At 42.2% G+C, this 57,671-nt stretch carries 51 protein-coding genes (1 of these 51 running past the window's edge); 27 read left to right on the top strand and 24 right to left on the bottom strand.

The annotated features are described in order from the left end of the window. The 3 genes from KXV15_RS10160 to KXV15_RS10150 form a co-directional block, all read right to left on the bottom strand. On the bottom strand, positions 1–585 hold the 5' portion of the coding sequence (locus tag KXV15_RS10160) for a geranylgeranyl reductase family protein (protein WP_240008074.1). 528 nt of this gene lie to the left of the window's left edge; the window shows 585 of its 1,113 coding nt (coding positions 1–585); the start codon lies at positions 583–585; its stop codon lies beyond the left edge, outside the window. A 5-nt stretch (positions 586–590) separates the two neighbouring features. Continuing rightward, positions 591–1,619: a radical SAM protein gene (locus KXV15_RS10155; protein WP_240008073.1), complete on the bottom strand. Its 1,029-nt coding sequence runs from the start codon at positions 1,617–1,619 to the stop codon at positions 591–593. Positions 1,620–1,724: 105 nt separating this feature from the next. Next, positions 1,725–2,828, bottom strand: coding sequence for an arginase family protein (locus KXV15_RS10150; protein ID WP_240008072.1), 1,104 nt, complete (start codon positions 2,826–2,828; stop codon positions 1,725–1,727). Positions 2,829–3,142: 314 nt separating this feature from the next. Here KXV15_RS10150 and dsrE2 point away from each other — a divergent pair, with 314 nt between their 5' ends. The 5 genes from dsrE2 to KXV15_RS10125 all read left to right on the top strand — a co-directional run bounded on the left by dsrE2 (position 3,143) and on the right by KXV15_RS10125 (position 6,315). Next, positions 3,143–3,640 carry a sulfur carrier protein DsrE2 gene (gene dsrE2 / locus KXV15_RS10145; RefSeq protein ID WP_240008071.1) on the top strand — a complete coding sequence of 166 codons (498 nt, stop codon included), beginning with the start codon at positions 3,143–3,145 and terminating at the stop codon, positions 3,638–3,640. 19 nt (positions 3,641–3,659) lie between these two features. Next, positions 3,660–3,887 (top strand): sulfurtransferase TusA family protein, encoded by a 228-nt coding sequence (locus tag KXV15_RS10140; protein WP_240008070.1) that lies wholly within the window; start codon positions 3,660–3,662, stop codon positions 3,885–3,887. Between the two features lie 44 nt (positions 3,888–3,931). After that, positions 3,932–5,254, top strand: a complete 1,323-nt coding sequence (locus tag KXV15_RS10135; protein WP_240008069.1) for an OmpP1/FadL family transporter — start codon at positions 3,932–3,934, stop codon at positions 5,252–5,254. A gap of 110 nt (positions 5,255–5,364) precedes the next feature. After that, positions 5,365–5,742: a DsrE family protein gene (locus KXV15_RS10130; protein WP_240008068.1), complete on the top strand. Its 378-nt coding sequence runs from the start codon at positions 5,365–5,367 to the stop codon at positions 5,740–5,742. 132 nt (positions 5,743–5,874) lie between these two features. Continuing rightward, positions 5,875–6,315: a biotin/lipoyl attachment domain-containing protein gene (locus KXV15_RS10125; RefSeq protein ID WP_240008067.1), complete on the top strand. Its 441-nt coding sequence runs from the start codon at positions 5,875–5,877 to the stop codon at positions 6,313–6,315. Positions 6,316–6,347: 32 nt separating this feature from the next. Here KXV15_RS10125 and KXV15_RS10120 read toward each other — a convergent pair whose 3' ends face one another. Beyond that, complete coding sequence (locus KXV15_RS10120; protein ID WP_240008066.1) at positions 6,348–7,970, bottom strand: lipoyl protein ligase domain-containing protein; 1,623 nt, start codon at positions 7,968–7,970, stop codon at positions 6,348–6,350. Between the two features lie 116 nt (positions 7,971–8,086). Between KXV15_RS10120 and glgX the strand changes: the two genes are divergently transcribed. The 5 genes from glgX to glgA all read left to right on the top strand — a co-directional run bounded on the left by glgX (position 8,087) and on the right by glgA (position 19,542). Next, entirely contained in the window at positions 8,087–12,133 is a 4,047-nt protein-coding gene (gene glgX, locus KXV15_RS10115) for a glycogen debranching protein GlgX (RefSeq protein WP_240008065.1), read from the top strand. Between the two features lie 118 nt (positions 12,134–12,251). Next, the gene (locus KXV15_RS10110; protein WP_240008064.1) at positions 12,252–14,678 is read left to right on the top strand and encodes a glycogen/starch/alpha-glucan phosphorylase; all 2,427 of its coding nucleotides are present in this window, start codon (positions 12,252–12,254) and stop codon (positions 14,676–14,678) included. Beyond that, positions 14,675–16,834 carry a 1,4-alpha-glucan branching protein GlgB gene (gene glgB / locus KXV15_RS10105; protein WP_240008063.1) on the top strand — a complete coding sequence of 720 codons (2,160 nt, stop codon included), beginning with the start codon at positions 14,675–14,677 and terminating at the stop codon, positions 16,832–16,834. Before KXV15_RS10110 ends, glgB begins: the two co-directional genes overlap by 4 nt. 1 nt (position 16,835) lies before the next feature. Continuing rightward, a complete protein-coding gene (gene glgC / locus KXV15_RS10100; protein ID WP_240008062.1) occupies positions 16,836–18,101 on the top strand; it encodes a glucose-1-phosphate adenylyltransferase in 1,266 nt (421 codons plus the stop codon). A gap of 1 nt (position 18,102) precedes the next feature. After that, the gene (gene glgA / locus KXV15_RS10095) at positions 18,103–19,542 is read left to right on the top strand and encodes a glycogen synthase GlgA (protein ID WP_240008061.1); all 1,440 of its coding nucleotides are present in this window, start codon (positions 18,103–18,105) and stop codon (positions 19,540–19,542) included. Between the two features lie 218 nt (positions 19,543–19,760). On the opposite strand, the gene KXV15_RS10090 is transcribed toward glgA, so the two are convergent. Then, positions 19,761–20,720 carry a KpsF/GutQ family sugar-phosphate isomerase gene (locus tag KXV15_RS10090; protein WP_240008060.1) on the bottom strand — a complete coding sequence of 320 codons (960 nt, stop codon included), beginning with the start codon at positions 20,718–20,720 and terminating at the stop codon, positions 19,761–19,763. A 492-nt stretch (positions 20,721–21,212) separates the two neighbouring features. Here KXV15_RS10090 and KXV15_RS10085 point away from each other — a divergent pair, with 492 nt between their 5' ends. From KXV15_RS10085 to KXV15_RS10030, 12 genes are all read left to right on the top strand, one after another. Further along, positions 21,213–22,118, top strand: a complete 906-nt coding sequence (locus KXV15_RS10085) for a hypothetical protein (RefSeq protein WP_240008059.1) — start codon at positions 21,213–21,215, stop codon at positions 22,116–22,118. Positions 22,119–22,169: 51 nt separating this feature from the next. Beyond that, positions 22,170–23,012, top strand: a complete 843-nt coding sequence (locus tag KXV15_RS10080) for a hypothetical protein (RefSeq protein WP_240008058.1) — start codon at positions 22,170–22,172, stop codon at positions 23,010–23,012. Between the two features lie 275 nt (positions 23,013–23,287). Then, on the top strand, positions 23,288–23,689 hold the full coding sequence (gene rpsF, locus KXV15_RS10075; RefSeq protein WP_240008057.1) for a 30S ribosomal protein S6: 402 nt from the start codon (positions 23,288–23,290) through the stop codon (positions 23,687–23,689). A gap of 3 nt (positions 23,690–23,692) precedes the next feature. Further along, positions 23,693–23,950, top strand: a complete 258-nt coding sequence (gene rpsR / locus KXV15_RS10070; protein ID WP_240008056.1) for a 30S ribosomal protein S18 — start codon at positions 23,693–23,695, stop codon at positions 23,948–23,950. A gap of 10 nt (positions 23,951–23,960) precedes the next feature. Continuing rightward, the gene (gene rplI, locus KXV15_RS10065) at positions 23,961–24,545 is read left to right on the top strand and encodes a 50S ribosomal protein L9 (protein ID WP_240008055.1); all 585 of its coding nucleotides are present in this window, start codon (positions 23,961–23,963) and stop codon (positions 24,543–24,545) included. Between the two features lie 130 nt (positions 24,546–24,675). Next, positions 24,676–25,122, top strand: a complete 447-nt coding sequence (locus KXV15_RS10060; RefSeq protein WP_240008054.1) for a carboxymuconolactone decarboxylase family protein — start codon at positions 24,676–24,678, stop codon at positions 25,120–25,122. Between the two features lie 120 nt (positions 25,123–25,242). Further along, complete coding sequence (locus KXV15_RS10055; protein WP_240008053.1) at positions 25,243–26,736, top strand: replicative DNA helicase; 1,494 nt, start codon at positions 25,243–25,245, stop codon at positions 26,734–26,736. 15 nt (positions 26,737–26,751) lie between these two features. After that, the gene (gene alr / locus KXV15_RS10050) at positions 26,752–27,819 is read left to right on the top strand and encodes an alanine racemase (RefSeq protein ID WP_240008052.1); all 1,068 of its coding nucleotides are present in this window, start codon (positions 26,752–26,754) and stop codon (positions 27,817–27,819) included. A gap of 2 nt (positions 27,820–27,821) precedes the next feature. Beyond that, positions 27,822–29,204 carry a DNA repair protein RadA gene (gene radA, locus KXV15_RS10045; RefSeq protein WP_240008051.1) on the top strand — a complete coding sequence of 461 codons (1,383 nt, stop codon included), beginning with the start codon at positions 27,822–27,824 and terminating at the stop codon, positions 29,202–29,204. Between the two features lie 38 nt (positions 29,205–29,242). Beyond that, complete coding sequence (locus KXV15_RS10040; protein ID WP_240008050.1) at positions 29,243–29,965, top strand: CvpA family protein; 723 nt, start codon at positions 29,243–29,245, stop codon at positions 29,963–29,965. A 2-nt stretch (positions 29,966–29,967) separates the two neighbouring features. Then, positions 29,968–31,464, top strand: coding sequence for an amidophosphoribosyltransferase (gene purF / locus KXV15_RS10035; protein WP_420830581.1), 1,497 nt, complete (start codon positions 29,968–29,970; stop codon positions 31,462–31,464). Next, a complete protein-coding gene (locus tag KXV15_RS10030) occupies positions 31,464–32,231 on the top strand; it encodes an SDR family NAD(P)-dependent oxidoreductase (protein ID WP_240008048.1) in 768 nt (255 codons plus the stop codon). The genes purF and KXV15_RS10030 overlap by 1 nt, the downstream gene beginning before the upstream one ends. Positions 32,232–32,237: 6 nt before the next feature. Here KXV15_RS10030 and map read toward each other — a convergent pair whose 3' ends face one another. The 14 genes from map to eno all read right to left on the bottom strand — a co-directional run bounded on the left by map (position 32,238) and on the right by eno (position 47,055). Next, positions 32,238–33,008 carry a type I methionyl aminopeptidase gene (gene map, locus KXV15_RS10025; protein WP_240008047.1) on the bottom strand — a complete coding sequence of 257 codons (771 nt, stop codon included), beginning with the start codon at positions 33,006–33,008 and terminating at the stop codon, positions 32,238–32,240. Then, positions 33,001–33,216: a ParD-like family protein gene (locus KXV15_RS10020; RefSeq protein ID WP_240008046.1), complete on the bottom strand. Its 216-nt coding sequence runs from the start codon at positions 33,214–33,216 to the stop codon at positions 33,001–33,003. Before KXV15_RS10020 ends, map begins: the two co-directional genes overlap by 8 nt. Before the next feature lie 63 nt (positions 33,217–33,279). Next, positions 33,280–34,809 (bottom strand): ribosome biogenesis GTPase Der, encoded by a 1,530-nt coding sequence (gene der, locus KXV15_RS10015; protein WP_240008045.1) that lies wholly within the window; start codon positions 34,807–34,809, stop codon positions 33,280–33,282. 13 nt (positions 34,810–34,822) lie between these two features. Further along, positions 34,823–36,205 (bottom strand): PQQ-like beta-propeller repeat protein, encoded by a 1,383-nt coding sequence (locus KXV15_RS10010; protein WP_240008044.1) that lies wholly within the window; start codon positions 36,203–36,205, stop codon positions 34,823–34,825. Positions 36,206–36,214: 9 nt separating this feature from the next. Beyond that, complete coding sequence (locus KXV15_RS10005) at positions 36,215–37,279, bottom strand: tetratricopeptide repeat protein (protein ID WP_240008043.1); 1,065 nt, start codon at positions 37,277–37,279, stop codon at positions 36,215–36,217. A gap of 374 nt (positions 37,280–37,653) precedes the next feature. Continuing rightward, positions 37,654–39,063, bottom strand: a complete 1,410-nt coding sequence (gene lpdA / locus KXV15_RS10000; protein ID WP_240008042.1) for a dihydrolipoyl dehydrogenase — start codon at positions 39,061–39,063, stop codon at positions 37,654–37,656. Positions 39,064–39,075: 12 nt separating this feature from the next. Next, positions 39,076–39,714 (bottom strand): MarC family protein, encoded by a 639-nt coding sequence (locus tag KXV15_RS09995; RefSeq protein WP_240008041.1) that lies wholly within the window; start codon positions 39,712–39,714, stop codon positions 39,076–39,078. A 339-nt stretch (positions 39,715–40,053) separates the two neighbouring features. Further along, positions 40,054–40,482, bottom strand: coding sequence for a DUF6326 family protein (locus KXV15_RS09990; protein WP_240008040.1), 429 nt, complete (start codon positions 40,480–40,482; stop codon positions 40,054–40,056). A 107-nt stretch (positions 40,483–40,589) separates the two neighbouring features. Then, positions 40,590–41,861 (bottom strand): pyruvate dehydrogenase complex dihydrolipoamide acetyltransferase, encoded by a 1,272-nt coding sequence (locus tag KXV15_RS09985; protein WP_240008039.1) that lies wholly within the window; start codon positions 41,859–41,861, stop codon positions 40,590–40,592. An 8-nt stretch (positions 41,862–41,869) separates the two neighbouring features. After that, entirely contained in the window at positions 41,870–43,192 is a 1,323-nt protein-coding gene (locus tag KXV15_RS09980) for a pyruvate dehydrogenase complex E1 component subunit beta (RefSeq protein WP_240008320.1), read from the bottom strand. Positions 43,193–43,240: 48 nt separating this feature from the next. Further along, entirely contained in the window at positions 43,241–44,158 is a 918-nt protein-coding gene (locus KXV15_RS09975; RefSeq protein WP_240008038.1) for a hypothetical protein, read from the bottom strand. Between the two features lie 16 nt (positions 44,159–44,174). Then, positions 44,175–45,194: a pyruvate dehydrogenase (acetyl-transferring) E1 component subunit alpha gene (gene pdhA, locus KXV15_RS09970; RefSeq protein WP_420830580.1), complete on the bottom strand. Its 1,020-nt coding sequence runs from the start codon at positions 45,192–45,194 to the stop codon at positions 44,175–44,177. Between the two features lie 173 nt (positions 45,195–45,367). Next, positions 45,368–45,661, bottom strand: a complete 294-nt coding sequence (locus KXV15_RS09965; protein ID WP_240008037.1) for an FtsB family cell division protein — start codon at positions 45,659–45,661, stop codon at positions 45,368–45,370. 110 nt (positions 45,662–45,771) lie between these two features. Further along, positions 45,772–47,055, bottom strand: coding sequence for a phosphopyruvate hydratase (eno, locus tag KXV15_RS09960; RefSeq protein ID WP_240008036.1), 1,284 nt, complete (start codon positions 47,053–47,055; stop codon positions 45,772–45,774). Between the two features lie 154 nt (positions 47,056–47,209). Here eno and KXV15_RS09955 point away from each other — a divergent pair, with 154 nt between their 5' ends. The 5 genes from KXV15_RS09955 (at position 47,210) to KXV15_RS09935 (ending at position 51,373) form a co-directional block, all read left to right on the top strand. Continuing rightward, complete coding sequence (locus tag KXV15_RS09955; protein ID WP_240008035.1) at positions 47,210–47,470, top strand: DUF2842 domain-containing protein; 261 nt, start codon at positions 47,210–47,212, stop codon at positions 47,468–47,470. 54 nt (positions 47,471–47,524) lie between these two features. Next, on the top strand, positions 47,525–48,178 hold the full coding sequence (locus tag KXV15_RS09950) for a hypothetical protein (protein ID WP_240008034.1): 654 nt from the start codon (positions 47,525–47,527) through the stop codon (positions 48,176–48,178). A gap of 3 nt (positions 48,179–48,181) precedes the next feature. Continuing rightward, on the top strand, positions 48,182–48,667 hold the full coding sequence (locus KXV15_RS09945; protein ID WP_240008033.1) for a GAF domain-containing protein: 486 nt from the start codon (positions 48,182–48,184) through the stop codon (positions 48,665–48,667). Positions 48,668–48,669: 2 nt separating this feature from the next. After that, positions 48,670–49,149, top strand: a complete 480-nt coding sequence (gene ybaK / locus KXV15_RS09940; protein WP_240008032.1) for a Cys-tRNA(Pro) deacylase — start codon at positions 48,670–48,672, stop codon at positions 49,147–49,149. A 94-nt stretch (positions 49,150–49,243) separates the two neighbouring features. Then, positions 49,244–51,373 (top strand): hybrid sensor histidine kinase/response regulator, encoded by a 2,130-nt coding sequence (locus KXV15_RS09935; RefSeq protein ID WP_240008031.1) that lies wholly within the window; start codon positions 49,244–49,246, stop codon positions 51,371–51,373. On the opposite strand, the gene KXV15_RS09930 is transcribed toward KXV15_RS09935, so the two are convergent. From KXV15_RS09930 to KXV15_RS09910, 5 genes are all read right to left on the bottom strand, one after another. Then, positions 51,368–52,093: a FadR/GntR family transcriptional regulator gene (locus KXV15_RS09930; protein ID WP_240008030.1), complete on the bottom strand. Its 726-nt coding sequence runs from the start codon at positions 52,091–52,093 to the stop codon at positions 51,368–51,370. The two genes, KXV15_RS09935 and KXV15_RS09930, sit on opposite strands and share 6 nt — an antisense overlap. 151 nt (positions 52,094–52,244) lie before the next feature. Further along, the gene (locus KXV15_RS09925; RefSeq protein ID WP_240008029.1) at positions 52,245–52,772 is read right to left on the bottom strand and encodes a RidA family protein; all 528 of its coding nucleotides are present in this window, start codon (positions 52,770–52,772) and stop codon (positions 52,245–52,247) included. 27 nt (positions 52,773–52,799) lie between these two features. After that, positions 52,800–53,195: a c-type cytochrome gene (locus tag KXV15_RS09920; protein ID WP_240008028.1), complete on the bottom strand. Its 396-nt coding sequence runs from the start codon at positions 53,193–53,195 to the stop codon at positions 52,800–52,802. After that, positions 53,195–54,787, bottom strand: coding sequence for a flavin monoamine oxidase family protein (locus KXV15_RS09915; protein WP_240008027.1), 1,593 nt, complete (start codon positions 54,785–54,787; stop codon positions 53,195–53,197). Before KXV15_RS09915 ends, KXV15_RS09920 begins: the two co-directional genes overlap by 1 nt. Before the next feature lie 68 nt (positions 54,788–54,855). After that, positions 54,856–57,345: a TonB-dependent receptor plug domain-containing protein gene (locus KXV15_RS09910; protein ID WP_240008026.1), complete on the bottom strand. Its 2,490-nt coding sequence runs from the start codon at positions 57,343–57,345 to the stop codon at positions 54,856–54,858. Positions 57,346–57,671: the final 326 nt, after the last annotated feature.

The raw sequence follows: 57,671 nt of genomic DNA, 5'->3' as shown, positions 1-57,671 counted from the left end.
TTTCGGAAACAACCAACCATAACCGCCAATATATTTTGCGGATAAATAGATGTCTGTTGATTTTATTGGGCTTAATAATTGTATTGTAATCTGTCTAGTTTCAAGGGTTTCATTATTGATAAGCCCAACAGATTTTCCAACGAATGAATGCGGCCCATCAGCGCCAATTATCACTTTCGCAATTACTGATGTGCCGTCACTAAATACGGCTTTATTGCCATCAAGTTTGATAAGTTTTTTACCAAAATGAAGCTCTGCCCCGCAGTTTTTTGCAATCTCACAAAGTTCGGCATCAAATTTTTCACGGTCAATAATTCGCCCAGAAAATGGAATTTTTTCATCTGGCAATTCATCTTCTACAAAAGTCACCATTTTATCAATTAATTGCTGTGATTGGTGATATGCCGCCAATGTTTCATTGGTTAACAATGATGGCACAAATTCCGCACATTGCACCGGGTATCCCGCCCGTGACTTTCCGTCAAAGCCAATAGTTTTCAAACCAGCTTTTGCCGCTTCGGCTGCAGCAACAGCACCCGCAGGGCCGAGGCCGATAACCAATACATCACAATTTTGGCATTGCATTGTCATTATGCGGCACATGCCTTTCTGATATTTAAATCACCACCAACCTTGATTGAACAGCATGAATAGGCAAGTTCAAATTCGCGACCAATCATTTTGGCAACACTTACGGCGCCATCCGCCGGGAACGCAATACCATCAACTCCTGCCATTATGGCATAGGCATCGGTAACAAGTTTGTGAACCCCTGGTGGGCGGGCGCAACCAAGCAATAATTTACGTTGCCCCATTTTATCGCGCGCTTTTAAGAAAAATTCACCAACTTCGGTGGTATCGGGAACAGTAAAAGTATTCGGTTTGGCATAAAATGGCATAATAACCACCAAAACCAGCGAATTAACAGGGTAACGCGCCACCATCTCTAAGGCGCTGGCTTCGCCCAATATTTTTCCATAATGCAGACCAATGACAATATGCGGAACAATATCCATTTTTGTGGTGCATAATGCCGCCAAGGTTTGCTCAAAATCATCAACGCTACGGTCTAGATGATAAACCTGATTAATGGTTTCCTGCGCCCCTATTATATCGGTCATTGCAGTATCTACGCCCGCAGCCTCCATACGTTTTGCCGCCTTTTCATCAAGCAACGCAGTATGAATAGCAATTTTCATCTCAGGAAAATCACGTTTTAAACCCTCTATAACTGGATAAAATCTTTCATAATTGATTTCATTCTTTTTATCGGAACCTCCAGATAACAAAAATCCTTGTAGCCCTTGTAACATAACCATATCACGGACTTTTTGATCCAAAATCTCTGGCTTAGTTGCCGGTATCATCGGTTCAAGAATTTTCTTCTGGCAATGATCGCAATTTAGTGCGCACCCCGCAGCAGTAATAGAAAATGCCGGAAATGAATTTTTACCGCATCCGGAAATTTCATCTGATTCATACTCTTTAAATGTTGGGCTTGAGAAGCGAATTTTCGAATATGAACTTGCCCCTCGCGCCTCCATTTTGGCAACCAAAGCAGGGTCAAACTCTGCACGTTCAAACGCTTCAATCTTTTTGAGATTGTCTATCCAGCTCATAAACGCCTCACATTTTTAATATATTTATTAGCGTGTTAAATTATTTTTTTATAATATGCTAAAATATGCATTTTCGCTAAACATTTTATCATTGCAACACAACGCCTATCCTGCAAAATCCCTTATTTTATAGGATAATTCAATAAAGTGCGTCCTAATGTCACCATGATTTTCCTTATCGATTATTGTGTCTAACCATTCAGGATTAACCTCGTCATCATCTATCAAGTCACATGACATTGCGGCAAACATTTCTTTAATTTCAATGGGTAATATTGCAGGGATTTCATAGCCATTTATCTTTGCCCATAATCCTGCCCACCCCCTCGTGACGGTCCATGGATTATAACCACCACCACCAAGAACCACCCGTGCCGGCGCAAGCGAACAAAATCTCTGCACTGCATTCCAGAATGCAACATTGGAAATTTCCATTTTTGATAATGGGTCGCCATTAAGGCAATCAGCGCCAGCCGTAACCACGATCGCTTGTGGCGCAAACTTACACACATTTATATATAGGGCATCCACAATAAGGTTATATTCATCGTCATTTATTCCAGAACTTACTGGTATATTTATTATGTGTCCCTTTATATTACTGTCTAGTTTCCCACTATGTGGCCATCGATTCTCCTCATGAATTGATGAAATAAAAACACGGTCGTCATTTTTAAAATATTCTTCAACGCCGTCACCATGATGGGCATCCAAATCAACATATGCTACCCGTGAAAAACCATTATCAATAAAGGTTTTAATCGCGAATATTGGATCGTTAAAATAGCAAAAACCCGATGCCTTATTACGTTTACCATGGTGTGTCCCACCTGCAGGGTGAAAAGCAATTCCACCATTCATAACAGCATTAGCAGCAGCAACCGAGCCACCAACCGACGCGGCAGCGCGTTCATAAATTCCAGAAAAAATTGGATTTTCAAAATTGCCAATATTATACTTTAGTCGAACATCAGGATCAATAATTATCCCACTAGAGGCTTTTTTAAGGGTTATTACATAATCATAATCATGGATTGCGGCAATTTTTTCCTCACCCAAAGCATTGCACTGCAATATTTTTTCTTTTGGCAACCACCCTAAAACTTGACATAAATCGTAAAACTTAGTTTGCCGTGAGATTGCTAGTGGATGATTAGAAGCCCACTCAGCAGAATAAAAATAGCGATTTGAAACAAAAAAACTATTCATAGCAAGCCTTTTAAAAGCGCAATTTTTGTATGCCAATTCAATTTCATAAGAATATTCTAATAACTACTACAAAATGTCGCATCAAAATTAGGTTTTTCTAAAATGCGCAAGTTATAATTTTATGCTACAAGATTCTTATGCGGTTGGAAAATATTTTTTTCTAATCGCTGAATATTAGAAAAAACACGTCATAAGCAACATTGTTGCAAGGTTGGAATGTTCTAGAGTTTTTATAGCCCGGGTGGTTATGGATTCTCAATTCGTATGAATAAGGGGCATTCAACAAATATCTTGCTCCTTACTGGAGGGAAAAAGTGACAGAAAATATAATCAATCCCAAATCAATGTCTATCATTGTTACTAAAGGAACCTTGGACTGGGGCTACCCTCCGTTCATTTTGGCCACAACTGCGGCTGCAATGGATGTTGAAGTTACAATGTTCTTCACTTTTTATGGTCTTGGACTTTTGAAAAAAGACCTAAATTTGAAAGTATCCACTTTGGGCAATCCTGCAATGGAAATGCCAATGGGTGGCGGTCATATGCAAATGCCAAATCTTCTTGGCGCCCTTCCCGGCATGACCGACCTTACTTCATCAATGATGAAAGACATGATTAAGAAAAAAGGGGTCGCTTCCATCGAAGAATTACGTGAAGCCGCAATTCTTTCTGACGTGCGCATTATCGCCTGCCAAATGACCATGGATCTGTTTGAATACAAACACGAAGATATGATTGACGGCGTCGAATATGGCGGTGCTGCTAGCTACATGGAAACTGCATTAAAGTCTCATATAAATTTGTATATCTAACGAGAAGAAAGGAAATAAAATGGCTGACCAACTTCTTGACGCAAAAGGTCTAAACTGTCCGCTACCAATCCTAAAAACAAAAAAAATGTTGCAAACTCTTGAAGCAGGACAAGTATTAGAAGTTCTGGCAACGGATCCTGGCTCGGTGAAAGATTTCGCGGCATTTTGCCGAACAACCGGAAATGAAATTGTTGAACAATCTGAAGGCGATGGTGTCTTTAAATTCCTGATTAAAAAATCTGCCTAATCATCAATTTATCCCACCTCTCTAATGTAAATTAGGAGAATACAATGAAAAATATAAGTTTAAGAAATGCCTTAATGGCATCTGCTGTCGCATGCCTTGTTTATGGCGCACCTGCTTTTGCGACAGAAGGTTATTTTCAAAATGGCGCGGGCGCAAAATCAAAAGCTGTTGCTGGCGCCGATGTTGCCGCAGCAGATGATGCAATGGGCGCATCATTAAACCCCGCAGGGATTGTTGGTATTGGTGATGAACTTGCACTAAGCGCAACTTTATTCAATCCTGTACGTGGCTTTAAAGGAACAACACAAACAGGCTACCCATCGTTTACACCGGATGGCAAGGTTGAAAGCAGCCTTAATTATTTCCCCGTCCCTGCATTCGGTTATGTACGCCAGATTGATGATATGTCTGCATTTGCAGTTAACATGTACGGCAACGGCGGCATGACAACATCATATAATGATAAGCTTGCACGCACCGTTTACACATCACCTGAAACATCAATGCCGTGTGAAGGTGTTTTCTGCGGCGGCAAAGTTGGTGTTAACCTTACACAATTGTTTGTAAGCGCAACTTATGCACGTAAACTAAACGATAAGGTTACAGTTGGCATTTCACCAATGTTTGCTTATCAAATGTTTAAATCATACGGCCTTGGCATGTTTGACCAAATGGGCGCGATGTATGGTGCAACTCCAGGCTATATGACCAATAATGGATTTGATGATTCTCATGGTTTTGGCGTTAAACTTGGTCTACAAGCAAATTTAACACCTAATCTTGACCTTGGCATTTCTTATCAGCCAAAAATCAACATGTCTCGCTTTAAATCATATTCTGGTTTGTTTGCCGATCGTGGAGATTTTGACATTCCCGATGATTTAAATGTTGGTTTTGCATATAAACTTAATGACAACACCAAATTTTTATTAGCATATCGTCATATCGGCTATTCTGATGTTGGCGCAATTGGTAATTCTACATCTGCGCCTGCATGGTTTGGTATGGCAGGTGGACCAGGATTTGGATGGGATGATGTTGATGTTTACAAACTTGGTGTCATCCATAAATTAAACGATGCAATCACATTACGTGGCGGTATTTCTTCAAACAATAACCCAATTGGTCCTGAAGATGTAACCCTTAACATTCTTGCACCGGGTGTTCAAAAACTTCACCTTGCAGGTGGCTTAAATTACAAAACTAGTGACGCAAATTCATTTGACTTTGGCATTACCTATTCTCCTGAATCCAAAGTTAGAGGTATTGAAGTCACTCCCGCTGGGGCAAACCCTTACCACACCAATGAACTTTATATGCATCAGTTAGAAGTAACTTTTGGCTGGGTACATAAGTTCGGTAAATAACAACCCCTCAGTAGATTATGGGCGCCTTTAAAAGCGCCCATAAAATCTATTTTTATATTAGTTTTTTAGGATATAATTTAATTTTTATATACAATTTCCTGGAGGATAAAATGGCAAGCAAGTTAATGATAATATTGGCAAATACCGATCCACGTAACGGCGAAGAATTGGGCGCACCTTTCTTTCAAGCGACCGTTGCAGCAGCAATGGATTATGAGGTAGAGGTTATTTGCACAGCAACCGCAGGGCGCCTTATGAAAAAAGGTGTTGCCGAAAAACTTTTCGTCAAAGAAGGCTCACCAAAATCTGTTTATGAGTTTATCAAGGACGCTGCTGACGCGGGCGCAAAATTCTATTCTTGTACACCAAACCTTGATTTGTTCGACATGACTGAAGACGATCTTATCCCTGAATGTGAAGGCGTTGTTGGCGGCGCATATGTAATTGAACAAATTATGGAAGAAGACGTCAAAGTTCTTACATATTAAGTCAATTTGGCGGAAATCGCAGTAAAATACATGATTGCGCTTTTCCGTCACATTGTTAATATATTAGCGTTGTTTATAATATTAGAAATTGATATTAATATCATTTTCTGATGCTTTAATAGGAAGAATACAATGACAATTGTACGCGGATGCAATTTACCAGATGATTTATTATATGATGTTCCAAACCATATTTGGTTTCGTGAATTGGGCGATGGCAGAGTGAAACTTGGAATGACTTCTGTTGCAACCGCTCTTGCCGGTGAAATTGTTGCTTTTACGCCTAAAAAAGTTGGAAAAAGCGTTGATGCAGGCAAATCATGCGCAACCATCGAATCTGGAAAATGGGTTGGCCCTGCAAAGTCGCTTGCTGCTGGTGAAGTGGTTGAGGTCAATACGGATTTAATGGCCAAACCAAATACCGCAAACTCTGACCCCTATGATGCTGGCTGGATGGTAATTTTACAACCAGCAAATTGGGATGAAGTAAAAGGTGGCCTTACCAAAGGAACAGATGTTGGCGCGCCATATGAAGAAAAAATGGCTGCCGATGGTTTTGCTGGCTGCGCATAATAATTTTTAAAAGTTCCATCGAGACGCGCCCTTTATTGGGCGCGTTTTTTATTGTTATTACAAAAGCTGCAATCATGTTTTGGCCCATAAATTTCATGCGGGCGTTTTATAAGACCGGTAATACAAGTTTTTGTTGCAATATCCCTAACCGGCACTTCATTCATAATCTTCTCGACAATGGGCAAGTCAAGCATGGCTTCGGCTTTGAATGCACCTTGATATGCAAGGTGCTCTTCATTTAATTCGTAACAATTAGCACCCTCTATATCAATTAAAACTGCATCCATACCACAGTCACGAAATGCGTGATGCCTTTTCAAGAAAAACTCGCCACAGCACATGCCCACATAAGATGAAACATTGGCTTGTTTCATTTTCCCCAAAGTATCAACTAAATGCTCATAATTCATGATGGTAACAACTTCTAAATTACGCTCACGCGCCATTTTATAGGCGTCCCCTACTTCACACTTGCCACATTCGATACAGTCAATTGTATGACGCCATTTGCACCAGTTAGGTTTGGCACAATAGGGTACCAACATCACACTAGCAGTCTCAAGGATTGAGTTTGCATCAATATTTTCACCAGCAAGCATTATTGAAGTAGCTTCATCATTATTTAGCTGGAATAAATTTTTTATTTCCCATTTGGCAAGCGCACGCTTAATTAGCATCTCTATATCGCCACGATTAAAACCAACAAACTCAATTTGATTTATGTTGAAAAAATCTTTGGCAATTTTTGGCAATTCTGTAATCGAATGCCCAGATGCGATTTTACATAGATTTTTCAATGCATCATCAGGTGTAAAATGCCCGTCTGTCGCAAATTTAATGGCTCTAACATTATCACTTTCATAGGCAATATTAAGGCGAAGGGTTGCGCCCTTATTCTTATCTTTGGTTTCATATGAGTTTTCACCCATACGCCAACTACCAAAATCATCAGGCATTGTTAATGGGATGCTTGGCGCCTCTGCCAGAGAAAAATGCGTGCCAATGATTTGAGAAACTATCGCTTTTATCTCATTATCGCTAATGTCACGCCCCAATTCATTGTTTAGCGAGGTCATGCGTCCACTTGCGGTTTCAAGGCCTGTAACAGTTAGCTTTTCAGTAGGCACTAATAGTGCTTGCATAGTGGTTTTCATATCCAGATTTTTAATTATTGAAACAAAGACATAAAAACTATTGCCAATCAATTTCCCAAAGACCGATGCAATCTTTTGGCTTTTGCTATTTTCAAGATCATTTGGTGCTTTAAAATGGCTTTTAACGCCAATATTTTCTAATGCTTTAGCAACCAAATTTGCACTATTTTCCAGCGCAGAAGTAAAATTAAACCCAAGATTTTCAATGTTAGTTATTAGACTAAAGCAAAAATGATTATCATCTAAATAAATTGCCCCGCCACAGCTTGGGCGGCGCAAAGTTGCAATTTCGTGCCGTTCACAATAGCTTTCGCGAACCTCTGGTTCAAAGGCTTGATTAACGCCAACCAAAACAGTCGGCAAAAAATTTTGAAACCGTAAATATGTTGCATCTGGATTTTTTATATGTGCATGCAACGCAGCATAATCTAAATCAACATTATGACGCGCAACCTCATAGGCATTAAATTTTTGATTTATCAAGATTGAGGTTTTGGGCATTTTGCATCGCCTTTATATAAGCACATCATAATATAAAATACCGACCATACAAGATGCAATCACCGCTTAATGGTGCGACAAAAACTATTGCCCAAAATCTTATCATCAAGTGGTAATTGCTTTTTAGTAAAAATGATATCTATTTATTGGAAAACTATGAGGTCGAAGTGGAAGTTAGAATTGGCAAAATAAAACCGCTTGGCGCAAGCCTTACCAAAGATGGTGTTAACTTTGCCATATATGCGCCCAATGCAACCAATATTGAAATTTTTCTATTTGATAATACTGGTAAGAAGTTAGTCCAAAGTTTTGAACTTTTTAAAGAAAATGATTTTTTTCATGGGGAAATAATCGACGCCAATTCAAATCATACATATGGCATCAAGGCGAAGGGCGAATATGCCCCGCATGAAGGCAATCGCTTTGACAACAGTAAATTATTGCTTGACCCATATTCACTAGAAATCACTGCCCCGATAAATCTATATGATGAAATGATGGTATTTGGCGCGGATACAACAGATTTAATCCCAAAAACCCGCATCATATCACCACAAGAATTTCCCCATAATATATTCAAAGTTTCAGACGAACATCGGATAATTTACGAATTAAACGTCAAAGGATTTTCTGCATTAAATAAAAAGCTGCCGCCTGAAATTCGCGGCACTTTTGCAGGTCTTGCCGCCAAAGAATCGATTGAATATTTAAAATCACTAGGCATAAACTCTGTTGAGCTAATGCCCACTGCCGCTTGGATTGATGAAAGGCATCTTAAAAAACTTGGGCTTAAAAACTATTGGGGTTATAACCCAATTTGTTATATGGCACCCGATCCCAAAATCGCACCAGGTGGCTGGCAAGAAGTTCGTGATGCGGTAATCGCGCTTAATAAAGCCGGCATAGAAGTCATTTTAGATGTGGTTTATAATCATTCTGGTGAAAGCGATGAATATGGCCCAACAATTTCAATGCGGGGAATTGATAACCCAAATTATTACCGCCTTGAACATGATAAAGCAAAATATATAAATGATGCCGGAACTGGCAATGTTTTAAATGCTGAAAATTACGCCGTACAAAACCTTATTATTGATAGCCTACGGGCATGGGTGAAATATGGCGGAATATCGGGTTTTAGGTTTGATTTGGCCCCCACCATGCTACGAGATTGGCAAGGGGTTAATTTCAATTCCCAGATTTTGCATATAATCGCCAACGACGTAATATTATCCCAATGCACAATGATTGCTGAGCCGTGGGACATTGGATATGGCGGCTATCAATTGGGCAATTTTCCACAAATATGGAGCGAATGGAACGATAAATACCGTGATACAATGCGTGATTTTTGGCATAATAACGCCATATCACTGGGCAATTTTGCACATTATATTTGCGGTTCACAAAATATTTTTCACAACAAGCAAAAAACCAGAAGCATTAATTTCATAACCGCACACGATGGTTTCACGTTACGCGACCTAGTATCATTTGAGCATAAAAATAATTATGCCAACGGTGAAAACAACAGAGATGGACATAATCATAATATCTCATGTAATCACGGCGTTGAAGGTAAAACCCAAGACGATAATATAAATAAGATAAGGCTAAGACATCAAAAAAACCTACTTTTAAGCCTATTCATATCGCGCGGCACGCCAATGATTTATATGGGTTCAGAATTTGGCAAATCGCAAAATGGTAATAACAACGCCTATTGCCAAGATAATGAAATCTCGTGGCTTGACTGGGATGATTTTAACCATGAATTATTTGAATTCGCCCAGAGACTGATTAAAATTCGCAAATCTTTTACGCCAATAAATGACCAAGAGTTTTTACGCGGGCAAACACAAGACGGGCTTTATCCTGATATTGCGTGGCAAAATTCAAACGGCGACGCACCCTCCCCCCACGATTGGGACGATCCTAATGGTAAATTTATTGCCGCAACCTTGTATAAAAATGAACAGCGGGTTTTCATTGCCTTTAATCGCGGCGATGAGCGCGAATTTACGTTACCAATTCCACGCGATGGCTTTGATTGGGAAATTGCGGCATCAACTATTGAAAACCAACCAGCGATAAGTGATGAAAGAATATTAATTGGTGAATTTTCATCCCTAATCCTAACCGAGGTCAAAAGTGATAAAAAACATACCGTAAGCGATGAAACGCTTGATATAATTTGCGACCAATTAGGAATCGCAAAATCATGGTGGGATATTTCAGGACAAGAAACCCCTGCTCCAAAGATAAGTAAAATTAAAATACTTGCCGCACTTGGAATGGATTGCGCAACCGAATATGCGGCACGAAAATCATTACGTGATTATGTCGATAAATTTATCCTTAGGACCTTGCCATTTTATGCGTCATTTTCGGGTGACGAAACGCAAGAAATTGAAATCTATTTGAATTCTGCAACCCCGATTATATTTGAATTAAAAGACGAAAATAACAATCTTTTAAAATTTGAATACGATGGCGATTATAGTGATAAAATCTTACCAGATGGCAGAAATACAAAATATGCAAAAATTAAACTGCCGCATCTGCCAATTGGTCGTTATGAATTATGGCAAAAAAACAATACAGATATAAGCTGTCTTATAACCGTTGCGCCGAATGAATGTTATCTCCCTGATACCGAAACCATAAATGGCATAAGTGCCCAGATATATTCATTAAAACGCAATCAAACTAGCAGTTTTGGTGATTTTGAAACCTTGAAAGAGGCATTAAAAACAATTGGTACAAATGGCTTTCAAATCCTTGCCATTAATCCGCTGCATGTATTATTCTTAAATGATCGCGACAAGAAAAGCCCATATTATCCATCAGATAGAAGGTTTCTTGAACCACTTTATATCTCAACAAATCATGAAATTACAACCCAAGGCGAATATATTGATTATCATAATATTTGGGCAGAAAAATTAAAATCTTTGGAAATTGATTTTGAACAATTTTCACCAAGCTCAGATTATGAAAAATTCTGCTTAACGCAAGGCAAGGCCTTGGATGATTACGCAATTTTTGAGGTATTATCTGAAAAATTTGCGCCATGCCCTTGGCATGAATGGGAGGCAAAATACAAAACCCGTGATGCAAAGGCCATAAAACAATTTGCAAAGCAAAATCAAAAACGGATTAATTTCTTTAAGTATTTACAATATCGCTGCGACAAAGAATTAAATGAAGCAGCACAAAATGGTGCCAAAATTGCCCGTGATTTGGCGATTGGCTCGGCACCAATGGGATGCGAAAACTGGTGTGAGCAGAAATTAACTGCACAAGGCGTTTCAATTGGCGCCCCTCCTGACCCACTTGGCCCACAAGGTCAGGTTTGGGGATTACCACCTAAAAACCCATTGGCAATGATTGAAGATGGTTTTAGAAATATTGCGGCACTATTCCGCATAAATATGAAATATGCTGGCGCATTAAGGATTGATCATGCATTGGGTCTTAATCGCCAATTTTGGGTTCCAAGCGGTATGAACGGCACCGAAGGAACCTATATCAATTTCCCCTTCAACCATTTAATGAATGAGTTGAAACTTGAAAGCCAACGTGCAAAATGCATCGTAATTGCCGAAGATTTGGGAACAGTTCCAAACGGTTTCCGCGAAACAATGGAACAGGTCAAGGCCCTTTCATACAAAGTAATTCCGTTTGAACAAAATTATGACGGCTTTAAACCGCCTTCGGATTACCCGCGCCTTTCACTTGCCTGTGCCGCAACCCATGATTTACCACCAATAAAAGGATGGTGGGGTATGACAGATTTAAAAGAACGTTTCACTCTTAATCTTTATAATAAGGATGACTTTGCGTCTGCAATAGCCATTCGAGAAAATGAAAAAACCGCCCTTATAACAGCCCTAATCAAAGAAAAACTATTGCCAGAAGATTTTGAAACCAATGAAATGAACATGGATTTGGCGGCGGCAATTCACGCATTTCTTGCAAAAACCAATGCCATATTAAAAATCATCCAAATCGAGGATTTAGCCGGAGAGATAATACCAATTAATCTTCCCGGAACCGATAGCGAAAGAAAGAATTGGCAAAAATATATCAAACCGACACTAAACGAAATATTTTCAGATAGAAATAAGTGGTCAAAAATAATATTGTCCACAATGTCATAAGCAAACTGCACTAAAAATAGGAAAATGCTGATATTAGCCTAAAATAAAGGCAAAACTATATTGCAGGTGGGGCAAATGTTTGGCACTATTTCTCATAATAATATAAATGGAATAAATCATGGCTGCACCAAACCCTCCCGCCTTAGACAATCCTGAGGTTCTTGCTGAAAAGATTGTTGATGCACTAATTTACCGCATTGGTAAGGATCAAAAAACTGCACGTCCGCATGATTGGCTGGCGGCAACTGTACTTGCAATTCGCGACCGCATCATCGACAAATGGTTTGCATCAACCCGTGCAGCACACAAGGCCGGCGCAAAAAGGGTTTATTATCTGTCTTTGGAATTTTTGATTGGTCGCCTTTTGCGTGACGCTTTCTCAAACATGGGTGTTATGGAAGAGGTTCGTAGCGCCCTTCAAACCCTTGAAGTTGATTTAGAGATTATCCGCGAACAAGAGCCAGATGCCGCTCTTGGCAACGGTGGTCTTGGTCGTTTGGCGGCTTGCTTTATGGAAAGTTTAGCATCGCTTGAAATCCCAGCTTATGGTTATGGTATTCGTTATTTAAACGGCATGTTCCGCCAAAGAATTGATGATGGTTGGCAGGTAGAATTACCGGAAAACTGGCTTGACCACGGCAACCCATGGGAATTTGAACGCCGTGAAAGTTCATATAAAGTTGGTTTTGGTGGTGAAGCGGCCGCCGATGAAACCGGTATGATTAAATGGGTTCCGGCCGAACAAGTTATTGCCACCGCATTCGATACACCAGTTGTTGGCTGGCGCGGAAAACGCGTTAACACCCTAAGACTTTGGAGCGCATATCCAATCGACCCTATTCGCCTTGATGCCTTTAATGCCGGCGACCACATTGGCGCATTGGTGGCAAAAAACCGCTCAGAAGCCTTGATAAGGGTTTTATATCCAGCCGATTCATCACCCGCTGGGCAAGAATTGCGCCTACGCCAAGAATATTTCTTTTCTTCGGCTTCTATTCAAGACATTGTGCGCCGCCATATTCAATATTTTGGTGACATTAAAACCCTTCCAGATAAGGCAGCAATTCAATTAAATGACACTCACCCGGCGATTTCAGTTGCCGAATTGATGCGGCTTTTAATTGATATTCACAACCTTCCATTTGCCGAAGCATGGGATATTACCGTCAAAACCTTTGGCTATACCAATCACACATTATTGCCAGAGGCGCTTGAATCTTGGTCATTGCCATTATTTGAACGTCTATTGCCGCGCCATATGCAGATTATTTACGCGATTAACGCCAAAATCCTGCGTGAGGCACGTGCCAAGAATGACAGTGATGAATTTATCCGTTCAATTTCACTAATTGACGAAAATGGTGAGCGCAGGGTTCGTATGGCAAACCTTGCTTTTGTTGGGTCTCACTCAATCAATGGCGTTGCCGCACTTCATACTGATTTGATGAAAGAAACCGTTTTCCACGGCCTACATCAACTATATCCAAACCGTATCAACAATAAAACAAATGGCATTACCCAAAGGCGCTGGCTATTCCAATCGAACCCTGATTTGGTTAACCTTGCCAAAGAAGCAATTGGCGATGGTTTTATGGATGATTTTTCAAAAATCGCTGAGCTTGGGAAATTTGCCAAAGATAAGGCGTTTCAGGAGAAATTCTCTGCGGTTAAACTGAAGAATAAAATCCGCCTTGCCGAGCATTTGCGTAGAACAATGGGCGTAAAGCTTGACCCGCATTCGCTTTTTGATGTGCAGATTAAACGGATTCACGAATACAAACGCCAATTGCTTAATTTGCTTGAGACCATTGCGCTTTATGACCAAATCCGTTCGCACCCTGAAAAAAATTGGGTTCCACAGGTTAAGATTTTTGCAGGTAAGGCCGCATCATCGTACACACGCGCAAAGCAAATCATCAAACTTACTAATGACGTTGCGCGCCGCGTGAATTTTGACCCCGTGGTCGGTGATTTGTTAAAAGTTGTCTTTGTTCCAAATTACAATGTATCGCAGGCTGAAATTATTATTCCTGCTGCCGATTTATCAGAGCAAATCTCGACAGCTGGTATGGAGGCATCAGGAACCGGCAATATGAAACTTGCTATGAATGGTGCATTGACCATCGGCACTTTGGACGGTGCGAATGTTGAGATTAAAGACAATGTCGGGGACGATAATATTTTTATTTTCGGCAAGACCGCATCAGAAGTGCTTGAACTACGCCAAAACGGGTATAATCCACGCGAATTAATCGAAAATTCAGCCGAACTTACCCAGGCACTTAATTCAGTGGCCAGTGGCGTGTTTGCACATGATGACCCGAACCGTTATAGTGACCTTGTTCATGATTTATATAATAGTGATTATTTCATGCTTGCGGCGGATTTTGATGATTATTGCGACACCCAAAGAAAAGTTGATAATCAATGGCTTGACAAAAGCGCATGGACTGAAAAAGCAATTATCAATAGCGCTAATATGTCGTGGTTCTCATCCGACCGCACCATTTCTGAATATGCCAAGGACATCTGGAGAGTAATTTGACCCTAAACACCAATGAAATTGAAGCGATTGTCAATGGAAAACACGATAATCCGTTTTCAGTTTTAGGGGTTCAAAAAGAAGAAAACGCTTACATTGCACGCACCTTCATAATGGGTGCGGAGCAAGTAACCGCTTTTGACGCAAAAGGCATTGAATTGGGTGATCTAAAACCGATTCATCCAGAAGGGCTTTTTGAGGGAAAGATAAAAGTTAAAGGACCACAACCAATAACCTATCGCGCACGTGCTTTGGGTACAGAATGGCTTGTGACAGACCCTTATACATTTGCACCAGTTCTTGGTCCGATTGACGATTATCTAATTGCCGAAGGCTCGCATAAACGGCTCTTTGATGTCATGGGCGCACAGGCAATCCACCACCAAGGTGTTGATGGCGTCAATTTTGCGGTCTGGGCACCCAATGCCGCAATTGTTGCAATTGTAGGCGATTTTAACGATTGGGATGCGCGGAAACATGTAATGCGTTATCGCCTTGATATTGGGGTTTGGGAAATCTTTATTCCCCATATCGGGCTTGGGCGCGCCTATAAATTTTCAATTCATGACAAAGCCGGTAATCAATTACCTTTAAAAGCAGATCCGTTTGCATTTGCATCCGAATTACGTCCATCAACCGCATCTTTGACCACGTCAAAACCAGAATTTGTATGGAATGATGATTGGCATAGAAATCATTGGCGTAACTCTAACCCTAGTGAGTTGCCAATATCAATTTATGAGGTTCAAGCAGGTTCATGGCGCAAGGGATGGCAGGGGGAATTTTTAAATTGGGATGAACTATCCGAAACCCTATTGCCTTATGTAATTGAAATGGGCTTTACCCATATCGAGTTTTTACCGATTTCTGAATACCCACTTGATGAATCTTGGGGATATCAAACTACGGGGCTTTATTCGCCCTCCGCGCGCTTTGGCACAAAAGAAGCCTTGGCAAGATTTATTGATAAAGCCCACCAGAGTGGAATTGGCGTTATTATTGATTGGGTTCCTGCCCACTTCCCATCTGATAATCATGGCCTTTCAAATTTTGATGGCACCGCGCTTTACGAGCATGCTGACCCACGCCTTGGTTTTCATCCAGATTGGACAACCTTTATTTATAATTTCGGTCGGCGTGAGGTGGTTTCATATCTTGTAAATAACGCCCTATTTTGGGCAGAAAAATACCATGTCGATGGTTTACGTGTCGATGCCGTTGCCTCCATGCTTTATCGTGATTATTCACGCAAAGCCGGTGAATGGCTGCCAAATTCAGAAGGCGGTCGCGAGAATTGGGAAGCCGTTGAATTTTTAAAACGCACCAACGGCGAATTAAGAAATCTTGGTCTCAATACCCTTACGATTGCCGAAGAATCAACTTCTTGGGCTGGTGTAACCCATAATGAAGGCCGCACCGGTCTTGGCTTTGGCTTTAAATGGAATATGGGTTTCATGAATGATACTTTGCGCTATATGGCGCGCGACCCAATTCATAGGCAATATCACCATAATGAAATAACGTTTGGTTTGATGTATGCCTTTTCGGAAAACTTTGTTTTACCTTTAAGCCATGATGAAGTTGTACATGGCAAGGGCAGCCTTTTAAACAAAATGGCGGGTTCATGGGAACAAAAATTCCAAACCTTACGTGCATATTATGCCTTTATGTGGGGCTATCCTGGTAAAAAGCTTTTATTCATGGGGCAAGAGTTTGCCCAAGTTAGGGAATGGAGTGAGGCACGCGCACTCGATTGGGATTTGCTTCAATATGAAAGCCATAAGGGAATTCAAACATTTGTAAGGGATTTGAACAATCTTTATAAATCCCGCCCTGCCCTGCACAGTCGTGATTGTCGTCCCGATGGGTTTGAATGGCTGGTGGTTGATGACAATAAGAATTCTGTCTTTGCATGGCTACGTTTTGCCGAAAATCAAAATCCAATTGCGGTAATTTGTAACTTTTCTGGTCAGACGCTTCATAATTATGCCATCCACCTACCCTATGGTGGTGAATGGCAAGAAATTCTAAATTCTGATTCCAAAATTTATAATGGTTATGGCAGTGGCAATATGGGTAAAATCCAAGTTGTTAATAATCAGGCGGAAATAACGATTCCGGCACTTTCTACAATATATATCGAATATAGCGGGGGATAATATGGACGTATCAACAATCAGACCTTTAGCACGTGATACAATGGCATATGTTCTTGCAGGGGGAAAAGGTTCGCGCCTTCACGAACTTACTAATGTTCGTGCCAAACCTGCGGTATATTTTGGCGGCAAGTCACGAATTATTGATTTTGCCCTTTCTAACGCCCTTAATTCAGGTATTCGCCGCATTGGTGTTGCAACCCAATATAAGGCCCACTCATTAATCCGCCACCTGCAAAATGGTTGGAACTTCTTCCGCCCAGAACGTAACGAGAGTTTTGATATATTGCCGGCTTCACAAAGGGTTTCCGACACACAATGGTACGATGGGACCGCCGATGCAGTTTATCAAAATATCGATATCATCGAAGATCATAATCCCGAATACATGCTCATCCTTGCTGGGGATCACATTTATAAAATGGATTATGAATTAATGTTGCAACAACACGCCAAAGAAGGCGCAGATGTTACAATTGCATGTATGGAAGTTCCCATAAAAGAAGCGCATGCCTTTGGCGTTATGAAAGTTGATAAAAAGGATATTATTACCGACTTTGTTGAAAAACCTAAAAACCCGCCACCAATGCCAGGTAATCCAGATAAAGCGTTGGTATCAATGGGGATTTATGTTTTTAAAACTAAATTCTTAATCGAGCAGTTAAAACGTGATGCCGCCGACAAAAATTCGAGCCGCGATTTCGGCAAGGATATCATACCCTATATTGTAAAAAATGGTAAAGCGATTGCCCACCCATTTGAAAAATCATGCGTTCGTAATGTGGCGATGGATTATGCCTATTGGCGTGATGTTGGTACAATTGATGCATTTTGGGAAGCCAATCTCGACTTAACCCATACTCAACCGCAACTCGATTTATATGATCGCACTTGGCCAATCTGGACCTATTCAGAAATCACACCACCGGCTAAATTCGTCCACAATATGGAAGGACGCCGCGGTGAGGCTATTTCATCACTCGTTTCTGGTGGCTGTATCATTTCTGGCGCACATGTTCATCAAAGTTTGCTATTTACCAATGTCAGAATACATTCCTATTCACGCATACATAGCACGGTGGTTTTGCCATATTGCAATATTGGCAATGATGTCCGCCTTACTAATGTTGTTGTTGACAGGGGGGTAAATATCCCTAATGGACTTGTTGTTGGTGAAGACCCAGAACTTGACAAAAAACGTTTCAGACGCACCGAAAACGGTGTTTGTTTGATTACCAAAGACATGATTGATAAATTAGATTTGACCTAAAATGAAGATTTTAAGCGTTGCTTCAGAGATTTTTCCTTTAATAAAAACCGGCGGGCTTGCCGATGTGGTTGGCGCTATGCCAAGCGCAGTTCATCCCCATGGTTTCGCCGTTACAACCCTTATTCCCGCTTATGGCGCGATTTTGGAAAAACTTGGCAAAGGAACCATTCTTCACCAATATGATGATTTGTTCGGTATTTCGGCGCGCCTTATGCGCCACAAGGTTGGTGAACTAGATATCATCGCCCTTCATGCGCCGTTTTTATATGAACGTGATGGCGGCCCCTATGTCGATACATTGGGCAATGATTGGCGCGATAATGCGGTACGGTTCGCAGCACTTTCAAAAGCGGCATCAGACATAGCGGGCGGAATTTGCAAATCCTACCTTCCTGATATTGTTCATGCCCATGATTGGCAGGCTGCATTATCATGCGTTTATATGAAATTCGGCAATGAGCGCGCGCAAAAAACACCAAGCGTTTTAACAATTCACAATATTGCGTTCCAAGGCAAATTTAGCGGTGAGATGTTTGGTATTTTGCAATTACCATCCGAAGTTTACCGTATGGACGGAGTTGAGTATTACGGCGATATTTCATTCCTAAAAGGTGGTATCGCCAAGGCACATGCCATAACCACCGTTTCCCCAACCTATTCACGTGAGATTTTACAAAGTGAGTTTGGCATGGGAATGGAAGGTATTATTCAGGCCCGCGAAGCCCAAACCCACGGCATTTTAAACGGCATCGACGATGATATTTGGAATCCTGAAACTGATGATTTAATCGAGAAAAATTATCATTCCAAAAGCCTTATTGACCGTAAGTTTAACAAGCGCAAGATTGAAGCTATTTTCAACCTTAAACGCGCCGCCAACCCAATTTTTTGCGTTATTTCCCGCCTTACATGGCAAAAAGGGATGGACGTATTCATGGAGGCGCTGCCGGATATTATCAACTCTGGCTCTAGGGTTGCCGTCCTTGGCGCCGGTGAAGCATATATTGAAGATCGCCTTAAAAACCTAGCCCGTGAATTTTCAGGTAAATTGGGGATTTATATTGGCTATGATGAGAAACTATCCCATTTGCTTCAAGCTGGTGCAGATGGCATTCTAATCCCATCACGATTTGAACCTTGTGGACTTACCCAATTATACGGCCTTAAATATGGCTGCGTGCCAATTGTGGCGCGTACTGGCGGCCTTGCCGACACTATTATCGATGCCAATGAGGCGGCGATGGAGGCAAATGTTGCCACCGGCTTCCAATTCAACAAGGTCACTTATCATGAGATATTACGCGCCGTAAACCGCGCCATCCCACTTTATCACGATAAACGCAAATGGGCGCAAATCCAACGAAACGGCATGAAAGCAGATTTTAGCTGGAAAAAAAGCGGTGAAAAATATGCCGAAATTTACAAAAGCCTCGTGAAATAAAAATATTTTATAAAGATGCAAATAAAAATCGGAAACCGAGCATATTTTTATACCTCGCGGCTAATTCGGGGCATTTGCTAATCACAAATGCTATTACCTCATGCCTCCGGTGGGGCGGCGGAATCCCGCCGGCGCTCAATCGCGCTTGCGCTTAGTTTAATACTTGCTTTCCCTACCCGTCCAAATGACGAGCGAAGCGAGGAAGGCGGAAGCGGTATCTATTCCACGCCCGCCCGCAAACAATCATGAAGGCGAACCAAACCAACAGGTTTATTATCATCCGATGTCACAAAAAGGCAGGTGATTTTGCGTTCATTCATCATATGAACCGCCTCTAATGCCAGCATATTTTCCTTGACCACGATTGGTTTTGGATTGGCAACCTTGTCAACATCTTTGGAAAGCAAATCATCAATATTACGGCGCAAATCGCCATCAGTAATAATGCCCGCAAGGTGGAAATCCTTATCAAGAACGCCAACCACGCCAAAGGTTTTCGCACTCATCTCTAGGATGGCGTCTTTCATTGATGTACCCTGTGGCACAAGCGGAAGATCGCTTCCTTTATGCATCAAATTAGAAACTTTTAACAATGCCGCACCAAGTTTGCCACCAGGGTGGAAAGTTTTGAAATTTTCTTTTTTAAAGCCGCGCAATTCCATCACCGCCACCGCCAAGGCGTCGCCAAGTGCAAGCGTCATTGTGGTCGATGTGGTTGGCGCCATGCCAATGGCACATGCCTCCTTGGCGGCAGGTAACACAAGACCAATATTTGATGATTGAATAAGCGTGCTTTCAGGTCTTGAGGCAACGCCAATAATCGCAATACCGAAACGCTTGCAATGCGCCAAAACATCTGAAAGCTCGGAAGTTTCACCAGAATTTGAAAGCACAACGCAAATATCTTTGGGGGTAATCATGCCCAAATCACCGTGGCTTGCTTCGGCCGGATGCACAAAGAATGACGGTGTACCGGTTGAGGCAAGGGTTGCCGCAATTTTGCGCCCAATATGCCCCGATTTACCCATACCAGATAAAATCACGCGCCCTTCGCAATTAAGAATTAATTCAACCGCTTTGGCAAAGTTTTCATCAAGGCTTGCGGCAAGTAAATTCAACGCCTCCGCCTCTGTGGTGATAACATTCGCGCCTTGTTCGATAATTTGTGTATGTGACATAGAAAACCTATTCTTTGACTGCTTCGCCGCTAACTTCTTCCCTTGAGGGAAGCTGTCACCGAAAGTGACTGAAGGGTGGCGCAAAATTCAATTTATCATAATGGCGCATTTAGCATCACCATCATCACCCTTCCGTCACTTGCTACGCAAGTGCCACCTTCCCTCAAGGGAAGGAGTTAATACGCCTATTTAGGCGGGTTTGGATTGGAACTCAAGAATGGGGTGCATTGCCCATTTGCAACCAAGTTTGTAACAATGAAAATATACTGATTTTATTATATTTTTTTGCCATTTATTACAATTTTCATCCCCACCAAAAACCCTGACATTTCCTGACATTTCACCCCCCCCAATCCTGCGCCAATTCAATTGAATATTAATGCCAATTGTGAAGCGTGGGGATAAAAACCAAGAATTGGCATACTTGCTATTTTACGCATGAGGGAATCAAGGTTTAAAATCGGCAATTATCAATTAAAGGCTTCACTTAATATGAACATAAAAAATAAAGCCGCAATTATAATTTTAACGGCAATATTGCCAAATATCGCATTAGCAAAACCACAACAAATCAATACTTGTGCGGCAAAAATCATACCGATTAAAACCTATGATTATAGCAAACATGATTCAGATAATATTTGGCTTGAGAAAAAATATAAATATCAGCAGAAATCATCAAAACTAACTTATATTGGCTCAATTCATATTAACAAGCCAGAACCCGAATTGTTCTATAAAATTCGTGACGATATTGCCGAGATTAAACCTGATTTCGTTTATGTGGAAAATGACGATATTTCGTGGTTTGATAAATTAACATCCGACCAAGATTATGCAATGAAGAACTACCACGAAACACGCTACGCTGGGTTTTGGGCAAAGAAAAATGGAGCAAAATTAAAGTCGCTTGAGCCACCACAAGAAGAATTATTGCAATATCTTGCCAACAAATACGGCGCGCGAAAAACCTCAACAATATTATATATGCGAACCGCAGCAACAATGCGTGATAGGTTCGGTGTAAAAAATGATGAAATTGAGAAATATGTCACCAATGAAATCAATAAATATAATCCGATATGGGCAAAGACAAACGCAAAAGACAATGTGAAATCACTGGATGAACTTAAGAAAGCCGCCAAACAATATTTCCCAGATATTGAATATTATGAAGCACCAAATGGCTGGTTTGACCCGACATCAAGCTCAAAACAAACCGGAAGTAAATTTGCAAATACCATAATCAGCGCGGCAAGTGATTATAGAACGAAATATATGTTCAAAAATATAAGCCAAGATGTGCTTGATGGCAAAAATATAGTCGCTATTGTAGGCATGACGCATTTAGAGGTTCAAGAAGATGCGTTTGATTGTTTGTTTAAGGAAGTCAAATGATGCCATTCAAACAAATTTTTTATGATTATTTCATATTAAGGAAAGTTTTTTGTGAGTATTAAACTGAAATTATTATTTATCGTTTGTTGTTTCAACACAACGCAATCATATGCGCAAGAGTTAAATGATATTGATAATTTTAATAATTCAAAACTCGCAATAAAAAAGCTTTGGGATTTAGAAAGTAGGAATGAAACTGTATGCAAAGTCAGCACCTTAGGTAATAAAATTGAAATAAGGTACATTGGAGAAACCAATCAAAAACTAGTAGATTGTTTGTCAAAATATAAAAAAAACAAAAGGGTAATCCTGAAAATCACTTCACCAGGCGGGAATACAGAAACAGCAATTTCCGCTGCTGAAATAATTGAAAAACATAAATGGTCGGTCGAAGTATTAGGATTTTGTCTTTCTTCTTGCGGTAATTACATAATTCCTGCTGCTCGCAAGCTTATTGTAAAACCATATTCTATTATTGCACTTCATGGCTCTAATCCACCCTCATCCCAACAATTACGTGACGCATTCAAAAAAGTCCGAATTGAAAATGGTGCAATTGATAATGATGAACTTAAAAAAGAACTTGATAACGATATCAAACGAAATGATGCCATCTTCCAGCGTCAGAATGATGCTGCGCTAAGGCTTGGAGTAAAAAAATATTGGCTTAGCCCCGATCCTGCAATCATGGCAATCGCAGAAAAATCAGCTAATAAAAGCGGAATGTGGTATATTAATCGAGAAATGTACTCATCATGCATTGGGAAAATTAGGCAAAATAACTTTTGGCAACCAAAGAATGAGAACGAGTGGTTAAAATTAAAAAGCCTGTTCGATAAGAAAGATTATGGTCTTATAAGGAGAGAAAGTTGGAAAAAATATAATTGCGAATAGAATATACTGAACTTTTTTAAATTTAAAATATTTCATACACTTCCCCTTCCCAAACTTGTTGGACAGAAAAATCCTTAATCCTAATCCTTAATTCGCATTTTATCACCCCGCCCCCTTCCCTTTTCCTTTAAAATATGCTTAAAGCCGCGCCTTAACGTTGGTTGTGGTCAGCCTTGGCGGGGGTTTCGTGGTGAAATTTTCGTGAAAGTGCCTGATCCATCGGGGTGGATTACCCAAATCCCACCTTGCCGCAACCTAAATACAGGGAAATAAAAATGCCATTTTATGAGCATATTATTATGTCTCGTCCTGATATTTCTACTCAACAAGTAGATGCAATCGTCGAAGACGTAACAAAACAAATCACTGAAGCTGGCGGCAAAGTTACCAAGACCGAATATTGGGGTCTTCGCAACCTTGCATACCGCATCAAAAAACAACGCAAAGCACACTATACTTTCTTGAATATCGAAGCACCTGCTGCTGCGGTTCAAGAGGTTGAGCGTCAACATTCAATCAATGAAGAAATTTTGCGTTACATCTCTATCAAGGTTGAAGAATTGGACAATGAACCGTCTGTAATTCTTTCTCGCCGCGAAAAAGAAGAGAAAAAAGCAAAAGCACGTGCTGAATATTCTCGTGAAAACGAAGAATTCACCGAAGCTGAGGAGGCATAATCAATGGCTACTAAATTCACCATTTCAAACCTTCCAACTCGTCGTCCGTTTCAGCGTCGTCGTAAAACTTGCCCATTCTCTGGTGAAAATGCACCAAAGATTGATTATAAAGACGTAAAATTGCTGCAACGCTTTTTGTCTGAAAAAGGCAAAATCGTTCCATCTCGCATCACTGTTGTTTCTCAGAAAAAACAGCGCGAGCTTGCACGCGCAATTAAACGCGCCCGTTTCTTGGCACTATTGCCATATAATGTAGCTTAAGGAGACTATAATGGTTGAAGTAATTCTTCTAGAACGTGTTGGTCGCCTTGGTAACATTGGCGATACTGTAAAAGTTAAACCGGGTTTTGCTCGTAACTTCTTGTTGCCTCAAAACAAAGCACTTCGTGCGACTGAAGCAAACAAAAAAGTATTCGAAGCGCAACGCGCGCACATCGAAGCAGAAAACCAAAAAGCACGTGAAGCAGCCCAAGCAATTGGTGACAAGCTTAACGGCCAAACCTTTACTCTTATCCGCCAAGCGGGTGAAGCAGGTCAGCTTTATGGTTCAGTTTCTGCACGCGATATCGCAGACGCTGCTGCTGCTGCTGGTTTTGATGTTAAGAAAAATCAAATTTTCCTTAAAGCACCTATCAAAACTATTGGCGTTCACCAAGTTCTTGTTCACCTTCATGCAGAAGTTGAAGCAACTGTTTCTGCAAACGTTGCTCGTACTAATGAAGAAGCTGAACGTCAGGCAAAAGGTGAAGACGTTGTTGCAGCTAAATTAGCTGAAGAACGCGCTGCTCTTGATGCACAGGCTGCAGAAATTGCTGAAAACGCAGTTAGCCTTGAAGGCGAAGAAAACCGCGAATAGTGGTTTTTACAACTTAATTCATAAGCCCCGCGCAGAAATGTCGCGGGGCTTTTTGTTATTACCCCCTTGTTTATTATTTTCCAAAGCCTTATATGCGCAATTGCTAATATTATATTTGCAGGAGCAAAACATGTTTGATCACGAGCCTTTAATTTCCAACCCTGAATTCCGCCGCGAATTTCCTGATATTTTCAAAGGCTTGGGTGATATGAACGATGCCACAAAGGCGCTTTTCACCGACAAACAGCTAACCGAACTTATTAAAATTCGTGCTTCGCAAATTAATGGCTGTGCATATTGTGTCGGGGTTCATAATAAAGTTGGCCTAAATGCCGGTCTTACCCAAGAAAAAATCGACCAAATCGCGGTTTGGCGTGATTCTCGTCATTTTGATTTACGCGAAAAAATTGTTCTGGCATTAACCGAAGATTTAACCCGTATTCATACCAATTTCCCTAATCATGAAATTATGGAAGAGGCAAAGAAACACTTCACCAAAAATGAAATCATCCTTATAGTTACCGCCATTGCCAACATTAATGCATGGAACAGACTTGGCGTTGGTTTAGGGTTTTAATACGTCCAATATAGACGCATAATAATGATAAAAGCATCCATCTGTGGATAAGTTCGCCAAATTGTTAATATCTTTGGACATTTTGGTGATTAAAGACGATATGGATGCTTTTTGTTAACTATGTCTGATTCAACTATTTTTACACCCGCAAAAGAAGAGCAAAAACTTAAATCCCTGCCCCATAATCTTGAGGCAGAACAAGCGCTTTTGGGTGCAATCTTGCTTGATAACCAGGTTCTAACCAAACTTGGCGATAAATTCTCTGGTGAACATTTTTACGACCCCGTACACGGCAAAATTTTCGATACGGTGCGCAATATTTCTTCACGTGGTCACGTTGCCGATGGCATCACTCTGCATGCGCGCTTTGCACAAGATGGTGCATTAGCGGATATTGGTGGTGCGGCATATCTTGCTTTATTGATTGATTCCGCCGCCGATCCTGCTGCGGCACCTGACTATGCAAAACTTATTTTCGACCTTGCCTTGCGGCGCGAACTTATTCGTATTGGTGGTGAATTAAACCGCGATGCCAATACCGTTTCCGATGAGCTTGATGGCGCCGAAAAAATCATCGAAGAAACCGAAGAACGCCTTTATAAACTTGGCGAAAATGGGCAGTCTTCATCAGGCTTTATTGCATTCCAAGAATCGTTAAAACAGGCACTAACCACTGCTGCTGCTGCCGCAACCAAAACCGGTGATATTGTTGGTTTGACAACTGGCTTTAGCGAAGTGGACCATATGCTTGGTGGTTTGCATAAATCGGATTTGTTAATCCTTGCAGGTCGTCCATCAATGGGTAAGACGGCACTTGCAACCAATATTGCCTTTAACGCCGCCAAGGCCTTTGAACAAAAGACCGATGAATACGGCGTTGTTCGCACCGTAAGAGGAGGTGTTGTTGCCTTCTATTCCCTCGAGATGAGCGCCGAACAGCTTACGATGCGTCTTCTTGCCGATTATACAGGAATTGGCTCTGATCGTATTCGTAAAGGTGAATTAGGTAAGGCAGAATATGCCAAACTTCAGGACGCGAGTATCGAACTTGCCAATTTACCGCTTTATATTGACGATACCGGTGGTATTTCACTTGCGGCATTAACCGCACGCGCACGCCGTTTGCAAAGGCGCGCCGGCCTTGATTTGATTGTTATCGACTACCTTCAGCTTATTACAAGCCCGGGTTCACGTGGTGATAACCGCGTACAAGAGGTAACAGAAATCACCAAAGGTCTAAAAGCCCTTGCCAAGGAATTAAACGTTCCGATTATCGCCCTCTCCCAGCTTTCACGTCAGGTGGAAAACCGCGATGATAAACGCCCACAATTGGCGGATTTGCGGGAATCTGGCTCAATCGAGCAGGACGCAGACTGCGTTATGTTCGTTTATCGCGAATCTTATTATTTGCTACGTCAAGAGCCGCCACTTGAACCTGCCGAAAAACATTTTGAATGGCAAAATAAGGTTGATGCCTGCCAAAACACTGCCGAACTTATCATTGCCAAGCAAAGGCATGGTGCAATTGGTAAAATCAAACTTGGTTTCCGTGCGGAACTTACCAAATTCTCTGATCTTGATTATAAAGGTCAGGATGACGATGATTATGAATAATTAGGGACTGTGGTCTTGGATACTAATTTTCTGGGCGCTTATATCGATATTAATCTCGAAGCAATTGCCCAAAACTGGCGCTATTTTAACAAAATCGCACCAAATTCAATGGTTGCCGGTGTTATAAAGGCCGACGCATATGGTCTTGGGGTCGATAAAGTTGCCCACCGCCTACAAAATATTGGTTGCAATAATTATTTTGTTGCCACCTTGAAAGAAGCAATCGAAGTTAGACAAGCAATTTCTGCAAGCTCCCAACTTTTTGTATTAGGGGGCTTTTTTGATAGCGAAATCGAAATTTTTAGCGAGTTTGACATTATCCCCGTTATTAATTCAATTGAACAATTGGAATTTGTAAAAAATAGCGACCTTAAGCTTGCGCTTCATATTGATACCGGCATGAACCGCCTTGGGTTACGCCCTGAACAAGCGGTTGATAATGCAAAAGCAATCAACGACCTAAATCTTGCCCTTGTTATGAGCCATTTGGTTTCATCATCCGATCGCAATGATCCATTGAATAAAAAGCAATTGGAAACATTCTCGCAGGCGGCATCATATTTCAATGTTCCAAAATCACTTTCAGCATCGGGTGGAACCATGCTTGGCGGCGAATATCAATTTGACTTGGTGCGCCCTGGTATCGGGCTTTATGGTGGGGCGCCAATTGATAATGAAGAAAACCCGCTTGCCACAGTTGTAAGTTTATACGCACCAATTTTACAGGTACGCACGGTCAAAGCGGGTGAAACAATTGGTTATTCTGCAACCTATCTTGCACAAAACGATATGAAAATTGCCACCATTGGCCTTGGTTATGCGGATGGCTTTTTACGAAGCGCTGGCAACAAAGGTATTGCCTATGCTGGTGGTAAAATCTGCCCAATCTTGGGTAAAATCTCCATGGATATGATTGCCATTGATATTTCAGATTGCGAAGTAGCACTTAAATGCGGTGACTTTGTTGAATTCCTTGGTGAGAATGTCAAAATTGACGAGCAGGCCAAACATATGGATACAATTTCCTATGAAATCCTTACTAGGCTTGGTAACCGTTTTAAACGAAACTATTTGGAAGAATAATAATGGCAAAAGCCCAAAGCACCTTTACCTGTCAATCGTGTGGCGCAATTTACGCGCGCTGGCAGGGAAAGTGTGATGATTGCGGCGGGTGGAATACCATAACCGAAGAAACCGCCCTTTCACCCCAAAGCCCACAAAGCCCAAAGGTAAAAAAGAAAACGGCCAATATTTCTTTTGCCAATCTTGCATCCAATGAACCCGATCCGCAGCGTATAAAAACTGGCATCGAAGAGTTTGACCGCGTTTGTGGTGGCGGCCTTGTAAAGGCATCGGCGGTTTTATTGGGTGGCGACCCCGGCATTGGTAAATCAACTTTATTACTACAAGTTCTGGCAAATTGTGCCAGAAATGGCGTAAAAACCCTATATGTTTCGGGCGAAGAAGCGGTTTCCCAATTACAAGATCGTGCAAGGCGTCTGGGGGTTGCAGATTCACCTGTCGAGATTGCCACGGAAACCGAAATATCACGTGTCCTAGATGCACTTAGAGAGAAAAAACCAGATATTGCCATAATCGATTCCATTCAAACCATGTGGATGGATAGTTTAAATACCGCACCCGGCACAGTCGCACAGGTTAGGACTTGTGCGCATGAAATTGTGCGCTATGCCAAAACCTCTGGTACGGCGGTGATATTGGTTGGGCATGTTACCAAAGATGGACAAATCGCGGGGCCGCGTGTGGTCGAACACCTTGTTGATGCGGTTTTGCAATTCGAAGGTGAGCGCGGGCATCAATTCCGTATTTTACGCGGTCTTAAAAACCGCTTTGGCGCAACCGATGAAATTGGCGTTTTTGAAATGGCTGGTACTGGCCTGATACAAGTACCAAATCCATCGGCACTTTTCCTTGATGAACGTAACGACCAACAGGCAGGATCTGTGGTTTTTGCGGGCCTTGAAGGAACACGCCCGATTTTAATGGAAATTCAGGCATTGGCGGCAAAAACCGTTTTTGGTTCGCCGCGCCGCTCGGTAGTGGGATGGGATGCCAACCGCCTAAATATGATTCTGGCGGTTATTGAAACGCGGTGTGGTATTATTTTTGGCGGGCATGATATCTATCTCAATGTTGCGGGTGGCATGAAAATTACCGAACCCGCCGCCGATTTGGCGGTTGCAGCGGCCTTGATTTCTGCGATTTCAGACATATCTTTGGCTGAAAATAGTGTGGTATTTGGCGAAATATCACTTTCAGGTGACATCAGAAGTGTGCCACGAACCGAAGCACGTCTTAAAGAAGCTGAAAAACTTGGCTTTAAAAATGCTATTATTCCACATTTTAGGCAAACTAAGACTAGCAAGAAAGACAATTTAAGGCTAAATGCGACCCATATCGGCAAACTTTTAGAACTAGCGGAATTAATTACGGGCAACCAAGATTAATCTTTGGTTTTATACAAATGCGCGGAAGTTGAAATTGAATGAATGGCTTTGACGTCCTGGTTTTAATTATTGTCGGCGTTTCCGCACTATTGGCGTTTGCGCGCGGTTTTGTTCGTGAATTCTTGTCTATGACCGCACTGGCGCTTGCCATTCTTGCAGTTTTATGGGGGCTACCGGTTTTTCGTGACCCTGTAAAAGATGCCCTTAATACCGAAAGCTGGATTGCCAACACCATCACCGTAATCACGATTTTCCTTTTGGTTTATGTTGCCATCAGGGTTTTAACTGGTCGTATTCACGAATGGGTTCACGATTCAGAGCCATTGGGCGTAATTGACCGCACCGCAGGTATTTTATTTGGCGTTGCACGCGGTTTTGTGATAATTTCAATTGCTGTAATAACTTTTATTTCAGTTGCCAAAGAAGATAAATGGCCAAAAATTTTAAAAGACGCGAAATTCTTTCCATTTTTGGTGCTAACTGGTGATGCCCTTAAAAGTCTCGCACCAGAAGCTACCAAAGCCGCAATTGACACGGCGGTAACTGCGTCGCACAAGGGCGAAGAAACAGCAAAGAAAAGTGTCGAAAATGGCATGAAAAATGCTATAACTGATGAAATCGGCAAAGCAGTAAAGAAAAAGGATAGCGATATCCCCGATTTTTCTGAACTAAAAGAAGATAAAAAAACTTCTGATAAAAGCAAAAACTCTGAAAAAAGTAAGAGTGATGAGTCCACCAAATTGAAAGTAGTTCCAAAATGACAATGTCTGATATTAATTCTGCCATTTCTAAAAACACGTTGGAAGATGATGTTTTCGATATCGATGCAGACAAATTGCGTGAAGAATGCGGCGTTTTTGGAATTTCCGGAAACAAAGAAGCGGCGGTTATTACCGCACTTGGCCTTCACTCTTTGCAACACCGTGGACAAGAAGGTTGTGGCATTGCCTCATATGATGGCGCCCATTTCCATACAGACCGTCGCCTTGGCCTAGTTGGTGACCACTTCACAAAAACTTCTACCCTTGCAAGCCTTCCGGGTACTAATGCTATTGGTCACGTTCGTTATTCGACCGCTGGCGGAACATTGCTTCGTAACGTACAGCCACTATTTGCCGATTTATCATCTGGCGGCTTTGCCATTGCCCATAATGGCAATTTGACCAATGCCCGCATTATGCGTGACTACCTTACACAAAATGGCGCTATCTTCCAATCAACCTCGGATTCCGAGGTTATTTTACAATTAATCGCGCGTTCTCGTGCGCCAAAAATTGTTGGTCGTCTTGTTGATGCTTTGCAACAAATCGAAGGTGCTTATGCGCTTGTATGCCTAACCAAAAACAAATTAATTGGCGCACGTGACCCAATGGGTATTCGACCACTGGTTTTGGGTAATTTGGACGGCTCTCCTGTACTTTGCTCTGAAACCTGCGCCCTTGACATGATTGGTGCGGAATTTGTTCGCGAAATTGAGGCCGGTGAGGTTGTGGTTTGCACCGATGGCAAAGTTGAAAGCCATTTCCCGTTTGGCAAACGTAAAGCCCGCCCTTGTGCCTTTGAATATGTTTATTTTGCCCGCCCAGATTCAATTATGGCTGGCAAATCTGTTTATAGCGTTCGTAAACGTATGGGCATCCGCCTTGCACAAGAAACTGGCGTTGAGGCAGATGTTGTTATTCCGGTTCCGGATTCTGGTGTTCCTGCGGCTTTGGGTTATGCCGAAAGCTCTGGCGTGCAGTATGAAATGGGTATTATCCGCAACCATTATGTTGGCCGCACCTTTATTGAACCAACGCAGCAAATCCGTTCATTTGGCGTACGTCGTAAACACTCGGCAAACCGTGCAGTTATCGAAGGCAAACGCGTTGTTTTGATTGATGACAGTGTGGTTCGCGGTACAACCTCCAAAAAAATCGTGCAAATGGTGCGCGATGCGGGCGCAAAAGAAGTTCACCTTCGTTCGGCATCACCGCCAATTCAGTGGCCAGATTTTTATGGTATTGATATGCCAGACCGTGATCAACTTATGGCCGCCAATATGAGTGTTGAAGAAATGGCGGCGGCAATTGGCGCAGATTCATTGGGTTTCTTGTCTGTTGAAGGGCTTTATTGGGCATTGGGTGAAGAAAAACGTAACCCAGATGCACCACAATATGCCGACCATTATTTCACCGGTGACTACCCTACCCGTCTTGCCGATGTTGAATATGTTAAATCTGAATCATTCCAACAATTATCATTTTTAATCGAGGCATAATGCCAAATTCAAATCCAAATAATAAGCCAGTAGTTTTAGTAACCGGTGCATCACAAGGTATCGGTAAACAAGCGGCACTTATCATGGCGCGTGCCGGTTATCACGTTATCGCCCTTGCCAGACGTGAAGAGAAACTGGAAGAATTGGATGATGAAATCATCAAAATTACTGGTGAAAATGCCACAATTGTTCCCATTGATATCAAAGATGGTGCGGCGATTGACCGTTTGGGCGGGGTAATTTTTGAACGCTATCAAAAACTTGATGGCCTTATTCATTGTGCGGCAAATCTTGGCGATTTGACCCCAATAACCCATTTCACACCACGTGAAGCACAAAATATTATTGATACCAATTTAACCGCCACATTCCGCCTTTTATACTCAATGTCACCGCTTTTAGAGGCCGCACCACAGGGGCGCGCAATTTTCATGACATCAACGGTCGCCAAAGAGCCACGTCCATTATGGGGGCTTTATGGTGCAACAAAGGCGGGTCTTGAAATCATGGTGCAATCTTGGGCCGCCGAGCAGACCTTGAATAATATCGTTGCAACCGTTTTAAATCCTGGTGCAGTGGTAACAGGAATGCGCCGCCGTGCGTATCCAGGTGAAGATCAAACCAATATGCCACATCCGGCAGATCTTGGAACCATGATTTTGGAATTAATGTCGCCAACCCGTGAAAAGTCACTGAACGGTGCGCGTATTAATTTCCGTGATACCGAACATTATCAGGCGTTTTTGGAAAAACGTGGCCTTAAATAAAGATATTTATTTGGCGTTTGGTTTTTCATCTGGTCGTAAAGTCAAAACCTGATAACCAGTTTTTGTTACCGCAATTGTGTGTTCAAATTGTGCTGATAATTTGCCGTCAGTTGTTACCACCGTCCAGCCGTCATCAAGGGTTACAGTTGTATGCTTTCCCTGATTTATCATTGGCTCAATGGTGAAAACCATGCCTTCACGCAGTTTCAATCCATGCGAAGGACGTCCAAAATGCATGACATTTGGCTCTTCATGCATTTCACGCCCAATGCCATGCCCACAATATTCACGCACGACAGTGTAGCCATTTTTCTTTGCATGTTTTTCAATTGCAAACCCAATATCGCCCAAGGTTGCGCCGGGGCGAACCGCTTTTATCCCGCGCCATAATGCTTCATAGGTTGTGCGAACAAGGCGTTTTGCGGCTCCTGAAACCTCGCCAATCATATAGGTTTTACTAGAGTCGGCGATATAGCCATTTTTCTCCAAGGTAATATCAAAATTTACGATATCACCATTTTTCATTACCTCATCATTTGATGGGACACCGTGGCAAACAACCTCATTAATAGAGCAATTCAAAACATATTCATAATTATATTGCCCCTTGCTTGCCGGACGTGCCTTGAGATTATTAACAATATAATCTTCAACCATGTCATTAACTTGCATGGTTGTCATGCCATTAAAATCAACACCATCAAGCATAGTGAAAACAGCAGCCAAAAGCCGTCCAGCCTCCGCCATAACGGCAATTTCTTGGGGTGACTTAATCATTACGCGCCGACGCGACTAAATAAGTTTCAAGGCCAACGGCTTTTAATTCACGGCACATAATTTGATTATAGGTCAAATTTGGCTCTAACTCTGCCATCATGCCGATTTTAATCCAAAACGCCGCCTGTGCGTTAATAGAACGTTGCGACACACTACATGCCTTACGAATTTGTTCGTGTAATTCGTCGTCAATATTTACAATGCCCAATATATACTCCATATACAAATCATATATGATTTATATATTAAGCATATAGAAAAGTAAATGTATTTATTTAAATGGTCTTTTGCCAGGGTTATGAGAGAATTTTTTACCCTTGCCAGTTGCCGCCTTTTTCGCCGCCAACGCTTTACGTGGGTTGGAAATTTTCAGGCTGCGTTCCTGTTGCTTTGGTTTATCAGGTTTAGGGATTGATGGCCCCTTCGTATTGCTTTGATACTTTGGCTTTTCTGCAACGCCATCAACAAATGGGTTTTTCGGTGCACGTACGAAAAAGCGCATCGGAACAGCCGGCATATCAAACGCCACGCGAATTCCATTGGTAAGATAGCGCACATAGTTTTCAGGTAGCCCCGCAGCACGGTTGGCAATCAAAACAAATGTTGGCGGACGTGCCTTGATTTGCGAAATATATTTTGGCTTTACCCGCTTGCCTTCAATCATTGGCGGCGGTTGTTTTGAAACAGCCTCTTTTAACCAATCGTTCAAATCACGGGTTTTGATGCGCGCGTTCCAATCATCATGAACATCAAGTGCCGCAGGCAATAGGCGATCAAGCCCATAACCAGTCATGGCAGAAACCACAACCATTGGCGCGCCCTTAACTTCTGGCAAGGCTTTTTCAGAACGCTCACGCAATTCCTTCATACGTTCTTGCGGGTTTTCTACGGCATCCCATTTGGTTATGACATAAACAAGGCCCCGCCCCTCACGTGCAACCAAATCAGCAATTTGCAAATCTTGTTTTTCAAACGCTTCATCCGCGCCCATAACAACAAAACAAATCTCGGCAAAGCGGATGGCCCGAATGGTATCAGCAACCGAAAGAACCTCTAATTTCTCTTGAACCTTTGCCTTGCGGCGCATCCCTGCGGTATCAATAAGTTTAACACGGGTATTATCCCATTCCCAGTCGATACCAATTGAATCGCGTGTGATACCTGCTTCGGCACCAGTTATAAGTCTGTCTTCACCAATGATAGCATTGATAAGTGTTGATTTACCGGCATTTGGGCGACCAATAATTGCAAGGCGCAAGGGTGGGTTTTCTTCATCTTCGCCATAACCTAAATCAGCACCCGCACGCTCACCAAGTTTTTCAATGAAGGCAGCATAGATGTCGGACATACCTTCACCATGCTCAGCAGAAATGGGGATAGGTTCACCAAGACCTAATGAGAAACCCTCATTTGCGCCAATTTCAGTTGATTTCCCCTCCGCTTTATTGGCAAGGACGATAACCGGCTTATTATGCTTGCGCAAAAGTGCGGCAAAAATCTCGTCATGCGGGGTAACACCAACGCGGGCATCAAATACAAACAAGCAAATTTCGGCTTCTTTGATGGCTTCTTCGGTTTGTTCGCGCATACGCGCTTCAAGACTTTCGTCCTTAACATTTTCAAAGCCAGCAGTATCGATAAGCAATAAATCAATATCGCCCAAACGTCCTTTTGCCTCACGGCGGTCACGTGTTACGCCGGGCATATCATCAACAATCGCAAGTTTACGCCCCGCTAATCTGTTGAAAAGCGTGGACTTACCCACATTGGGACGACCAACAATTGCAGTTTTTAGTGCCATATCAAGGTTTCAATTATTTCAAAGACACCATTGTGCCATCATTTGCAAGGAAGTAAACCGTGCCATCCGCAACCGATGGCGCAATCAAAAACTCTTCTTTGCCTTTGATTTTGTTTACAATCTCACCTTTAGTTGGGTTAACCTCAACGATTTCCCCTTCAGATGATGCAAGAACCAAATGTCCTTCAACCATTACTGGTCCAGTCCAAACGATTTTGCCTTTCTTCTTTTTCGCATTTTTAAAACGGTCAAGTTGCGTCATCCAAACAATTCTGCCACTTGATTTTTCAAGGCAATAAAGTTCGGCATCAACAGAAACCACGTAAACATATGCGCCCGCAACCCAAGGGCTTTGGATTGAAGATATTGATTTGTCCCATGTTTTCACGCCAGAACGCAAATCAATCGCCGCAAGCAGGCCAGATTGGGAAACCGCGTAGACTGCACCGTCATTAATAACCGGGTGTCCAGCAATATCATTAATTGATGCAAGGGAGTTGCCACCGGTAACTCGAGAAAGGCTTTCATTCCAAAGACGACGACCATTTGCCGTCAAAGAAGCAACAACCTCACCTGATGAGAATGGGGTAATCAAAGTATCGCCCTGTATAACTGATGAAGACGATGAAAGAACGCGCGCACTCTCTGTAAGGCCAGATTGCGTCCATACAAGTTCACCAGTTTTATCATCAATTGCATATAGTTGCGAAGTTACAGACACCGCATAAGCACGACCATTCGCAACAAGCGGCGAAGAATGCACCGGCGCATCGGTTACTAAACGCCACATGATTTTGCCATTCGTTGCGTCAATGCCAATAATCTCGCCAAAGCCAGAAGCGGCAACAATTACGCCATTTTCATAGCCAATACCGCCAGCAGTTGCCTTGGTTTGCGATTTAAACCAGCCTTTTTTCTTTGGTTCACCCAAAGAAACAGACCATAATTTCTTTTGCCCATCCGCACTATAAGCATGCAAAGTAAGGCTGGCATCAAGAAGCATGATTTTATTGTCGGCAATTAATGGCTGACCAATAAGGCCAACCGATTTATTTGCACCCGCACCAAGTTTCTTCTTCCAAGCAATCGATAATGAGCCATCACCAGTGATATTCTCAATTGTTGCATTTGGGTTCCCAGATGCATTTGACCATGAAGTAAGAGGTAATGAAGGCGGTGCAGAAGCACCAACAGCCGCCAAACCTTCATCAGGTTTTAATTCTTCATCAGCTGTAAGGATTGCAATACGACCATCATCTTTTTTCTTGGCCGCTTCACCCTTATTGCCAAAAGATGGCAATTTAAATCTTTCGCCAACTGTTGAACATGCCGTAACCGCCACAAAAGCGAGCATTAAAGGTGTGATTAATAGCTTTTTATCAATAAACTTTCCCATTTACCGCACCTATTGCTTGTTATCTGTTTTAGTGTCGCCAGAGGCATTATTACCAGCCGCTTTATTAACTTTGTCAATTTCTTGTTGCTGCGCCTTGGTAACTGCTTCTTGTTCTTTCATTGATTTTTGGCGTTGTGCCTCAACCTCTTTCATGAACTCTGCGCGTGCTTGGGCTTGGGCTTTTTTCGCAGCCTCAATTTGCGCAGGTGTAACACCAGGTGGCAATGCACCGCCCGCAGGTAATGGTGTTTCAATTACACGAACATCAGGTGGAATTTTTGTACCTGGTGGCAATTTTTGACCAGGAGGAAGGCGAACGATGCGTTTACCATCTTTATCATATTCCGCATTTGGATCTCTTGCAGCCGCCTGCCCTTCTGCCTGACCTGCTGCACCTTGTTGTGGCATTGGCATTAAATCAGGGGCAATAGCCGCACCAGAATTAATAACTGCAACCGCCTGCCCTGCACGTGCCTGAAGGCCCTTTGGTGCATTAGGATCGATTTGCAATAATTCATATTCTTTCTTTGCCTCATCGGCCTTACCAGAGGCCCACAAAGCACCCGCCTTTAATTCACGCGCAAGTGGCGCAAACGCAGTGCCATCTTTTACGATTTCATCGGCACGGGCAATAGTTTTCGCATTGTCTTCAACGAAGGTTGAAACAAATGCAGCGCGCAATTTTGCAAGCGCTTTTAAATCCTTATCGCTAATTTTTTTGGCAGCATCATCATAGCTTTTAAGTGCAGAGGCATAATCACCTTTTTCATTTTGCACATCTGCAAGCTGAATAAGCGCTAATTGGCCCATGCCATTGCTGCTTTTGGCAACTTCTGACAGGGCTTTGATACCGCCATCAAGATCGCCAGATTCTAATTTATCCATCGCGGCATAATAATCATTAGATGATTTTTCCAATGCTTTGGCCTGCTGACTACGCCATACTTGAAGACCGGCACCACCGACCAATGCAAGAACAATCGCACCAATCAAAAATGGAAACGCGCGCTTTGCTGTTTTCTCTACCGTTTCACGGCGTAATTCGTCTTCGGCTTCACGCAATAAGTCTGTCAAATCAAGCTCCAATAAATTGAAATTCAGGCTTTAAACCAAAGCCTGAATTCGGGCAATGTCGTGAATGTATTAAATACACTGATACATCCATAAACTAAAGCCTGAACAGGACAAAATTACAATAGCTTTAGTAAGTGGTTAAGCACGAGCTCAAAGACTTGTTATATAAACCACAAATGCAAATAAAAACCTGAAACCACGCTTTCCGGTTTATATTTTCCGCTTTCCCCACCCGACCAATTGAGCGCCAACTGCGTGAGGGGGGAGCCCCCCCAAGCGCGACTGAGCGCCGCGCGACATCGCGCGCCCCACCGGAGCTGTGAGGGAATAGCACTTGCGACCAGCAAGTGCCCCGAGCATAAGCGTGAGGTCTACTATATGTGTATTGCCCGACCATAGGCATCCAAAACTGCCTCATGCATCATTTCTGATAAGGTAGGGTGCGGGAATACGGTTTCCATCAATTCATGTTCGGTGGTTTCAAGCCCCATGCCAACAGCATAACCTTGAATCATTTCGGTAACTTCGGCACCAACCATATGCGCGCCAAGCATTTCGCCGGTTTTGGCATCAAAAATGGTTTTCATCATCCCTTCGGCTTCGCCCAAAGCCACCGCTTTACCATTGCCAACAAATGGGAAACGACCAACCTTGATTTCATAACCCAATTCTTTTGCTTTTGCTTCGGTTAGGCCGATTGAGGCAACCTGTGGCGTTGCATAAGTACAACCGGGGATTTGGCGTGGATTGATAGGATGAACTTTTTTACCCGCGATTTTCTCAACGCAAATAATGCCTTCATGTGACGCTTTGTGGGCAAGCCACGGTGCACCCGCAATATCACCAATCGCATAAAGCCCCTTCACATTGGTGGTTCCCATGCCATCGGTTACAATATGGGTGCGATCAACAGTAACGCCCAATTCTTCAAGACCAAGATTTTCAACATTACCAACAATACCAATTGCCAGAATAATGCGATCGGCCGTGATTTCTTGGGTTTTGCCACCTGATTCCACAATTGCGGTAATATCATTGGCATTCTTTTTAACCGACTTCACACTTGCCGAAGTCATAATTTTCATACCGCGTTTGATGAATTGCTTTTGCGCAAAATCAGAAATTTCCTTGTCTTCAACCGGCATGATTTTATCAACCGCTTCGACAACAGTAACTTCAGAGCCAAGGGCATTAAAGAAACTTGCAAATTCAATACCGATTGCACCAGAACCAATAACCAAAAGACGTTTTGGCATGGTATCAGGCACAAGTGCTTCTTTATAAGTCCAGATAAATTTGCCATCTGGTTCAAGACCAGCTTGCGGGATAACGCGCGCACGCGCACCAGTTGCCAAAATCACGTGCTTTGCAACGATTTCGGTGGTTTTGCCGTCTTTTGCAGTTGCAATTACTTTTGGCGCGTCTGTGCCTTTTACAAGTTTCGCAGTGGCGTCATATACCGTAACTTTGTTCTTTTTCATCAAAAAGCCAATGCCCGATGCCATTTGCTTGGCAACGCCGCGTGAACGTTCAACAATTTTGGCAAGATCATAAGTCGCACCTGAAACCGAGATACCATAATTTTGTGCATGCTTGATTTTTGAATAAACATCAGCAGAGGCAAGCAAAGCCTTGGTTGGAATACATCCCCAATTTAGGCAGATACCACCCATATGCTCACGCTCAACAACCGCCACCTTAAAGCCCAATTGTGCAGCACGAATTGCCGCCACATAACCACCCGGACCGCCGCCGATTACTGCAATGTCAAAATTCTCGCTCATGGTAAAAAATCCTTAAAGTGAAAACGCGCCCTTTATGCCATCAATGACAAATTGCGCCGAAAGTGCCGCCAAAATAATACCCAAAATCCGCTCTAATGCCGTGGCAATAGTTGGACCAATAAATTTGGTAATTTTAGGGGCAAGTAAAAATACAATTAGACAAAGGAAAAGGTTTAAACCCACACTTCCCAAAACCACCATTTTGCTTAGGAACGCCTTGTGCTGAGAAAAATAAAGCATAACGGTGGCAATTGACCCTGGCCCTGCCAGTAGTGGAATACCCAATGGAAAAACCGAAACATCTTCAAAACGTTCAGGGTGTTTTTTTGCGTTATCTAGAACTTTTTCATTCCGATCTTCTCGACGCTCATTACGCTTTTCAAAAAGCATATCAATCGCAATTAGGAACAACATACCGCCGCCAGCAATGCGGAATGCATCAAGCGTTACGCCCAAATGCTCAAGAAGCCACGCGCCGCCAAAGGCAAAACCAACCATGATTACGGCGGCAACAAAAACCGCCTTAAAGGCCATTTTGCGCTGCCACTCTCGTGAAGTATTATCGGTTAACGCTGCGAACATTGGCGCGACGCCCGGCGGGTCAATCACGACAAAAAATGTTACAAATGCAGTAGTAAATAGTTCAAGCATAATTTCAAAACGTTTAAAATCTATGCCTGAAAGATTGTTAGATTACCTATAAAGGTAACGCCCGCCAAAGTCCCCGCGCCTTCCCCTTATTTCTGGAAGTTTGCTAATTGGGCCTGGTCTGTCCACAAGCACAGCTTTTAGAATATGTTTCCCTGACTTTCTGTTCCCTGATACATCAGACGTACAAGCATTACCCGCCCGCCCGAACTTCTGCGGCAAACCCATTTTACACCAACCCATTTTACACCATATTTTTTCGAAACTTTGTTTCGTTTTTTACAATGTATCACAAAATGGTTAGGATAAAGTGTTTGCCTAATTTAAACCCCATTAACCTTGTTATTTAGCAATTTCTTTACGCCAACTGAAGGCAATGAAAACTATTAACAAAGATACGATTATTTCCACAACACCAAATAAAACATAAAATGGTGCACCACCCATATTTGAAGCGCCCGCAATAAACGCATAAGCACAGCCAAATAAAACATTAAGCCATTTATTTATTTGTCGCGGTAACAAAGCGCTTAGACAAATCATCATGCTTGGCACAATCATCAAGATTGATACAGCAATCATAATTTTGTCATTGGCGGGTCCCAATGGTCCCATTATACCGTTCATCATATTCTTTACCGTATTACCCGTATAAAGCATAAAATAATCGGCATAGATATAAAGGAACATCAAACTCGCCCAAAGCGCCGCAAGCTTAACTCTCGTGAATAATTCTTTGTTCATTGCATTATTACTCAAGTCAGTGCTCATAAATGCTCCAAAACTATTTGATGGGAAATATGTTAGTTCGCACAAATAAAATTACTAATTTGCCAAAGGCGGTGGGTTTTATACCCCCGCCCCAAAGCAATAAACCATTAAAGCAACATGCTTAAAGGTTCTTCAAGAAGGCGTTTAAACGCCTTTAGCCATTTTGCACCAACCGCACCATCGACCACACGGTGATCACAGGTCAAGGTTACGCTCATAACAGTGGCAATTGCCAATGCGCCATCTTTTACTACTGGGCGCTGTTCACCAGCACCAACAGAAAGGATGCAGCCTTGTGGTTCGTTGATAATTGAACCAAAGCTTTTGATACCAAACATGCCAAGGTTAGAAACGCTTATTGTGCCGGCTGAATATTCCTCTGGCATTAATTTACGGTTCTTTGCCTTGTCGGCAAGGGTTTTGACTTCTTCTGAAATTGTCAAAAGCCCTTTGTTTTCCGCTTCTCTTACTACTGGCGTAATCAAGCCACCATCAATTGCCACCGCAACGGCAACATCAGCATGATGATGGATTAAAATCCCTTCATCAGTATAGCTTGCGTTGGCTTCAGGAACTTTTTTACATGCCAAAGCGGTCGCCTTGATAATCATGTCATTAACAGAAATCTTGGCATTTTCATTTTGGGAGTTAAGTTGCTTACGAAGTTCCAACAATTTATCAAGTTCGATATCAACATTAAGCGGGAAGTGCGGAACATCGCGGAATGAATCCGTCAAACGTTTAGCAATCGTGCGACGCATACCATCAAGTGGTATAACATCGTAATTACCTTCTTTATAACCGGTCGCCGCAATTGTTGATGGCGCTTTTGCTGCTTGGGTTGCAACTGGTGCAGCAGGTGTAACCGCCGCAGTAGCAGGCGCAGCCGCACCGCCCTTAACACCCTCAACATCGACACGAACGATACGTCCATTCGGGCCAGTGCCTTTGATGGTTTTTAAGTCAACATTGTTTTGTGCCGCAATGCGTCTTGCCAATGGGGAAGCAAAAATACGCTCACCAGCATCAGTTTTTGCCACAGCAACCGGTTGCGGTGCAGCAGCAGGTTTTGCAGCTTCTGCAGCCGGTGCAGAAGCAACTTGTGGTGCAGCAGGTGCAGGTTTTGCAGGGCTTGCATCATCGCCAGAAATTCTGGCAATAACCGTATTGATTTTTACGCCGCTTGTGCCTTCGGGAACGAGAATTTCAAGAACCTCACCCTCATCAACGGCCTCAACTTCCATTGTTGCCTTGTCGGTTTCGATTTCGGCAATAACGTCGCCTGATTTAATCTCATCACCAACTTTTACCAACCATTTGGCGAGGACACCCTCTTCCATTGTTGGGGAAAGCGCAGGCATTAGAATATCTACTGGCATTTTTCCCCCTATTTATTGCAAACGGTTTTGACGGCAGCAACTACATCCGCAACCTGTGGCAATGACAATTGCTCAAGATTAGCGGCATATGGCAGTGGCGTATCTTTTTGGTGAACCCGAACCGGCTGCGCATCAAGCCAATCGAACGCTTGATCAACAACAACTGAAACCACCTCTGCGCCAACACCCATTGGGCCCCAGCCTTCTTCAACAGAAACAAGGCGGTTGGTCTTTTTAACAGATTCAATAATTGTTGCCGTATCAAGTGGGCGAATAGTACGAAGGTCAATAACCTCCGCAGAAATGCCAATTTCCGCCAATTCTTCAGCAGCTTTCAAAGCATGGGCAACCATACGCGCGTGGCAAGTAATGGTAACATCACTACCTTCGCGGCGAATTTTCGCCTTGCCAATTGGGACAATATAATCATCATCATTTGGCACATCAAATTCATGACCATAAAGCATTTCATGCTCTAGGAACACAACAGGGTTAGGGTCACGAATGGCCGCTTTTAACAAGCCTTTGGCATCGGCGGCATCATAAGGTGCAACCACCTTAAGCCCTGGTACGTTGCCATACCATGATGAATAGTCTTGTGAGTGTTGCGCACCAACACGCGCCGCAGCACCATTTGGACCACGGAACACGATAGAGGTCGAAATCTGACCACCCGACATATAAAGAACTTTTGCCGCAGAGTTGATAATATGGTCAATCGCCTGCATCGCAAAGTTAAAGGTCATAAATTCAACAACTGGCTTCAAGCCCGCCATCGCCGCACCAACCGCAAGGCCGGCAAAGCCATGCTCGGTAATCGGGGTGTCGATAACGCGTTTAGGGCCAAATTCTTCAAGAAGGCCGCGCGAAACCTTATACGCACCTTGGTATTGGGCAACCTCTTCACCGATTAAGAATACCTTTTCGTCACGGCGCATTTCTTCGGCCATTGCATCACGAAGAGCATCACGAACCGTTGTTTTGGTGGTTTCCATACCTTCAAATGATTTCTCAACCACTGGCGCAGCCGCTACAACAGGTTTTGGTGCAGGTGCAGGCGCGGCAGCCGGCACAGGTGCAGGTGTTGGTGCGGAAACCGCCTCTTCACCCTCACCCGTCAGCTTTGCGATAATTGTGTTGACCTTTACACCCTGTGTGCCTTCGGCAACCAGAATTTCTTGAACAACACCTTCGTCAACTGCTTCAACTTCCATTGTTGCTTTGTCGGTTTCAATCTCCGCCAAAACATCACCAGATTTAACTTCATCGCCTTGTTTGACAAGCCATTTAACCAAAGTCCCCTCTTCCATCGTGGGGGACAAGGCCGGCATTAAAATATCAATCGCCAATTTTACACTCCGATATCGGGTTAAAAATAATTACTTTTTCTTGGTCGGTTTTTTCGCAGGTGCTTTTCCACCAGAACCTGCAAGCAAACCACCCGCCTGACGCTGAAGGTTGATTTGTGTACGAACTTTTGAATAATTTTCTTCAAAAGCTGTTCTTTCAGGAAGATATACTTCGTTCAAACCATCTTCGATTTTTTTGCTAATGGCAGAAAAGTCTTCCTGCACATTGGTATTTCTGCAATCAATTGCTTTTTGGATTTTATCAGGGCCGCTTTTAAGAACATCGACCATTTTGTTAAAGTCATCGCCAGCAACAACTTTTGCGAAATCTTCAGGTGTAACTTCGCCAGTATAAATCCCGCAACCGCTAGTATAAACAACTTCGCTTGCATTACCGCTTGTCACAGATCCCAAAAGACGACCCGCAGCAGGTGTTGCCCATGCACGTGGTGTGAAGCCAACCGGCTTAGCAGGTTTTTTAGCAGCCTTTAGCCTAGCAGCAGCTTCATTGGCAGCAGCATTAGTGGCGGTAAATCCATCAATCTCAGTTTTTGAAGATGATTGAATATAATTGCTAAGCTTTTCGTTCATTGCCGCAACATCAAGGCGCGCATTTTCAATGATGCAATCTTCATATTCTGTCCAACGATCGCGGATTTTATTGAATTTTGCCTCTTGTTCTAAAACATATGCGCGGCTAGTCGCCTCTTGAATTGATGATGCGCTTATGTCGAAAACAAATTTTGTACAATTTGGTTTATAAGTAATCTTATCAACCGTTCCGCCAGTGATAGTTCCAGGCATACGCTTTATCGTGATTTTTTGTTCGCCATTATCCGCAGCATTGGTCGCGGTTTGCGCCATTGCAAAATTTGGAACCGCAAATGCAAGCGCCGCCAAAATTGGCGCATATTTATAAAAGCCTGCTTTTTTATCAAGAATTTTCATTTCATTCTCCTGAAAACTATAAATATATATCTGTCATAAGTTCAGATACATCAGGCTCAGGGCTTGTTTGCGCAAATTCTGCTGCGTCGGCAACAATTTCCTTAACCTCTTTGTCGATTACTTTCAAATCGTCTTCCGAAAACAAACCATGCTCAAGACCAAGATTTTTAACATGTTCGATTGGGTCACGAGTTTCGCGAACCTGCTTTGGTTCATCTTTAGGGCGATATTTCGCAGGGTCAGACATTGAGTGTCCGCGATAACGATAAGTTTTCATTTCCAGAAGGACAGGCCCTTTACCACTACGTGCATGTTCAATCGCCCGTTCAGCAGCTTCTTTAACGGCAAGAACATCCATACCGTCCACTTGTTCACCTGGGATTTCAAATGAAATACCGCGTTTATAAAGCTCAATCTCCGCAGAGGCACGCTCAACCGAGGTTCCCATCGCATATTGGTTGTTTTCGATTACATAAACAATTGGCAGTTTCCAGAGTGAAGCCATGTTAAAGCTTTCATAAACTTGCCCTTGGTTTGCGGCGCCATCACCAAAATAAGCAATGGTTACACCATTATCATTTTCATATTGATGCGCAAATGCAAGACCAGTTCCCAAAGCAACCTGTGCGCCAACGATACCATGCCCGCCATAGAATTTCGCTTCTTTTGAGAACATGTGCATAGAGCCGCCCTTACCGCCAGAACAGCCAGTGGCACGCCCCGTAAGTTCAGCCATAATATCACGCGCAGGAATACCAGCAGCAAGCATATGACCATGATCACGATAGCTTGTGATTACGCTATCCTCATCAATTTGCGCAGCTTCCATACCAACAACCACGGCTTCTTGCCCGATGTAAAGGTGACAGAAACCTGCAATCAAGCCCATGCCGTATAATTGACCGGCTTTTTCTTCGAACCTGCGGATTAAAAGCATTTGGCGATAATAATCGAGCAATTCTTCACGATTTGCCATATTGGCTTTTGAAACCACCGCAGCCTTACCTTTCGAAGGGCTAGCATTTTTTGCGACCATTAAAATACCTTCCATAATGAAGTAATACTAAAAAATATGCGGCTTTAGTCTAATTATCAAATACAGACACGTCTAGCACAATTTCATGCTGCAATGCGGCATAAATATTGCGCTTTCGTGAAAAATTACTGATTTAAAGCTGAATAGAGGCTTAATTGTCGATATGAATTTTATCAGTTATCGATCTTTATGACCACATCTTTTGGGTCAGCCATGTCCAAACGGTTAAGTGCCAAATCCTCAACAAAGTCGGCATCAGCAGCACCCGCACGTAATCTTGCAATTTTATTTTCAAGACTTTTACGTTTGGCTACAAGAATTTCTTTATTATTTTCAAGCGCATCCGCCTTGATTTTATATTCGCGCCATCGCAGCAAGCCTTGCTCACCCGAGAAGGCCTGCATGCCCAAAAACACAAGGGCAATTATAAAAATTACTTTGGCTGGTGATGCGGAAAATTTAAACATAATCGCTTTTTAGAATCAAATTGCAAATATATGGTGAACAAAATTTTAATGGCAGCCATCTGTAAAAAAATGACTGCCATTAAAAAATATATTAATTTGTGCCTAATGGATTAGCGTTTTTGGCGCAGAGCGTCAAAGCCAGCGTATTTTGCCTGGGTTCCAAGCATTTCTTCGATACGAATCAACTGGTTATATTTTGCAATCCTGTCCGAACGAGACAAAGATCCGGTTTTAATTTGACCGCAATTGGTTGCCACGGCCAAATCGGCAATTGTTGTATCTTCGGTTTCGCCAGAACGGTGTGACATAACCGCAGTGTAACCATTGCGGTGTGCAAGATCCACAGCGTCCAAAGTTTCGGTCAAAGTGCCGATTTGATTTACTTTTACCAAAATTGAATTAGCAAGACCGCCTTTGATGCCGTCTGCAAGACGTGCAGGATTGGTTACGAACAAATCATCGCCAACAAGCTGAACTTTTGAACCCAATTCTTTGGTTAGTGCAGCCCAACCAGCCATGTCATCTTCTGCCATACCGTCTTCGATTGAGAAGATTGGATATTTCGCAGCCAAATCAGCAAGATATTTCACATTTTCATCAGAAGAGAATGATTTGCCTTCGCCGACCATCTCATATTTGCCGTTTTTGAAATATTCAGATGATGCACAATCAAGCGCCAAACCGATTTCAGAACCAACTTTGAAGCCAGCTTTTGTGATTGCTTCTGAGATAACATCCAATGCTTCAACCGCAGAAGAAACATTTGGTGCAAAGCCACCCTCGTCACCAACGTTGGTATTCAAACCTTTTGATTTCAATAATGATTTCAATGAATGGAATACTTCGGCACCCCAACGAACACCATCAGCAAGAGAAGGTGCGGCCAAAGGCATAATCATAAATTCTTGGATATCAACTGGGTTATCCGCGTGCGCACCACCATTAAGAATGTTCATCATTGGAACAGGAAGAACACGGGCATTAATGCCGCCAACATAATTGAACAATGGCAAATCAACCGCTTCAGCAGCAGCGCGTGCAACCGCCAAAGATACACCCAAAATCGCATTGGCACCAAGGCGTGATTTATTTGGCGTGCCATCAAGTTCGATTAAAACATTGTCGATATGGCGTTGGTCTAATGCGTCAAAACCAGATAGAGTTTGATAAATTTCACCATTTACTGCATCAACGGCTTCAAGAACGCCTTTACCAAGATAGCGTGATTTATCACCATCACGTTTTTCAACCGCTTCATGCGCACCGGTAGATGCACCAGACGGAACCATTGCGCGACCATGTGCGCCGCTTTCAAGCAAAACGTCAACTTCAACGGTTGGATTACCACGGCTGTCTAGAATTTCGCGGCCTACGATGTCGATAATGGCGGTCATACTCATCTCCTTAGATTTGCGTTACATTTGTTTTCGGCTCAATAGCAATTTGTGTAACCTAAGGGAAGTCAAAATATATGCTGTATTTGCATTTTGTGTTGTTTTTTCTATTTTCTGTAACTATTGAGAAAATAATAGCAAATTGGACACAATTATGGACATTAGATACCGCCGCGCAATCGGGCTTATAACCACCCTTAGCTTCATTATTATTTACGTAATTTTCGCGACAGTTCTTGGCAGTTTCATTTTAAACAAGCCAATTTGGATAAAAGTTCCGTTCTTTTTGGTCATTGGTTTGGTGTGGGTTTTCCCACTACGCCCATTATATATGTGGATGTCACCAAAGCCACATGAAATGCCAAAAGGCGAAAAACCACCTGCCGCATCAACTTTAAAAAGAAGTCGTAAATAACCTTGAAATCCTACCCCTGATTGCCATATAATTAGCATATCAGGAGGCTTACAAATGGCAGCTAAGAAAAAAACCGGCAAGGATGACGTTATTGATGCGGAATTCAAACCAACCGAAGATGTGAAAACAGAAGAAACTTCTGAAAATACCTCTGGGGATGCGTCAAATGAAAAGATTAATGACGCAATGAATGAGGCGATGAATCAGGGCTTGGATATTTTCAAAAAATTCTGGGAAGCCGGTGCGCAGGTTTATACAAAAATGTATGAACAGGCACAGGAAAAATTCTCAAAAGTTTCTGAAGCTGCGAACGAAGTTTTCGACGAAATGGTCGAAAAAGGTGGCAAAGCCGAAGAAGAAATTAAAAAGAAATTTGAAGAATCTCATATTGGTGACAAGGCAAAAGACTTTGCAGCCAAGGCAAGTGAGCAAGCAAAAGAATTCCGCGCCAAAAACTTCCCTGATGAAAAATTAGAAGCTTGGAAAAAATCATTTGCAGAAGGCATTGCCCCAATAAATGTCATTGAAATGAAGAAAAAAATCCAAGAAATGGAAGATAAAATCGTTTCTTTAGAAGCTGAAATTGTTTCTCTTAAAGGTGAAAAACCTAAAAAAGAAGCTGCGCCTAAAGCTGCCACCAAGGCAGAAGCGAAACCAAAAGCTACCAAAACGGCTAAGCCAAAAACGCCACCAAAAACTGAAGCATAATTTATGGCTGAAACGTTTTTTATAGATGCAAGTGATAAGGCCGCTGCTTATCAAGAGCTTGGGCGTGTTTACGGCTCTGTAATTGATGGTGAAGACAATGAAATCGCGCGCCTTGCCACCTTGGTTTGCCTTCTGAAAACCACTTTTGGCGCGCGTTTCTTTTGGTGCGGATTTTATCTTTGTGATCCCAACAAGGAAGACGAGCTAGTGATTGGCCCATATCAAGGAACCATGGGCTGTTTGCGTATTCCTTTTGGTAAAGGTGTTTGTGGCAAGGCCGCGCGTGAAGCAAAAACCCAAATCGTTGATGATGTTCATGCCTTTGCTGACCATATTGCATGCGATGCCAATTCTAATTCAGAAATTGTGGTTCCAATATTCAAAAATGGCAAACTATTTGGCGTTCTTGATATAGACTCAACTGAATTCTCGGCTTTTGATAATGATGACAGAATTGGGCTTGAGGCGCTTTGCGCGCAGGTTTTTTAGAAATGTCTAAAGCAAAAACGACCGCCGCAACACTTGCCCTTACCAAAGCCGGGATAAAATTCACCCCCTACCCTTATGAATATGAAAGTGGGGTTGATAAAATTGGGGTTCATGCGGCATTGGCAATTGGCAAACCCGAAGAACAGGTTTTTAAAACCCTCGTGGTTCTTGCTGATAATGTTCCGGTTTGTGCGATAATCCCCTCACACAAAAATGTGGCGATGAAAAAACTTGCAGCGGCATGCGGTGCAAAACATGCGCAAATGATTAATCCGCATGACGCCGAACGTATAACTGGCTTTAAAGTTGGCGGCATTAGCCCCTTTGGACAGAAAAAGAAACTCCGCAGCTTTATAGATAAAAGCGCCTTAGATTTTGAAGAAATCTATATAAATGGCGGCGCAAGGGGCCTCCTAATCGGTATGCGACCAAATGACGCACTATCAGTAATTGCTACCGAAGCTATTGATATTACGCAATAATATATCGCGCGCCCTAAGCGAGCAATATTCTAATATTATGAAACATGCCTATTGTAACCATAAATTAAGGAGAATCGTGCATTCCTAATCGGTAATGAATAGTTTTTTATTTACTAATAAAACAACAATAATCGACGAGGATATCGCTCTTTCAACCACACTTGAGGAGCCTGACTTTGTTTCACTAATTGAATTAGGGCGCAAGATATTCAAAACGCCTTATGTGTATATTACGCGTTTTAATGGCGACACACTTACCGTTACCTCCCATATTGAGTTTAGGGACGTTGATATTCCCAGAAATCTGACATTTTGTAACACAACAATTGCCAGAAAAGATACATATGTCGTATTCGATGCCAAAACCGATGATAGTTTCAAAGATAATCCATATGTAATCAATAATTTAAAATATCGTTTTTATGCCGGCACACCAATATTCTTTCCCGATGGAAGCATATTTGGAACGTTTTGTATTTTTGATACCGAGACACGGGATTTTAGTGATTCACATAAACGTATGCTAAAGCTTTTGGCATCGCAAACCGCATCATTTCTAAAACTGCATGACATTGCAAAAAATTATGAAACCACCGCCAAACAATTAATAATTGCAAATTCAGAAGCCCTTGCCTCTGATGCGGTTTTAAAAACCATGCATGACGGGGTATTGGTTCATGATAAAGATGGAAAGATCGTATCTTGTAACCCAGCAGCACTTCGAATCTTGCGACTTGAAAAGTCAGAATTAATAAATGCCAATGGCCTGAATGAAGATTGGAAAATTTTTGACGAAGACAACAACCAATTGGGTTGGCAGCAACTTCCGCCACTTGTTGCCCTAAAATCTAGGCAATTGGTGGAAAATAATATTGTTGGCCTCGACATGTTAAATGGCGATAGAATATGGCTAAAAGTTTCATCAACCCCTTTGTTTCAAGAGGGGAATAAAGAGCCAGTTAAAATCGTAACCTCATTTACTGATATAACTGATTCCAAAAACTATAATGATAATTTGCAAAAGCTTGCCAAAATTGCCGATGATGCCAATCAGTCAAAATCAACATTCCTTGCAAATGTATCGCATGAAATACGCACCCCATTAAATGGCGTTGTGGGAATTGCCGATGCCTTGTCAAACACAAGTCTTGATCCCAAACAACGGGATATGGTGGAATTAATCAAGTCAGCTGGAAAAACCTTGGGCTTGTTATTGAATGATGTTTTGGATCACGCAAAAATTGAAGCCGGTCAATTAACATTAGAAAACCTTCCGATTGATGTTAAAGAGGTTATTACGGCGGCGGCATTGCTTGTTAAATTCCAAGCCGACACCAAAGATATAGGGTTTGAGCTTTCATTTACCCCAGGAATGCACTTAAATTATTATGGAGATATGGTTCGGATTAGACAAATCATAACCAACCTTGCGTCAAATGCCGTAAAATTCACTAGCCACGGCAAAGTTTCTATTAATGTTGAGCCATTTAATAATATTAATGGGCTAGATGTGGCACAAGGCATTAAAATAACTGTTACTGATACGGGAATTGGTATCAAACAAAGTGATTTGGACAATTTGTTTAATCGCTACACACAGGCCGATAATACCATCACCCGCAAATATGGTGGCACTGGCTTAGGGCTTTCTATTTCAAAAGATTTGTTGGATTTAATGGGTGGGCAAATCCATGTTAGCTCTCAAATCGGCATAGGTTCAACATTTATTGCGACTATTCCACTTGCGCCTTATACGGAACAAGAAACAATCACAAATGAATTAGCCAATAAACCATTACCAGAAAAAGACATGTATTACCGTGTCTTATTAGCCGAAGACCACGCCGTAAACCAAAAAGTATTCGCAATTATAACTGAACCATTTGGCTTTGAAACCACGGTTGTTTCAAATGGCCGGGATGCATTAGAGGCCGTGAAAAAACAAAAGTTTGATTTGGTTTTCATGGATATTAAAATGCCCATACTTGATGGTATCGAGGCGACAAAGGCAATCAGAGAATATGAGCATCACAATAATCTAAGTCATACTAATATTGTCATGCTTAGTGCGAATACTGAAAGCAGTTATTCTGATTTGGCAACATCCGCAGGGGCAGATTATTTCCTTGGAAAACCCATAGAAATTCAGGCAATTATCGATCTATTGCAACAGATTGAAGATAACGAACACTCATCCGACACTAAAAAACTATCGGTATTATAATTCAACCATTTGCAAATAAGATTTTGAATTACGCATTAATTGTTCAAATAAATTAAGATGGGAATTCCAAAATTGCTCTGCACGTTCGGCCTGACCTTTTTCGATAAAGTGAACCAATATTTCGTGTGCCTTTATTGCCTTTTCCAAAGTGTCTTTATCGGTGTTTAAAACAACAGTTGCATAATGGTCGCCATATATTTTATTCAGCATAGAAATTATCAATTGTGCCGATTTATTGCCACTCAATGCAATTAGGGCGGCATGAAATTCATTGGAATAGCGAACAATGGCTTCAAAGTCGTTCATCAAAAGCGCCTCATTTTCGCGCCTTATGATATTGTTCAAAATTATCGGCGCCTTGTCAGAAGCGTTATTCGCAACTTCTTTTACAATTGCCGGCTCAATCAAGGTGCGACAGTGATAGGCATCGGCAACAGTTGCCCCCTGTGTACGTAATAAAAGCGCCATATAACGCGCTGGTAAATCAACTTGTGGAGCGCGCACTTTTACCGAGCGTGCACCGCGAACAATTTGCAACAATCCCTCTGCCTCAAGGATGCGCAACGCCTCACGTATTGAAGGACGCGACGCATTATATTGTTCGATTAAAGTTGCTTCAGAGCCAAGGTCTTCGCCGTCTTTTAGCGCGCCATCGGCAATTTTCTGGCGAATTAATGCCGCAACTTTTTCAGATAATTTGGCAGCACCCTGTCCATCCATTTTGCGCGTTTTTCCTCAACCAAGTAGTATTTAAATCTATTATTTAGTTATATATATATCTTTAGCAAAACTCTAAAAAACTGCAAGACGTCAGGACAGCAAATATTAATCCGCGCTATTGTTAATACTCATTGCCCTGACGAATTTCTTACTATTTTTTAGCTTTTTTTGGCATTGCCGGTGTGGCAATTTTTTTAACTGCCTGCACTTCAATTTCCACCAACATCCCCTCACCTGCTAATGCAGCAACTTGAGTGGTTACACGTGATGGTTTATTTGGCTGTTCAGCAGTTCCAAAATATTTTTTGTATGATTTCATCATGCCGCCAAAATCTAGTTTGCCACCTAATGCTGGGTCGCCGACTAAATAAACACGCATCATAACAATATCACCAAGCCCCAAACCTTCTGCGGCAAGCGCATCTTTAATGCGCAAAATCACGCCTTCGGTTTGTACTTCTGTCGAACCACCAAAAACAGCCGCAGTACCTGCAGGGGCAGTTTTATCAACCACCGGCGGCACAAGACCACTTACGTAATAAGTGGTGTAGCCCGGTGGCACGGTTACAACCGTTGAAATTGGCGATTCCGCAGGACCAGTTCGTTTAACTTCCTGGGCTTGCGCACCACTTGCCATTAACAAGCCAAATGATAACGCACTAATTATAAGTTTTTTCATAAGTTTCTCCTTATCAACGCACGTGAATTAATGCGCCTGAAGTGATTGTGATTTTTGCTGTCCGCCTTTGCGTTGTTTATTTACGAAATCTGGTTTTATGCCAGAAGCATGGTTGCCATGATTGGCACGCAAATATGTTAGGATCATTGCAAGGTCGCTATCAGACAAATCGCCTTTAAATGATGGCATACCTGCACGACCATTAAGCACAGTTTTTACCAACACATCTGGGCTTCCTTGCACCAATTTATTTTTGGCAAGCGCCGGAAATGCGCCGGGAACCCCTTGTGCATTTGATTGGTGACACGCCGAACAATTTTCCATGAATAATGCGCGACCATCAGCCTTTGCTACGCCGCCAGAAATTAAACTTAATGACAAAATTGCCATTAGATAAACAACACCATATTTATTTTTAAACATTATGCTTTCACCCTTTTGTGGATTTTTTCAATTTGTTGCCATGCGGATTCAATTGCACCTGCTTGCCAACCACCGAGATAAGTTAAATGTTCACCCGCCAAATAGATTCTTCCATCCGGGTCACAAAGTTTCGGATATGCTTCTTTGCGCGCTTCATCACTCCAGACAGCCCAACCACCAAGATTGTCCTTGTCCAAATGCCAGCAGAATGAGAATGCATTTTCAAAACTTGATTTATATTCTGGGAAGATTTTTTGGCCGCCTTCAAGGGCAAATGCCGCGCGATCTGCCGGTGATTTGGCACTTATCTTTGCCGCCTCACCGCCAAAGGAATAATAACCCAAAAGCACACCTTTTTCGCCTTGGAAGCCGTATGAAGGCAAAGAAATCGTGCGAATACCCGGAATATCATTATAAACATGGCCGCCATAAATACGGTATTTATCTTCCCAAAAGCGGTTCGACATTTGCAAACCAATTTTATTTACCGGCGCATAGGCAACCTTTAACATTGCTTCTTTGAAAGTTGGTGAGACCTGTAAATCGATGCCGTTCAAAACTGAAATCGGAATTGTACAAATGCAATAATCGGCAGTTGTCGTGCCTTTTACACCATTTCCATCAACCCAAGAAACTGTAACACCGTTTGCATCTTGGGCAATTTTTTTAACCGAGGTTGAATATTGAATTAAATCACCAAGATTTTTGACAAAGCCTTTTGCAATCTGATCCATACCGCCAATTGGTTGGAACATTACTCTTTGTTGTTCATAATCAGAAACAGATTGCAAAACTGACCATGCTTTTGAACCCAATAAATCAGACATCGCATATGGTTTCGATGGAACACCCGGTCCCGGATTTGTGCCCGGCCCTGGATCAACCTCATAACCACGTCCATTGGTTCCTTCATATGATAATGTATCGGCATTAAGCCAACCTTCACCAATCAAATAAGCAATAAATTTATCTTTATCCGCCGCAGAGAATGGTAGGTTTAACGCACCTGATTTTGATGCTTTTGCCAAAATTTCAGAAGTATAACCACGAACATCTGCCGCAACTTTACCTTTGCGAAGTGGTTTTCCTGCTAATGGTCCTGTGCCGCCTTCGAAATAGACAAATGAATTATCATTGTCATTATTGAACAATTGCAAAGGAACATTGAATTTTTTGGTATAATAAAGGGTTGAATGATGGTGATATGGTATCCGCCACGGTCCATTGTTTAGATAGTGCCCCTCATCAAACTCGCAAGTTTGTGAATACCCCATCAAATCAGTATATTTAAAACCTTTTCGCGCGGTCTGACAGCGACCACCAGCAAAAGAACGGGTTTCAATAACTTTACAATCATAGCCGGCTTTTGACATTTCATAAGCGGCCGTCAAACCGGCAAGGCCCGCCCCAAGAATGACAATTTTCTTTCCATTACCACCACTAATATCAGGTGGAGTACTATATTGGGATTCAATCCCTAAACCCAACGCGTCCATGCCAGCAAGTGCAAGTGAAATTCCGCCGATTGCAGCCAGACCTTCTATAAAACTTCTACGTGAAGTTATTGATTTTGAAAATATATTTTCAGACATGATTTTCCCCATTGTCCTGTAAAGATTTGTTGCGGGGGCAGAACCCCCGCAAACGAGTACGAACTCAATTAAAATTTCACAGAAAGTTTTGAGTAATAATATCCACCATTAATTCCATAAGGAGAGTTGGTTGGATAATGGGTTACGTAACCAGAGCTTTTTCTTGCGTAACGGATTGCACGATAACCTGCTGGTTGCTCGTCTGGATATTCGTTAAACAAATTATTTGCGCCAACGCTTAAGGTAACATTGTCAGTTAGGTTATATGATAAATCCAAATCGACAATTGCCTTGGCACCTGGTTTAATTTCCCACCATTGTCCAGCATAATTCACGTCATATTGTGAATCGCCATAATAGGAGACTTTAACATTTGTCTGCAACTTGCCATAAGTCCACAAACCACCAAGAATAAATTTATATTTCGGGGTTGCAGTCTCTAGGTAAGAAATTGTTTCTTTACTAAACAATTCCATACCAGGGATTCCAGGGAAGCTGTGAACTTTGTCAACTTCGGTTTTGTTGTAATTGGCGCTAAACGTCCAATCAATTTTACCAAATTTGTCTAAATCAGTGCTTGTGGTGGCAAGAATGTCGATGCCTTTAGTGGTTGTATCAACACCATTACCAAACACGTTGATACCAAGATAATCAAGACCAGAATAATCAATCACGATACCTGTGGCGTCAATCACGCTTTTAAGAGTTGGTGAAACAACTACACCGCTATCAATTGCATAAAGTGTATCAGAACCAACGATACGATCTTTCAATTTGATATAATAAGCATCAGCAGTAATAATTACATTTGAATCAAATGGTTTCAAAACTGTACCAAAGCTTAGGTTGGTTGATTTTTCCGGCTTAAGACCGTTTGGAATACCAATTAATTTTGCCGCATTAGAGTTTGGCTGTACCTGCACGTCATATTCATCAGGTGAAACGTTAGTTGAGGTATAGAATTCCTCTGCCAATGTCGGCGCACGGAAGCCGGTGCTTACGGTACCGCGAAGTGCAAAAGCATCCGTGAAATCATAACGACCAGTTAGTTTTCCGACCGTTGCTTCACCAAAGTCGGAGAAATCTTCATAACGCAATGCGAAATCTGTGCTTAGTTTTGCAACAGGGTTCACAGCGAAATCAACATATACCGCTTTGTTATTACGTGAATGCTTACCATTTGCAGAAGTTGGATAGCCAGGGAATGATTGCGCACCAGTTTTATAATATGATGCAGCATCACCAGATTTGATTTCATAACTTTCGTTACGATACTCAAGACCCCATGCAACGTTTAACGGCGATGCCAAGCCAACTTCAAATGATCTATCAGCATCGATTGTTGTTGCCTGTTGGGTTGTAATCAATGAGCCATCATAGAAATTTGACGGTGTCCAGCCAAAGTCAGTGTAGAATGAAATGTTTGCAGAATCACGAGTGTAAATCTCTTCATCATCGCGTCCAGCACTTGTTGAAACATCAAAGTCCCATCCCATTGCTTTGAATTGCGAACCAAAAGTAAATTGGTAATCATCTTCATACAAAACTTCGCGTGGTTGGAAGCCAAATGGGAAAACATATGCACCCGTTGAAGTCACAACCCGATCTGGTGTCCGCCAGTTTTCATAAGCTGATGCATATTTATGACCGTAAGACATATTTGTATAGAATTTCAAATCATCGCTTACATCATAACCCGCTGAAAGCATTGCAACATTCAAACGATATTGCGCATCACCAATAACGTGGTTCAAATATGGATATTCATCCGCATATTTAAGATTCGGATACTTTAGGCTGCCATCAGAATTTGTAGCATAAACACGTGGATCAAGGTCACCGCGATTTGAATAATCATGCCATTTTGTTTCCAAGGTTAGGTTCATATACGCTTTTTCAATTGGCGTAAAACCCATGTTTAATGATACGGCGCCGGTTTGGCCGCCGCCATCCATATATTGACCACCACTAATATTTAATAAACCACCATCACCCTTCTTTTTGGTAATAATGTTAATTACGCCGGCAATGGCATCAGAACCATATTGTGCCGCCGCACCATCTTGTAGGATTTCAACTCGACCAACCGATGCCATTGGAATAAAGCTCCAATCGGTGGTTGCCGCACCCTGATATGCACCACCAAGAACCGCAAGGTTTGCAGTAGTATGACGGCGTTTGCCATCAACTAAAATCAAGGCATGGTTCGGGCTTACGCCACGCAGTTTTGCCGTTACAGTAAGGTTTGCGCTATCTGAACCGAATGCCTGAACTGTAAAGGATGGCGTGTTTTGTGCCAATGCCTGCATCAAGTCAGGCTGACCAACTTTTGCCAATGCTTTGGTATCTAAAACCACGATTGGCGACGCACTATCTACGGCTTTAACGCCGCTGGTGCGTGTGCCCGTTACGATTACTGCGCTTTCAACTGGTGCTAGTTCTGTTGTTGCTGCTGCCACTGTTGTTTCATCATTTGCCATTGCAAAAGACGGTGCTACGCACGCCAGTGCCAGAAGTGATACTGCTGTAAAATAATTAGATTTTTTTGTATTCAACATATTAAGACTCCCCAAGGTTTTAAGGTAAGGAGCCCCTTCGTATGTTTCCCCAATAGTATTTGGTGTCTTGAAAGATAGGTTTTACTCTATCCAACCGCCCACACACAGATTGGATTTATGCTGCAATCGCTTTCAATAAAAATTCAAAAAGTTTTGACAAAAATATTTCACATGCTCATTTTTGTCGCGTTAATGACATAAAATTTATTTTCTTGCATACAAAGCAAGCATAACCAGAATAAGATTTTATATGCGCGCCGCAAACAGGTGATTTATTCTAGCTGATTTTAAAGCCACCAAAGATAGTGTGGTTTTTATAAGTCATT

The sequence above is a fragment of the Pseudaquidulcibacter saccharophilus genome, from assembly GCF_019455445.1.
GTDB lineage: Bacteria > Pseudomonadota > Alphaproteobacteria > Caulobacterales > Aquidulcibacteraceae > Pseudaquidulcibacter > Pseudaquidulcibacter saccharophilus.
The sequence above is the reverse complement of the archived record's forward strand: the minus strand, read 5'-3'. Positions and strand labels throughout refer to the sequence as shown.

Coding starts and splice junctions, on each gene's coding strand:
- KXV15_RS10155 (WP_240008073.1), bottom strand. CDS start 1,619: ATGAGCTGGATAGACAATCTCAAAAAGATTGAAGCGTTTGAACGTGCA.
- KXV15_RS10150 (WP_240008072.1), bottom strand. CDS start 2,828: ATGAATAGTTTTTTTGTTTCAAATCGCTATTTTTATTCTGCTGAGTGG.
- KXV15_RS10140 (WP_240008070.1), top strand. CDS start 3,660: ATGGCTGACCAACTTCTTGACGCAAAAGGTCTAAACTGTCCGCTACCA.
- KXV15_RS10135 (WP_240008069.1), top strand. CDS start 3,932: ATGAAAAATATAAGTTTAAGAAATGCCTTAATGGCATCTGCTGTCGCA.
- KXV15_RS10130 (WP_240008068.1), top strand. CDS start 5,365: ATGGCAAGCAAGTTAATGATAATATTGGCAAATACCGATCCACGTAAC.
- KXV15_RS10125 (WP_240008067.1), top strand. CDS start 5,875: ATGACAATTGTACGCGGATGCAATTTACCAGATGATTTATTATATGAT.
- KXV15_RS10120 (WP_240008066.1), bottom strand. CDS start 7,970: ATGCCCAAAACCTCAATCTTGATAAATCAAAAATTTAATGCCTATGAG.
- KXV15_RS10110 (WP_240008064.1), top strand. CDS start 12,252: ATGGCTGCACCAAACCCTCCCGCCTTAGACAATCCTGAGGTTCTTGCT.
- glgC (WP_240008062.1), top strand. CDS start 16,836: ATGGACGTATCAACAATCAGACCTTTAGCACGTGATACAATGGCATAT.
- glgA (WP_240008061.1), top strand. CDS start 18,103: ATGAAGATTTTAAGCGTTGCTTCAGAGATTTTTCCTTTAATAAAAACC.
- KXV15_RS10090 (WP_240008060.1), bottom strand. CDS start 20,720: ATGTCACATACACAAATTATCGAACAAGGCGCGAATGTTATCACCACA.
- KXV15_RS10085 (WP_240008059.1), top strand. CDS start 21,213: ATGAACATAAAAAATAAAGCCGCAATTATAATTTTAACGGCAATATTG.
- rpsF (WP_240008057.1), top strand. CDS start 23,288: ATGCCATTTTATGAGCATATTATTATGTCTCGTCCTGATATTTCTACT.
- rpsR (WP_240008056.1), top strand. CDS start 23,693: ATGGCTACTAAATTCACCATTTCAAACCTTCCAACTCGTCGTCCGTTT.
- rplI (WP_240008055.1), top strand. CDS start 23,961: ATGGTTGAAGTAATTCTTCTAGAACGTGTTGGTCGCCTTGGTAACATT.
- KXV15_RS10060 (WP_240008054.1), top strand. CDS start 24,676: ATGTTTGATCACGAGCCTTTAATTTCCAACCCTGAATTCCGCCGCGAA.
- KXV15_RS10055 (WP_240008053.1), top strand. CDS start 25,243: ATGTCTGATTCAACTATTTTTACACCCGCAAAAGAAGAGCAAAAACTT.
- radA (WP_240008051.1), top strand. CDS start 27,822: ATGGCAAAAGCCCAAAGCACCTTTACCTGTCAATCGTGTGGCGCAATT.
- KXV15_RS10040 (WP_240008050.1), top strand. CDS start 29,243: ATGAATGGCTTTGACGTCCTGGTTTTAATTATTGTCGGCGTTTCCGCA.
- purF (WP_420830581.1), top strand. CDS start 29,968: ATGTCTGATATTAATTCTGCCATTTCTAAAAACACGTTGGAAGATGAT.
- KXV15_RS10030 (WP_240008048.1), top strand. CDS start 31,464: ATGCCAAATTCAAATCCAAATAATAAGCCAGTAGTTTTAGTAACCGGT.
- map (WP_240008047.1), bottom strand. CDS start 33,008: ATGATTAAGTCACCCCAAGAAATTGCCGTTATGGCGGAGGCTGGACGG.
- der (WP_240008045.1), bottom strand. CDS start 34,809: ATGGCACTAAAAACTGCAATTGTTGGTCGTCCCAATGTGGGTAAGTCC.
- KXV15_RS10010 (WP_240008044.1), bottom strand. CDS start 36,205: ATGGGAAAGTTTATTGATAAAAAGCTATTAATCACACCTTTAATGCTC.
- lpdA (WP_240008042.1), bottom strand. CDS start 39,063: ATGAGCGAGAATTTTGACATTGCAGTAATCGGCGGCGGTCCGGGTGGT.
- KXV15_RS09995 (WP_240008041.1), bottom strand. CDS start 39,714: ATGCTTGAACTATTTACTACTGCATTTGTAACATTTTTTGTCGTGATT.
- KXV15_RS09990 (WP_240008040.1), bottom strand. CDS start 40,482: ATGAGCACTGACTTGAGTAATAATGCAATGAACAAAGAATTATTCACG.
- KXV15_RS09985 (WP_240008039.1), bottom strand. CDS start 41,861: ATGCCAGTAGATATTCTAATGCCTGCGCTTTCCCCAACAATGGAAGAG.
- KXV15_RS09980 (WP_240008320.1), bottom strand. CDS start 43,192: ATGCCGGCCTTGTCCCCCACGATGGAAGAGGGGACTTTGGTTAAATGG.
- KXV15_RS09975 (WP_240008038.1), bottom strand. CDS start 44,158: ATGAAAATTCTTGATAAAAAAGCAGGCTTTTATAAATATGCGCCAATT.
- pdhA (WP_420830580.1), bottom strand. CDS start 45,194: ATGGTCGCAAAAAATGCTAGCCCTTCGAAAGGTAAGGCTGCGGTGGTT.
- KXV15_RS09965 (WP_240008037.1), bottom strand. CDS start 45,661: ATGTTTAAATTTTCCGCATCACCAGCCAAAGTAATTTTTATAATTGCC.
- eno (WP_240008036.1), bottom strand. CDS start 47,055: ATGACCGCCATTATCGACATCGTAGGCCGCGAAATTCTAGACAGCCGT.
- KXV15_RS09955 (WP_240008035.1), top strand. CDS start 47,210: ATGGACATTAGATACCGCCGCGCAATCGGGCTTATAACCACCCTTAGC.
- KXV15_RS09950 (WP_240008034.1), top strand. CDS start 47,525: ATGGCAGCTAAGAAAAAAACCGGCAAGGATGACGTTATTGATGCGGAA.
- KXV15_RS09945 (WP_240008033.1), top strand. CDS start 48,182: ATGGCTGAAACGTTTTTTATAGATGCAAGTGATAAGGCCGCTGCTTAT.
- ybaK (WP_240008032.1), top strand. CDS start 48,670: ATGTCTAAAGCAAAAACGACCGCCGCAACACTTGCCCTTACCAAAGCC.
- KXV15_RS09935 (WP_240008031.1), top strand. CDS start 49,244: ATGAATAGTTTTTTATTTACTAATAAAACAACAATAATCGACGAGGAT.
- KXV15_RS09930 (WP_240008030.1), bottom strand. CDS start 52,093: ATGGATGGACAGGGTGCTGCCAAATTATCTGAAAAAGTTGCGGCATTA.
- KXV15_RS09925 (WP_240008029.1), bottom strand. CDS start 52,772: ATGAAAAAACTTATAATTAGTGCGTTATCATTTGGCTTGTTAATGGCA.
- KXV15_RS09920 (WP_240008028.1), bottom strand. CDS start 53,195: ATGTTTAAAAATAAATATGGTGTTGTTTATCTAATGGCAATTTTGTCA.
- KXV15_RS09915 (WP_240008027.1), bottom strand. CDS start 54,787: ATGTCTGAAAATATATTTTCAAAATCAATAACTTCACGTAGAAGTTTT.
- KXV15_RS09910 (WP_240008026.1), bottom strand. CDS start 57,345: ATGTTGAATACAAAAAAATCTAATTATTTTACAGCAGTATCACTTCTG.